The organism is Paraburkholderia sp. BR13444 (assembly GCF_040948755.1).
GTDB classification, from domain to species: Bacteria; Pseudomonadota; Gammaproteobacteria; order Burkholderiales; family Burkholderiaceae; genus Paraburkholderia; species Paraburkholderia youngii.
In genome coordinates this window covers 229,499-286,724 of sequence record NZ_JBFPKM010000002.1, presented here as the reverse complement: position 1 = coordinate 286,724, position 57,226 = coordinate 229,499, and the positions used below count along the sequence as shown (strand labels likewise).

The following is a 57,226-nucleotide window of genomic DNA, read 5'->3' as shown; positions in this document are numbered from 1 at the left end:
GCGCCGCGAGCTGCGCGTCGTACTTCGCGCGGGCGTCGCGCACTTCGGTGCGCGTCGATACTTCGGGCACCGCGACTTCCCACCACCAGCCGCCATCTTCGGTGGTGCGAGCCGGGTCGGTGTCGATGCTGATCACGTACGTGCCCTTGGCCGCGCGTGCGCGTTGCAGCGCCACTTCGAGTTCGGCGAGATTGCGCGCATGTTCGGCTTGCGCGCCGAGCGCGCGCGCATGCGCAGCGAAGTCGATGCGCGGCACGCCTTCCGGGCCGTGCGCGCAATCGTCGAGCAGATTGTTGAACGGTGCGCCGCCGCAAGCCTGTTGCAGCCGGTTGATGCAGCCGAAGCCGCGATTGTCGAGCACGACGACGATCAGCTTCGCGCCGAGCATCACGGAGCTCGCGATCTCGCTGTTCATCATCAGATAGCTGCCGTCGCCGAGAATCACGATCACCTCGCGCTCGGGCCGCGCCAGCTTCACGCCGAGGCCGCCCGCGATCTCATAGCCCATGCACGAGTAGCCATATTCGACGTGATACGCGCCGGGCCGGCCCGCGCGCCACAGTTTGTGCAGCTCGGCGGGCAGCGTGCCGGCCGCGCAGACGACGATGTCGTCGGCCGGCGAGCGGGCGCTCGAACGCTGCACCGCGCCGATCACGTCGCCCTCGTAGGGCAGCACCGCGTCGCGTTGCGGCGCATGCGTGAGCGTTTGCACGGTGTCGCGCCAACTGGCCGCGAGCTTGTGTGCGCGCGCGGTCCATGCGCGCTCGGCGTGCCAGCCTTGCAACGGCCCGGCGAGCGCATCGAGCGCGAGCCTCACATCGGCTTCGACGACGAAGCCGCGATGCTTGAGCGCGTCGAAGCCATTCGCGTTGATCGCGATCACCTCGGCTTGCGTGAACAGCGTGTTCGAGCCGGTCGTGAAGTCCTGCAGCCGCGTGCCGAGCGCGAGCACGCAATCGGCGTCATGCGCGAGCGCATTGGCGGCGGGCGACCCGGTCACGCCGAGCGCGCCCGCATTCAGCGGATCGTTCCACGCGAGCGAGCTTTTGCCGGCCTGGGTTTCCGCGACCGGCACGCCATGCGCGCTCGCGAAGCGGTGCAGCGCATCGGCCGCGCGGCTGTACAGCACGCCGCCGCCCGCGACGATCAGCGGCCGCTTCGCGTGCCGCAAGCGCGCGCACGCGGCGTCGAGATCGTCGCTACGCGGCGCGGGTGCATGAATACGAACGACGCGCGGCGTGAAAAAGTCCTCCGGAAAGTCCCATGCCTGCGCCTGCACGTCCTGCGGCAACGCGAGCGTGACGGGGCCGCACGACGCGGCATCGGTCAGCACGCGGATCGCGCGCGGCAGCGCGCTCAGCAATTGCGCGGGCTGCACGATGCGATCGAAGTAGCGCGATAGCGGCTTGAACGCGTCGTTCGCGGATACGCCGCCGTCGTTGAAATCCTCGAGTTGCTGCAGTACCGGATCGGGCGCACGCGACACGAAGATATCGCCGGGCAGCAGCAGCACCGGCAGACGGTTCACGTGCGCGAGCGCGGCCGCGGTCAGCAGATTGGTCGCACCGGGTCCGATCGACGTCGTCACGGCCATCATGCGGCGGCGAAAGTGCGCCTTCGCATAGGCGATCGCACTATGCGCCATCGCCTGTTCGTTGTGCGCCCGGAACGTGGGCAGCGCGTCGCGATGCTGATACAGCGCCTCGCCGATGCCCGCGACGTTGCCGTGGCCGAAGATCGCGAACACGCCGCCGAACAGCGGTTCGACGCTGGTGCCGTCTTCGCTGGCGACGCGTTGCGCGGCCAGATAGCGCACCAGCGCCTGTGCCATCGTCAGGCGAATCGTGCCGCCGGTGCGGACGGGCGCTTGCGGCGCGCCGCTGGTGGATGGAGTGTCGTCATGCATGATGCCCTCGTTCATGCGGCCTGCTCCTGATGAGCGTGATGAGGTGTGCCATGCGCCGTCGGTTCGCCGCGCGCACTGCGCCACGCGGCGATCAGCGTTTCGAACGTGTGGCGCACGCGCGCGATCAGTTCGTCATCGCCGATTTCGCCGGCGAGCCACGCATGGCTCGGTTCGTGAAAGATCGTGCGGCCGACCGTGAAGCCGCGGCACGTCGCCGCTTGTGCGGCCGCACGAAAGCCTTCGCTCAACTGCTCGACCGCCGCCGACAAGCCGAGCAGCACGACGCCGCGGCAATAGGGATCGCGCTCGGCGATCAGCGCGTCGATGGCCTGCCATTGCGCGGCGTCCATCGGTTCGAGCTTCCACCACTCGGGGTAGATGCCGAGGTTGTACAGGCGCTTCAACGCGCGATACACGATGTCCGGCCCCTGCGGCAGCGACGCATGCTTCGGCGGAATCACTTCGAGCAGCAGTTCGTGGCCGCTGGCCTGGGTCGCGTCATACAGCGCGCGCAGTTGCGCCTCCTGTTCGAGCCGCTGCTCGATCGGCTCATCCGGATGAAACTGCACGAGGCATTTGACGATGTGCTCCTGCGGCCACGCGATCAGCGTGGTGCCGATCGAGCGGCCATGATCGAACACGAGCGGCACGGAGCCGGGCAGCTCGACCGGGCGGCCGATCCACCAGCCGCGGCCGGTCGCGGCATTCAGCGCGTCCTGACCATAGCGGTCGTCGATCAATACGCCGATGCGTCCCTGCAGGTTCAATGCGCGCTCGGTCTGCGCGACCGCTTCGACGAACAAGCCCTTCAACGAGGCAATGCGCGCTTCGTCGGCGCCGGTCTGCTGCGCGAGTTCGAAGAACGGGTTGCGATGATCGAAGGCGAAGCCGAGCACTTCGCGCCACGCTTTACGCGCCGGCGAAACGCGATGCAGTCTGGCGAGCTTCGCATCGCGATCCGGCCGGCGCATGCGCTGCGGATCGGTCTTCGCTTCGCGCAGGAAGTAGTCGAGCTCGGCCGGGGTCGGCATCGCGGGCGCGCAGCCGTGGCGTGATACGACCAGCGCGCCGCTCGCATTCGCGGCGCGCGCGCAGGCCTCGAGCGGCTGATCGCGCAGCCAGCCTGAGAGGAAGCCGGAAGCGAATGCGTCGCCTGCGCCGAGCACGTTCAGCACTTCGACTTCGACGCCGCCATGAATCGGCGCAGCGTCGAGCGATGCAGGCACCTCGCCGTCGATGATCTGACAGCCGAGCGGCCCTCGCTTCAGCACCAGCGTGGCCGGTGTCACGGCGCGCACCATCGCGAGCGCATCGCGCAGGTCGGTCTTGCCGCCGGCGATGCGAAACTCTTCCTCGGTGCCGATCACCAGATCGAACAGCGGCAGAATCCGCTGCAAATGCGTGCTGACGCCTTCGCTCGCGACGAAACGCGTTTCGCCGTCGGCCTTGCCCGTGAGCCCCCACAGCACCGGGCGGTAGTCGATGTCGAGCACGGTGCGCACGTCGTTGCGGCGCGCGTATTCGAGCGCGCGGCGGCTCGTGCGATCGACCTGTGCGGTGGAAAAGTGCGTGCCGGTGATCAACAGCGCTTTCGACGACGCAATGAACGCCTCGTCGAAATCGGCCTCGTCGACCGCCATGTCCGCGCAGTTCTCGCGGTAGAAGATCAGCGGGAACGTGTCGCGGTCCTTCAGGCCGAGCAGCACGAGCGCGGTCAGCCGTTCGTGATCGATGCGCACGTGGCTCACGTCGCAGCCTTCCTTCGCGAGCGTTTCGGTCAGGAAGCGTCCCATGTGATCGTTGCCGACCCGCGCGAGCATGGCTGCGTCAAGCCCGAGCCGCGCGCAGCCGAACGCGATGTTCGCCGACGAGCCGCCGAGATACTTCGCGAAGCTCGACACGTCTTCGAGCCGCGCGCCGACCTGCTGCGCGTACAGATCGACGGCCAGCCGGCCGAGGCACACGATGTCGCGGGCGCGCCCCGGCGCGAACCGGCTGCCCGCTGCGTTAGCGCTGGAGGTGCTGGAGTGAGCCATGAATAGTCCTGAGTAACAGTGCGCGGTGAGTGCGCGGCAGCCGGCCTGGCGAAACCCGTCGAGGCCGGTCGCACCGCGCGAATCGGTCAGATCGTCGCGCCTTCGAGTTCGCCGATCATCTTCTGCATCTCGGCGCCGCCGGCCATCATGTCGAGCACTTCGTCCTTGCTGATCGTCTGTTTGGTGAAGGTGCCGAGCGAGCGGCCGCGATTGAGCAGCGTGAACGAATCGCCGATCGGATACGCGTGGTGCACGTTGTGGGTGATGAAGATCACCGAGATGCCTTTGGCGCGCGCCTTATGGATCAGCTTCAGCACGTTGAAGCTCTGCTTGACGCCGAGCGCGGCCGTCGGTTCGTCGAGAATCAGCACGCGCGCGCCGAAGTGAATCGCACGCGCGATGGCCAGGCATTGGCGCTCGCCGCCCGACATCGTGCCGATCGGCTGATGCGGGTCGCGCACGTTGATGCCCATTTCGGCGAGCTTGTCGCGCGCGGTGGTGGCGCAGGTTTCGAGGTCCATCACGTTCAGAAAGCCGAACAGCTTTTTCTGCGGCTCGCGGCCCATGAAGAAATTGCGCGCGACCGAGAGCAGCGGCACCAGCGCGAGATCCTGATAGACGGTTGCGATGCCGAGATCGAGCGCGTCTTTCGGCGACGTGAAATGCACCGGTTTGCCGTCCACCCGGTAGGTGCCTTTGCTCGGCTGATACACGCCCGCGAGCGTCTTGATCAGCGTGGATTTGCCGGCGCCGTTGTCGCCGAGCAGGCAATGCACTTCACCGCGTTTGAGCCGCAGCGTGATGTCGTTCAGCGCGATGATGTTGCCGAAATAGCGGCTGACGTTTTCGAGCGACAAGATGATGTCGTCCGGGTTCTGTTCGGGGGTGCTCATCGTGAACCTCCGTCTAGCGCGATGCCGCGACGCGGCCGCGCACATAGTGGTTGAACAGCACGGCGAACAGCAGCATCACGCCGAGGAACACGCGGAACCAGTCGGAATCGACGTTGGTATAGGTGATGCCGATCTGCACGACGCCGAAGATCAGCGCGCCGAAGCAGGCGCCGACCACCGAGCCGTAGCCGCCCGTCAGCAGCGTGCCGCCGATCACCGCGGCGATGATCGCCTCGAACTCCGCCTGCAAACCACGGTCCGCCGCGGCCGAACCGATATCGCACACCTGCAGCACCGCATACAGGGCCGAGCAGAACGCGGTCAGTACGAACAGCGAGATCTTCACGCGACGCACCGGCACGCCGACGTTCTTGGCCGCGTTGGCATCGCCGCCGACCGCGAAAATCCAGTTGCCGAAGCGCGTCTTCGCGAGCGTGAACGCGCAGACCACGGCGAGCACGAACCACCACAGCAGCACCTTGGGAATGCCCGGCACGAGCGGCGCGCCGTTGTCGAGCATCTTCACGAGACCGAGGTGGCCAAGCCATACGAACAGACCTCGGAACGCGACGCCCTGAAAGAACGTGTGCGCGAACCAGTCCTGACGCGCGATGTCGCCGACGCCGGAGATGATCGTGCGATCGGCGAACATCACCGACAGCGCGAGCGTCAGACCGCGCAGAATGAACAGGAACGCGAGCGTGACGATGAACGACGGCAGACGCGTGCGCATCACCAGATAGCCATTGAGCGCGCCGAGCAACATCGAGCCGACGAACGCGAACACGATCGCAAGCCAGATCGGCCAGTGGAAGTACATGGTCGGCAACGCGACCATCATGCCGGCAAAACCGATCATCGAGCCGATCGACAGATCGAACTCGCCGGCGATCATCAGCAGGCATGCGCCGACCGAGATCAGACCGAGATAGGCGGCGACCTGCGACCAGTTCATCACGCCGTCGAGGTTGAACATCCCCGAGTTGCCGGCGGCCAGGCCGAACACGATGAACACCATCACGGTGCCGGCGAGCGCCGCGAATTCCGGTCGGCCGAGCAGATGGCGGAACCAGGATTCCTCGCGCACGCGTTCGTCGACGGCAGCGGCTTGCGAGGCGGTCGTCGCGCCAGACTGTGGCGGGTCCTGCGGATCGGACGGCGGTTGCTTGCGGTGATGGGGATGAAACAGGTCGGCGACACCCATTGAAGCTCTCCTTGATACGCCCGCGACCGGCGAGTCGGCGCACTGCCTTGGGCGTTTGCGAATCCGTTGGGCGGCATATCCGCTGGGCGGGCGGGTGCCGGCAAGACGCAATGCGTCCCACCGGTCACTGCCTTTTCGACCTTGCCGCCGCGCGGCGGCTTGATCGCGCGATGCGATGCGATGCCGCGCGTTCAGCGGTACTGACCCGCGTACTTCAGCACCTTGTCGACATTTTCCTTCGTGATGAAGCCCGGACCCGAGCCGATATTGCGTGGCCCATACGACGGTGCGAGCCCATAGGTCGCGAGACGCTCCTTGAACTTCGGATTCGCCTGCAGGACCTCGCGGATCTTCACGGGATCGGTGGTGTTGTTCTTCTTCGCGATCGCCAGCACGGCGACCGGGATATAGCCCTGCAAGTACGGTTGCTGGTCGATCGCGAACTGGATCGTGCCGTCCTGGATGCCCTTTGCGATGTCGCTATCGAAGTCGAAGGTCGCGAACCAGATCTTGCCGGCGACGCCCATCTGCTGCAGCGCCTTCAAGGTCGGGTCGGCCGATAGCGGACCGAGCGTCAGCACCGCCTGGGTATCCGGATGATTGCGCAGGAACGCGCTGACCTTCGACTGCACGCCGGTCGGGTCCTGGCCCACGTCGAGCGTCGAGGTCTTGAAGTTGGCGCCGATCGCTTCGGCGAAACCGCGGCAGCGTTCGAACGAAGCCGGGTTCGTCGCGTAGTGGTTCACGCAGAGGAACGACTTGATGCCGGCGGCCTTGGCCTTTTCGCCGGCGGCTTTGCCGGCCGCGAATTCGGGCTGGCCGACGTGCATGATCGCGCCGAGCTTCGCGCTTTGCTCCTCGGTGCCCGAATTGATCGTGACGAGCGGAATGTGTTTCTCGGTGACCTTCCCGATCGAACTTTTCAGCACGTCGAAATCGGCGATCGATACGATCACGCCGTCGTAATTGCGCGCGGCCGCCTGTTCGACGAGACGCGCCATGTCGGCGATGTCGCCGTTCGGCGGGTTGCGGTAGTCGGTCTGAACGTTGAAGTCTTCGTCGGCCTGCTTGATCGCGTTCTTGATCGTGTTCCACCACGAGTCCGAATCCGGCGCGTGGCTGACCAGCACGAAGTGAGCGTCCGCCGCGCGGGCGGCCGAGGCCGCGCCGAATCCCGTCGCCAACGTCAACGCCGTCACCAGAATCCTGAGCGTTGCCTTGCCTCTGCAAAGTCTCATTGTCTCCACCTTTCTCGGTCTGTCGTTCGTTATTGAGGGAGCGCCTGGCGGGTGGCTTGCCATTCCGATGACCCACACAACGAGGCCGAAGCGCCATCGCTCACGACCAAGAGTAGGTCATCTTCCGAAGCCTTGCAAAGAAAATTTCATGACAAATAAAAATGGAAAATACGTTCCATTTGATCGGGCGGCCGCCTATACTCGGCAACGTCGGATGCATGTTGCGGCGGGCCGCGGGCGCGTCTGTCGCATTGCAGGAAACCCCGAGAGGCAGTCATGGCGGAACAGATCACCGAAGAAGCGTTGCCGAGCGTCGACGAATTGATGCAGCGCATCGCGGATACCTACGAGTCGCTGCCGCGGCAGTTGAAGAGCGTGGCGACGTATATCGAGCAGCATCGCTCGAGCGTGATGATGGATCGCACCAGCGATATCGCCGCGAGTTGCGGCGTGCATCCGTCGGCGGTCGTGCGCTTTGCGCAGCGGTTCGGCTTTTCCGGGTTTTCCGATCTGCAGGCGGTGTTTCGTCAGGCGTATACGGGGCAGGGCGTGTCGTCGTCGAGCTATCAGCAGCGCATCCGCAAGCTGATCGACGAGAAGCCCGGCACGCTATCGGGCGGCGCGGTCGCGCGCGAGTTCATCGCCGCGTCGCGCGGCGGCCTCGAAGAACTCGAAGCGGGTCTCGACGACAAGCAGTTCGACGCCGCCGTGAAGATGCTGCAGCAGGCCGACAACATCTACGTGATCGGCGTGAGGCGCTCGTTTCCGGTCGCGAGCTACATCGTCTATGCGTTGCAGCACACGCACAAGCGCGTGCATCTGGTGTCCGGCTTCGGCGGCATGTATCGCGAGCAGATTCGCAGTGTCAGGAAGGGCGACGTGGTGATTGCGATCAGCTTTGCGCCGTACGGCAAGGAGACGCAGTACTGTCTGCGCGTCGCGCATCATCATCAGGCGAAGACGCTCGTCATTACGGATAGCCAGCTATCGCCGCTCGCGCGCTACGCGAGCACGCAACTCTACGTGAAAGAGGGCAGCGCGTTCGCGTTTCGCTCGCTGACCAGCACGATCTGCCTGTGCCAGGCGCTGTTCATCGCGCTCGCGTACAAGCTCGAACTGAACGTTGAAGAATCCAACGACCCTGGAGGCTACGATGACTGACGCGGTAAGCACGATCGACGTCGCGGTATTCGGCGCGGGACGCATCGGCAAGATCCATGCGGCGAATCTCGCGCGGCAGCCCGGCGTGCGGCTCAAATACGTGGTCGACGTGAATCGCGAGGCGGCCGCCGCGCTCGCCGCGCAGCATGGCGCGCAGGTCGCGGATATCGACGGCGCGATCGGCGACGCTTCGATCGGCGCGACCGTGATCTGTTCGAGTACCGACACGCATGCGGACCTGATCGTCAAATCGGCCGCGCAGAACAAGCACGTGTTCTGCGAGAAGCCGGTCGATCTCACGCTGGAGCGCGCGCGGATGTGCGCAGAAGCCGTGGAGCGCGCGGGTGTCGTGTGCATGATCGGGTTTCAGCGGCGCTTCGATCCGACGTTTGCCGCATTGAAGGCGCGTCTGGACGCGGGTGAAATCGGCACGCCTGAGATGCTCGTCGTGACGAGCCGCGATCCCGGCGCGCCGCCGGTCGACTACATCCGGCGCTCCGGCGGCATCTTCAAGGACATGCTGATTCACGACTTCGACATCTGCCGGTGGATTCTCGACGACGAAGCCGACACGCTGCACGCCACCGGCAGTTGCCTCACCGACCCCGCGATCGCCGACGCGGGCGACATCGATTCGACCGCGGTGACGATCCGCACGAAGCGCGGCCGCCTGTGCCAGATCAACACCACGCGGCGTGCCGCGTACGGCTACGACCAGCGCTTCGAAGTGCTCGGCAGCACCGGCATGCTGCAAGCGGGCAACATACGGCCGACCGAAGTCACCGCGTACTCGGAAACGAAGGTATCGACCGACGTGCCCGAGGCGTTTTTTCTCGAACGCTATCGCGCGGCGTACGCGCTCGAAATCGCGCATTTCTTCGACGCGGTCACGCACGGCAAGCCGGTGCGCACGACCGTCGCCGATGGCCTGAAAGCGCTCGAACTCGCGGAAGCCGCGACGCGTTCATGGCGCGAGGGCCGCGCGGTCAAACTCGGCGAGGCCGCGTGATGAAGCCCGCCACGGAGCGCTTGCGGATCGGCGTGGTGGGCCTTGGGCGGCTTGGCAAGCGGCATGCGGAGAATCTCGCGTATCGCGTGCCGGGTGCGACGCTCGCGGCCGCGTGCAGTCCGCTCGAAGAGGAACTCGCGTGGGCGCGCGATGCGCTACCCGAGCCGCGTCTTTACGTCGATTACGCGGACCTGCTCGCCGATCCGCAGATCGACGCGGTATGGCTCGTCACACCGTCGTCGCTGCACGCGCAGCAGATCGTCGACGCATTGCGCGCCGGCAAGCACGTGTTCTGCGAAAAGCCGCTGTCGCTCGATGTCGCCGAATGCGAGCGCGTGCTGGCCGAAGCGGCGCGCTATCCGCATCTGCAAGCGACGATCGGCTTCATGCGCCGCTTCGATCCGAGCTACCGCGACGCGTTCGATAAAATCGCCGCCGGCCAGATCGGCCGGCCGTTCCTCGTGCGCTCGCAGACCACCGATAAAAACGACAACGACGGTTTCTTCGTGCGCTTCGCGGCCACCTCGGGCGGCATCTTTCTCGACTGCACGGTGCACGACATCGACGTCGCCCGCTGGCTGCTCGGCAAGCCGCGCGCGACGCGCGTGTTCGCGGCGGGCACGATTGCGCTGCACGAGGGTCTGCGCGAATTCGGTGACGTCGACAACGGCGTTGCGATTTGCGAATTCGAGGGCGGCAAGCTTGCGATGTTCTACGCGTCGCGCACGCAGGCGCACGGCAACGACACGCATAGCGAAGTGATCGGCACCGCGGGCGCATTGACGATCGGCCGCAATCCGCGCGCGAACCGCGTCGAGATCTATGACGCGACCGGCATCCGCAACGAATGCACGCCCAACTTTTTCGACCGCTTCGAGGACGCGTTTCTGCACGAGGCACGCGCGTTCGTCGCATCGGTGCAGAAAGGGCCGGGGAACGGTGATGCGGCACGGAGTGGCGCGACGCTCGCCGATGCGCTCGAAGCGACGCGTATCGGCGTCGCGCTGCGCGAGTCGCTGCAAAGCGGCGGGGCGGTGACGCTGTAGCGGTGTGCTGCCCGGCGCCGCCGCGCCGCCTGCTGTAGAATTTGACCCTCTGTCCGGCGTCGTCAGCGACGCCTCGTCCCGAAGGTCATCGTCGATGCAAATTCAGATTCACAAGGAAGTCGATGCGCGCGGGCTCATGTGCCCGCTGCCCATCCTGCGCGCCAAAAAAGCGCTCGCCGACATGGAAAGCGGCCAGATTCTCAGGGTGCTCGCCACCGATCCCGGCTCGCAGCGCGATTTCGCCGCGTTCGCGAAGCAGACCGGCAACGAGATCGTCGAAAGCTCGGCGCACGACAAGGTATTTACGTTTCTGTTGCGGCGCCGTTAAGCGGTATTCGGTAAAAATTGTCTGTCCGATGTAAAAAAGAAGGCGCTGTCCCCATTATTCGGGGTACAGCGCCTTCTTCGTTTCAGCCTGACCTTGGCGTCAGCCTTCGAGCACCGGCGAGCGGGTACGCAGATACTCTTCGAAATCCGAGGCCACTTCCGGGTGACGCAGCGCGAACTCGACGGTCGCCTTCAGGTAGCCGAGCTTGCTGCCGCAGTCGAAACGCGTGCCGTGATACTTGTACGCGAGCACCTGTTCATCGGCGAGCAGCGACTGGATCGCGTCCGTCAGTTGCAATTCACCGCCCGCGCCCGGTTTGATCGAGCGCAGGTGATCGAAGATGCGCGGCTTCAGCACATAGCGGCCGACCACGCCGAGGTTCGACGGCGCCACGCTCGGCTCCGGCTTTTCGATGATGCCCGACATCTTGATGATCGAATCTTCCCATTCCTTGCCATCGACGATGCCGTACGACTTCGTGTCTTGCGGCGGGATCTCTTCGACGCCGATCACCGAGCTGTGATAGTGATCGAACACCTCGATCATCTGCGTCATCACGGGCGGCGTGCCGTACAACAGGTCGTCCGCGAGAATCACGGCAAACGGGTTGTCGCCGACCAGCTTCTCCGCGCACAGCACCGCGTGGCCGAGGCCCAGCGCTTCGGCCTGGCGCACGTAGAAGCAGTCGACGTGGCTCGGCTTGATGCTACGCACGAGTTCGAGCAGCTTGTCCTTGCCGCGTGCTTCGAGTTCGGCCTCGATCTCATAGGACTTGTCGAAATGGTCTTCGATCGCGCGCTTGCTGCGGCCCGTGACGAAGATCATTTCGGTGATGCCGGCCGCCATGGCCTCTTCGACCGCGTACTGAATCAGCGGCTTGTCGACGATCGGCAACATCTCCTTCGGGCTAGCCTTCGTGGCGGGGAGGAAGCGGGTGCCAAGACCTGCTACCGGAAAAACCGCCTTCGTAACTTTTAGCATGTGAATACCCTGAGTCCTCTGGTTAAATCCTTGCCCGCCGTTGAGGACGGCGGGCGCGTCGATCAGGCCGGCAAGCGAGCCAGTTGGGCTTTCAGTTTGCCGACGGTGGCTTCGAAATCGGCCAGCCGCTTCTGCTCCTGTTCCACGACCGCCGCCGGCGCCTTCGCGACGAACGCCTGATTTTGCAGCTTACCGTTGCATTTCACGATTTCGGCGCTCAACCGCGTGATCTCCTTCGACAGGCGTTCGCGTTCGACCGCCGCATCGATTTCGACCTTCAAAACGAGCTTGTCCGTTCCTACGATAGCAATTGGCGCGCCATCCGCCTGAGCATCGAGCGCGGCCTCGTCGGCGATGATCTGCACCTCGGACAGACGCGCAAGCGCCTGAGCATAAGGCGCGAAAGTACGAAGACGCTCCGCGTTGCCGGTGGCGAGCAACGGCACCTTCACGGCCGGCGACAAATTCATTTCGCCGCGCAGATTCCGGCATGCATCGATCACCGCTTTGAGGTCGCTCGCCCACTTCTCGGCGTCTTCATCGAGCTTCGAAGGCTCCGCGATGGGGTACTGCTGCACCATGATGGACGCCTCGCCCTCGGCCTTGCCTTCCGGGTAGCGTCCCGCGAGCGGCGCCACTTTCTGCCACAGCGCTTCGGTGATGAACGGGATCACCGGATGCGCGAGGCGCAGCACCGTTTCGAGCACACGCAAAAGCGTGCGACGCGTGGCACGCTGCTGGTTCGGCTGCCCCGTCTGGATCTGCACCTTGGCGAGCTCGACGTACCAGTCACAATATTCGTCCCAGACGAACTTGTATATGGCGTTGGCCACATTATCAAAACGATAGTCCGAAAAACCCTTGGCGACTTCCGCTTCGACGCGCTGAAGCTGCGACACGATCCAGCGGTCGGCCTGCGAGAAATGCAACTGGCCTTCTGGCCCGCATTCGCCACATTGCGCCGGTTGGCCGAAACCGCAGTCATGGCCTTCGCAGTTCATCAGCACGAAGCGGGTGGCGTTCCACAGCTTGTTGCAGAAGTTGCGATAGCCTTCGCAGCGCGCAAGGTCGAAATTGACATTGCGGCCGAGCGTGGCCATCGACGCCATCGTGAAGCGCAGCGCGTCGGTGCCGAACGCCGGAATGCCGTCCGGAAACTCCTTGCGGGTCTTCTTCTCGATCGACGCGGCCTGCTTCGGATTCATCAGGCCGGTGGTGCGTTTAGCGACGAGCGCGTCGAGGTCGATGCCATCGACGATGTCGATCGGGTCGAGCGTGTTGCCCTTGCTCTTCGACATCTTCTGGCCTTCGGCGTCGCGCACGAGGCCGTGCACGTAGACCGTGTCGAACGGCACTTTGCCCGTGAAGTGCGTGGTCATCATGACCATGCGCGCGACCCAGAAGAAGATGATGTCGAAGCCGGTGACGAGCACCGACGACGGCATGAAGTGCTTCAGTTCTTCCGTTTCGTTCGGCCAGCCGAGCGACGAGAACGGCACCAGAGCCGACGAGAACCACGTGTCGAGCACGTCTTCGTCGCGCTTCAACGCGCCCGAGTAACCGGCAGCGGTGGCCTTCGCGCGCGCATCTTCTTCGGTCTTCGCGACGAACACCTCGCCGTTCTCGCCATACCACGCCGGAATCTGATGCCCCCACCACAGCTGACGCGAGATGCACCAGTCCTGGATGTTTTCGAGCCACTGGTAGTACGTGGTGGTCCAGTTCTCCGGCACGAATTTGATCTGGCCGTTGCGCACGACGTCGAGCGCGGTCTCGGCGATCGACTTGCCCGGATTGAACGTACCTTCGGGCGCCGGCTTGCTCATCGCGACGAACCACTGGTCGGTCAGCATCGGCTCGATCACGACGCCGGTGCGGTCGCCGCGCGGCACCATCAGCTTGTGCGGCTTGACCGATTCGAGCGCGCCGAGCGCTTCGAGATCGGTGACCACCAGCTTGCGGGCTTCGAAACGATCGAGGCCGCGGTATTTTTCGGGGGCGTTGTCGTTGATCCTCGCATCGAGCGTGAGGATTTCGATCTGCGGCAGCTTGTGGCGCAGGCCGACCTGGTAGTCGTTGAAATCGTGCGCGGGCGTGACCTTGACGACGCCGGTGCCGAATTCGCGGTCGACGTAGTCGTCGGCGATGATCGGCACTTCGCGGTTCGACAGCGGCAGCGTGACGGTCTTGCCGATCAGGTGCGCGTAGCGCTCGTCTTCCGGGTGCACCATCACCGCGGTGTCGCCGAGCATGGTTTCCGGACGGGTAGTGGCGACGGTCAGATGGCCCGAGCCGTCGGTCAGCGGATAGTGGATGTGCCACAGGTGGCCGTTTTCTTCCTCGCTGACCACTTCGAGGTCGGACACGGCGGTGAGCAGCACGGGGTCCCAGTTCACGAGGCGCTTGCCGCGATAGATCAGGCCCTGTTCATACAGACGCACGAACACGTCGCGCACGGCGGCCGACATCTTGTCGTCCATCGTGAAGTATTCGCGCGACCAGTCGATCGACGCACCGAGACGACGCACCTGATTCGTGATGGTCGAGCCGGACTGCTGCTTCCACTCCCACACGCGTTCGACGAATTTTTCACGGCCGAGGTCGTGGCGCGACACGCCTTGTGCGTCGAGCTGACGTTCGACGACGATCTGCGTGGCGATGCCCGCGTGGTCGGTACCCGGCACCCACAGCGTGTTTTCGCCGAGCATGCGGTGATAGCGGGTGAGACCGTCCATGATGGTCTGGTTGAACGCGTGGCCCATGTGCAGCGTGCCCGTGACGTTCGGCGGCGGCAGCTGGATCGAGAAATCCTTGCGGTTCGCGTCGAAGGAGGGCGCGGCGTAGGCGCGCTTTTCCCATTCAGGGCCCCAGTGGGCTTCGATGGTGTGGGGTTCGAAGCTTTTTGCAAGCGTCGAGGTCGGGTCGCTCGGGGTGTCGCTCATGTTTCTGGTTAAAAGGCTGGATTTTGGAGGCGGAGAATGGTTGATTATAGCTAACGAGGGGTTTTTGCCTGCTGGTGGCTTGGTTTGTCGTTGTTTTGGCTTCTTTGGCCTTTCCTTGTGGTGTTATCGGTCTATTAGCGTTGCCCCTGTGCGGGGCGGCACCTACTTTCTTTGCTGCTGCAAAGAAAGTAGGCAAAGAAGACAGCTCAAACCGCCAGCTCATAAGCGGGTCCCCTGGCTTGGCAGAGGTAGTGGTGCATCTGGAATCCGTGCCCCCGCACATTCCACCCTGGTGACAAGGCAGTCATTCTTCCAGCGGCGCTCCGCGCGCCGAATCCCCGCTCCAAAACCACTGGTTGTTCCGGCGCATCGCCGAGGCGCAGCCGAGGGCTCCCGCTGCGCGGGCAAGCCCGCCGGTTTCCCCTGCTGACCCGTCCGCGACGCACGCAGTGCGGAGTGGGATGAATGACGGCTTTGTCACTGCCGTCGAATGTGCGGGAGCACGGATTCCAGATGCACCACTACCTCACGCGGACCGAGGGACCCGCTTAAGAGTTAGCGGTTTGAGCTGTCTTCTTTGCCTACTTTCTTTGCAGCAGCAAAGAAAGTAGGTGCCGCCCCGCACAGGGGCAACGCTAATAGACCGATAAGAAAGCAAGGAAAGGCCAAAGAAACCAGAACAACGACAAAAAAGCGCCGCCCCCGCCGGGGCATATAATGTCCCCCGAACTGCGCTTCGCGAAAAAAATGCCCGACCTCCTTTCGAATCTAAACCCCGAACAACACGCCGCCGTAACGCTCCCGAATGAGCCCGCCCTGATCCTCGCGGGCGCCGGCAGCGGCAAAACCCGCGTCCTGATCACCCGCATCGCGTGGCTGATCCAGCAAGGCCTCGCGTCCCCCGCGACCGTCCTCGCGGTGACCTTCACCAACAAAGCCGCCCGCGAAATGATGGCGCGCCTCTCGGCGCTCTTGCCGATCGACACGCGCGGCATGTGGATCGGCACGTTCCACGGCCTGTGCAACCGGATGCTGCGCGCGCATCACCGCGACGCCGGGCTGCCCGCCACGTTCCAGATTCTCGACACCGCGGACCAACTCTCGGCGATCAAGCGTCTGATGAAGGGCCTCAACATCGACGACGAAAAGTACCCGGCGAAAAATCTCCAGTACTTCATCAACAACGCGAAAGAGCAGGGCCTGCGCCCCAAAGACGTCGACGCCACCGACAACTTCAACCGCAAGTTCGTCGAGCTCTACGAAGCCTACGATCAGCAATGCCAGCGCGAAGGCGTGGTCGACTTTCCCGAACTGCTGCTGCGCTGCTACGAGCTGCTCGCGCACAATCCGCCGCTGCGCGCGCATTACCAGGCGCGCTTCAGGCACATCCTCGTCGACGAGTTTCAGGACACCAACAAGCTGCAATACGCGTGGCTCAAGCTGCTCGCGGGTCAGCACAACGCGATCTTCGCGGTCGGTGACGACGACCAGTCGATCTACGCGTTCCGCGGCGCGAACGTCGGCAACATGCGCGACTTCGAGCACGAGTTCAACGTGCGCAATCTGATCAAGCTCGAGCAGAACTATCGCTCGCACGGCCACATTCTCGATGCGGCGAACCAGCTGATCGCGAACAACTCGCGCCGCCTCGGCAAGAATCTGCGCACCGACGCAGGCCACGGCGAACCGGTGCGCGTCTACGAATCGGCGACCGATTCGCAGGAGGCCGGCTGGATCGTCGAAGAGATCCGCGCGCTAATCAACACCGGCCTGTCGCGCAGCGAAATCGCCGTGCTCTACCGCAGCAACGCGCAGTCGCGCACGATCGAGCACACGCTCGTCAACGCGGGCATCGCGTACCGCGTGTACGGCGGCCTGCGCTTTTTCGAGCGTCAGGAAGTCAAGCACGCGCTTGCCTATCTGCGCCTGATCGACAACCCGAACGACGACACGGCGTTCGGCCGCGTCGTCAATTTCCCGACCCGCGGCATCGGCGCGCGTTCGATCGAACAGCTCGCCGACGCGGCGCGTCTGTACAACTGCTCGATGGCCGCGGCGATTCCGTACGTCGCGGGCAAGGCGGGCTCGAGCCTCGCCGCGTTCGCGAACCTGGTCGGCAAGATGCGCGCCGACACGCAGCAGATGAGCCTGCCGGAGACCGTCGAGTACGTGGTCCGCGCGAGCGGTCTCGCCGACTTCTATCAGAACGAGCGCGAAGGCCAGGAGCGGCTCGAGAACTTGCAGGAACTCGTCAACGCGGCCGCCGCGTTCGTCAGCGAGGAAGGCTACGGGCTCGATACGCCCGCGCGCTCGATCCCGCTGCGCCCAGGCGCCAGCGCCGCGCCCGAACTCGCGGTCGCGACCGACGATCCGAACACGGTGGTCCTCGACGCCCCGGGCATCGCCGATCCCGCACAAAACCCCGACACGATGACGCCGCTCGCGGGCTTCCTGTCGCACGCGTCGCTCGAAGCGGGCGACAACCAGGCGCAGGCCGGCCAGGAAGCGGTGCAGCTGATGACGGTGCACGCGGCAAAGGGGCTCGAATTCACCGCGGTGTTCATCACCGGTCTCGAAGAAGGGCTGTTCCCGCACGAGAACAGCGCGATGGAGGCGGACGGCCTCGAAGAAGAGCGGCGTCTCATGTATGTCGCGATCACGCGCGCGAAGGAGCGGCTGTATCTGTCGTTCGCGCAGAGCCGGATGCTGCACGGTCAGACCCGCTACAACATCCGCTCGCGTTTCTTCGACGAATTGCCGCAGGAAACGCTGAAGTGGCTCACGCCGAAGGTCGAGGCGGGCTCGCGCTGGGGCGGTCGCTCGGACAACGCCGGCTACGGGCGCGACTGGTTTGCGCGGCCGGGCTACGGCGGTGGTTCGGCGACGGCGGTGACTTCCGCGCCGGCGCCCGCCTTCGCGAACGAGCAGCGCGCGGCCGAAACGGGCTTTCGCGTCGGCCAGCAGGTGTTCCACACGAAGTTCGGCGAAGGCACGATCACCGCGCTCGAAGGCAACGGCACCGACGCGAAAGCGCAGGTCCGCTTCAAGCGGCATGGCGAAAAGTGGCTGGCGCTGGCGGTCGCTAAATTGCAGGCGGTCGAATGAGCACGCTCTCAAACGTCAGCCACGGTGCACGGCGGCCGCTCGGCATTCTGGCCGCGTTGCCGCAGGAACTCGGCGACCTGATCGAAGCGATGCGCGCCGAGTCCGGCGTGCGCACGGTCAAGTACGGCCAGCGTGACTACCACGTCGGCACCGTGCACGGCACGCCGTGTGTCGTCACGCTCGCGCGCGTCGGCAAGGTCGCGGCGGCCGCGACGGTCAGCGCGCTGATTCACGCGTTCGATGTCGAAGCCGTGGTGTTCACCGGTGTCGCGGGTGGGGTCGGCGTCGATGTGCATGTCGGCGATATCGTCGTCGCGAGCACGCTGATGCAGCACGATGTCGACGCGTCGCCGCTGTTTCCGCGCTTCGAGGTGCCGCTGCTCGGCATGTCGCGCTTTGCCGCCGATGCGGCGCTCGCCGATCGTCTCACGCTCGCATGCGAGCAGTTCGTCGCCGAAGAGGGCGCGGCATGCGCGGCCCGGTTCGGCACGCGCGAGCCGCGCGTGCATCGCGGCTTGATCGTCAGCGGCGATCAGTTCGTCGCGAGCGCGGCGGCCGTCGCGGCGCTGCGCCACGCGCTGCCCGACGCGCTCGCGGTCGAGATGGAGGGCGCGGCGATCGCGCAAGTCTGCTACGAGTACGGCGTGCTGTGCGCGGTCGTGCGCACGATCTCCGATACCGCCGACGACCACGCGCCCGGATCGTTCATGTCGTTCCTGACCGGCATCGCGGGCACGTATTCGAACGCGATCCTCGCGCGCTTTCTGGGCACGCGCCACGCCGCGGGCTGAGCGCCCGCTGGTTTATTTCTTCGTGCCGTCGCCGAGCGCGTCGCGCACCTGCTGTAGCGCGGCCGGATCTTCGATCGTCGGCAGGTCGCCGGGCTCGCGTCCCTCGGCGAGCGCCGCGATAGCGCGGCGCAATAGCTTGCCGGAGCGGGTCTTCGGCAGCATCGATACCATCACCACGCGTGCGGGCCGCGCAATCGAACCGAGATGGCGGTCGACCGTCATCGTCAGCTCGGCTGCAAGCCGCGCGCGCTCGCTCGGGTCGCCTTCACTTTGCGCGCCGCGCAGCACGACGAAAGCCATCGCCGCCTGACCCTTGACCGGATCGGTCACGCCGACCACCGCGACTTCCGCGACGGCCGCGTGGCTCGACAGCGCCTCCTCGATCTCGCGCGTGCCGAGCCGATGGCCCGCGACGTTGATCACATCGTCGGTGCGGCCGAGGATCGTCACGTAGCCGTCTTCGTCCTGCACGCCCCAGTCGAACGTCGAATAGACCTGCTGGTTCGGCACGCTCGACCAGTAGGTGCCGACGAAGCGCTTGTCGTCGCCCCACACCGTCGACATGCAGCCCGGCGGCAGCGGATAGTCGAGCGTCAGCACGCCTTTCTCGCCGGGCGCACAGGGCTCGCCGGTCAGCTCGTCTCGCACGGTCAGGCTATAGCCGACCGACGGCACGCCCGGCGAGCCGAGCTTGGTCGGCAGTACCTCGATGCCACGCGGAATCGCGAGCATCGGCCAGCCGGTTTCCGTTTGCCAGTAGTTGTCTATCACCGGCTTGTTCAGCGCGGTCGAGATCCATTCGGCGGTCGGTTCGTCGAGTGGTTCGCCGGCGAGAAACAGCGTGCGCAGGCTAGACAGATCGGCGGCCTTCATCAGCGCCGGGTCCTGCTTCTTCAGCACGCGTATCGCGGTCGGCGCGGTGAACATCAGGTTGATCTTGTGCTGTTCGACGAGGCGCCACCAGATGCCGCCGTCCGGGCGAATCGGCGTGCCTTCGTACATCACCGTGGTGAGCCCCGCGATCAGCGGCGCGTACACGATGTAGCTGTGGCCGACCACCCAGCCGACGTCGGACGCGGTGAACATCGTGTCGCCGGCCTTGCCCTCGAAGATGTATTCCATCGATGCGGCGAGCGCGACCGCATAGCCGCCGACATCGCGCTGCACGCCCTTCGGCTTGCCGGTCGTGCCCGACGTGTACAGCACGTACGACGGCTCGTTCGATTCGAGCCATTCGCACGGCACGTGGGCGTCGAAGAACTGTTCGCGCAGCGGCTCGTAGGCGACGAGGTAGGGCGCATTCAGGCGCTCGGGCGCGAGCTGCCGGTCGATCAGCAGCACGTGCGGCGTCTTGTGCTTCGCGCGCGACAGCGCTTCGTCGACGAGCGGCGTGTAGTCGACCACTTTGCCGCCGCGCGCGCCGGCGTCGGCGGTCACGATCAGCACCGGCTTCGCGTCGTCGATACGCGCGGCGAGGTTCGGCGCGGCGAAGCCGCCGAACACGACCGAGTGGATCGCGCCGAGCCGCGCGCAGGCGAGCATCGCGAACAGCGCCTCGGGGATCATCGGCAGATAGATCAGCACGACGTCGCCGCGCTTCGCGCCCAGCGAACGCATGACCGCGGCCATGCGGTTGATTTCGGCGTACAGCTCGGCGTAAGTGTACTGGCGCTCGATGCCGGTTTCGGTCGATACGTAGACCAGCGCGTTTTGCTGTGCGCGCTCGGCCAGATGGCGGTCGACCGCGTTATGACAGAGGTTCGTGCGGCCGCCGACGAACCAGCGCGCGAATGGCGGCTTCGAGCGGTCGAGCACAGTGCCGAATGGCGTGTGCCAGTGAATACGCTGGGCTTCTTCGCGCCAGAAGGCTTCGGGGTGTTCGATCGAGCGGCGGTGGAAATCGCGGTAGCGGGTCATCGGCGGCGATCCTCGTGCGGCGGGAGTGGGACGGGGGTATGAAACGGCCGTGCAATTTGCGCGCCCGGCGCGGCGCGGGTTATCCGCACAAGCATAGCTACGGGCGGGAGGGTGAGCAAGCTGGTTCGCCGCAAGGGCGAAGGGCGACAGGAAAAAATCGTTGTTCCTCAGATTCATCCGTCGCCCATATCCAGGTTTCTCGATGCCAGGTAGGGTGGAGACGGCCAACGTGGCACATCGCTTTTACCCAGACATGGAGGTTTGCTTGCCCAATCGATACGCTTCCGAGCGTGGTAGTCCGCGTGTTCCGGCCTGCGCGAGGTCTCAGGGGGCGGCGACGCCGTCGCCGGATTGCTACGTTCCATTAACGGTCAGGTACTGACATGCGGAAAGCCAGGTTTGTCCGTGTCTTCGCTGGCGTAGTTTTACTTGCCATTGCCGTTGCCATTGCAGTTGCTGTCGTCGCGTTCAACGTGGTCAACCTTAACGAAGCCTATGGAAACGGCGAGCCTTACTATTCGCGTACGACGAACATGGACAAGTGGACTGATCCTTTGCCAGTGCTGGGCGTCGTCGACGGTGTTGCGGTTGTCGTCGTTGCCGTGGGCTTTTTTACGTGGAGACGGATGCGGGTCTAAGGCGCGGGTCGTGTTCTTTGCGGTGTTGGCCTTTCCTTGCTGGCTTGTCGGTCTATTAGTGTTGCCCCTGTGCGGGGCGGCACCTACTTTCTTTGCTGCTGCAAAGAAAGTAGGCAAAGAAGACAGCTCAAACCGCTAACTCTTAAGCGGGTCCCTCGGTCCACACAAGGTAGTGGTGCATCTGGAATCCGTGCTCCCGCACATTCCCCGTTCGTGACAAGGCAGTCATCCTTCCGGCGGCGCTGCGCGCGCCGAATCCCCGCTCCAAAACCACTGGTTGTTCCGGCGCATCGCCGAGGCGCAGCCGAGGGCTCCCGCTGCGCGGGCAAGCCCGCCGGTTTCCCCGGCTGACCCGTCCGCGACGCACGCAGTGCGGAGTGGGATGAATGACGGCTTTGTCACTGCCGCCGAATGTGCGGGGGCACGGATTCCAGATGCACCACTACCCCTGCCAAGCCAGGGGGCCCGCTTAAGAGTTAGCGGTTTGAGCTGTCTTCTTTGCCTACTTTCTTTGCAGCAGCAAAGAAAGTAGGTGCCGCCCCGCACAGGGGCAACGCTAATAGACCGATAACAAAGCAAGGAAAGGCCAACACCCTGTGAAGAACGAAAGGCCCATCCCACAGCGATATCACCCCTTCACCCGCTTCTCTTCAACATCCGGCAACAAAACAGTGAGCACCCCAATCAACGGCAAAAACGAACAAACCTTATAAACAAACCCAATACTGGTAGCGTCAGCCAGCTGCCCAAGCACCGCGGCGCCAACGCCGCCCAACCCAAACGCAAAACCAAAAAACAACCCGGCAACCATCCCCACCTTCCCAGGAATCAACTCCTGCGCATAAACGAGAATCGCCGAGAACGCCGAAGCAAGCACCACCCCGATCACAACAGTCAGCACCCCAGTCCAGAACAGATTCGCATACGGCAGCAGCAGCGTGAAAGGTGCGACGCCAAGAATCGACACCCAGATCACATATTTACGCCCGATCTTGTCGCCAATCGGCCCGCCGATCACCGTCCCCGCCGCGACCGCCGCGAGGAACACGAACAGATGAATCTGCGCGGCCTGCACCGACAGATGGAACTTGTCGATCAGATAGAACGTGAAATAGCTGTTGATGCTCGCGAGGTAGAAGTACTTGGAGAACACCAGCAGCACCAGCACGCTCATCGCGAGGATGATCTTGTTACGCGGCAGCGCCGCATGCGCCGCGTGGCCGCGCGCCTTCCTGACCGACGGATGCCGCTTGTACCAGCGGCCGATCTGCGTGAGCACGACGATCGCGACGAGCGCCGCCGCCGAGAACCACGCAATGCTGCGCTGGCCATGCGGAATCACGATCAGCGCGGCAAGCAGCGGCCCGAGCGACGAACCCGCATTGCCGCCGACCTGGAACAGCGACTGCGCGAGACCGTGACGGCCGCCCGACGCCATCCGCGCGACCCGCGACGACTCCGGATGAAACACCGACGACCCGCAGCCGACCAGCGCCGCGGCGACCAGCAGCACGCTGAAGTTCGGCGCAACCGACATCAGCAGCAGACCAGCAAGCGTGAAGCCCATGCCGACCGGCAGCGAGTACGGCTTCGGGTGCTTGTCGGTATAACTGCCGACGAGCGGCTGCAGCAGCGACGCGGTGATCTGGTAGGTCAGCGTGATCAGACCGATCTGCCCGAACGACAACGAGAAGTTGTCCTTGAACATCGGGTAGATGGCGAGGATCAGCGACTGGATCATGTCGTTGAGCAGGTGCGAAAAGCTGATTGCACCGAGCACGGAATACACGGTGCGCTGCACCTTGGCGGCCGCCGGCACGGCGGCGGCCGGGGACGCGCTCGCCCCCGTGGCGGATGCACCGGCGAGGGCGCTTTTATCGAGGCTGGTTTCCATACGCGAGTAGAAGAAGATCAGGCAAATGTGAGAGAACAAATCGGCGCTGGAACCGGTGCGGCAGCGCGCTTCGTAGGCGCGTTCCGCACACCGCTGCGTCATTTGGTCGCGGCAACCGGCGTTTTGACTATTCAGCCGAAGTTTAATGTGGCCGGAGCGAATTGTAAGGACAAGTTTTGTCGCGAATCGGACATGGGGCCGGATGGCTTCGCTTTCGCTCACGAATGGCGAATCGTCTGCTCTGCGCTGTCGAGGCATTTTTGGCGGGTTTTTGTCTGCGGTATAAAGCGCTCGCGAATGCGCGGCTCACGAAGCGGCGCACCGAACATGGGACCGGGAACGGCCGGCGGCGCACGATCCGTCGCCGTCTGATCGCGCGACATTCAAGATCGCGCGGCAGGTTGCCGTAGACCCGGAGAGACAAGCGGGGACGCCGGAACCGACCTTTCCGGCGCGTCGACACGTGGGGGTTGGGGAGTATGGAAGCAGTGGCACACAGCGCGGCGGCAACGAAGTTCAACGGCCTGTCGGTCAAGGCGACGCTGCGGATCGCGTTCGCGATCCTGCTCGCAGGCACGCTGCTGATCGGCGTGTTTTCGCTGCTGCAGATCGGCCGGTTGAACGCGTCCGCGCAATCGATCTACGACCAGGGCCACGTCGCGAGCCGCGCCGCCGAGGAAGCGCGCGGCCACATGCTGCGCGCGAGCCGCGCGCAGAAGATGCTGCTGACCGCCACCACCGCGAAGGAGCGCGACGAACTCGGCGCCGACATCGAGCGCGGCCTCGCCGGCTTGAACGAGCAACTGCGCACGCTGCAGCAGTATGTCGATCCGTCCGACGCGAAGGCGGTCGCCGCGCAGAAGGCGTTCGCCGCGGCGATCGGGACCTGGAGCACCCATCTGCGCGACTTCGTCACGCTCGTGAAAGCGCAGCCGCTCGATCTGTCGCAGATGAACTGGCAGGTCGGCACGCAGGACGTGTCGCTGCTCGTCGAAACCGGCAAGCTCGAAAAGCTCGTCGACGAACTCGTCACCCAGCGCGGCACCGCCGCGAAGGCGACGATCGACGCGTCCGGCTTCATCTACCAGTCGTCGTTCGTGATGATCGCGGTGATGACGCTCGCACTGATCGTGCTCGCGTTCGGCATCGCAGCGTGGGTCGTGCGGCGGCTCACCGCGCAGCTCGGCGGCGAGCCCGCGTACGCGAAGGAAATCGCGCGCCGCATCGCCGCGGGCGATCTGTCGAACCGCATTACGCTCGGCGGCAAGGACCGTTCGAGCATGCTGTTCGCGCTGTCCGACATGCAAAGCGGACTCGCGACGACGGTCGCCGACATCGCGTCGAGCGCCGATGCGATCGCAACCGCGTCCGGACAGATTTCGATGGGCAACCTGGACCTGTCGCAACGCACCGAGCAGCAGGCGCTCGCGCTCGAGCGCACCGCGAGCAGCATGGAACAGCTGACGTCGACGGTGCGTCAGAACGCCGACAACGCGAAGCAGGCGAGCACGCTCGCGAACAACGCGTCGGAGATCGCCGAGCAGGGCGGCGCGGTCGTGAGCCGCGTGGTCGCAACGATGAACGACATCAACGACAGCGCGCACAGCATCGGCGACATCATCGGCGTGATCGAGGGAATCGCATTCCAGACCAACATCCTCGCGCTGAACGCGGCGGTCGAGGCGGCGCGCGCGGGCGAGGAGGGGCGCGGCTTTTCGGTGGTCGCGGCGGAAGTGCGCAATCTCGCCCAACGGAGTGCTGCGGCCGCGAAGGAAATCAAGGGCTTGATCCAGACGTCGGTCGAGCGCGTCGGCAACGGCTCGACGCTCGCCGCGGAAGCCGGTCAGACGATGGACGAAGTCGTCAAGGCCGTGAAGCGCGTGACCGACATCATCGGCGAGATTTCGGCGGCGTCGTCCGAGCAGAGCGCCGGTATCGAGGCGATCAATCTCGCGGTCACGCAGATGGACGCGGGCACGCAGCAGAACGCCGCGCTGGTGGAGGAGGCCACCGCCGCGGCCCGCTCGCTCGACGATCAGGCGCGCGGGCTGAAGGCGATGGTGGGGCAGTTCCGGCTGTAAAAAGCGGCGCGGTGGGAGCCGGAACCCGTTCCCGGCCTCACGACCACCGTGCAGGTCGCGCCCGTCGCCGCCATCACATCGGCCGGCATCGAGTCGATCTTCACGCGCACAGGCACGCGTTGCGCGAGGCACTTCGGCCGGATCGCTGACGCGCACGAGCGGCAGCCTGGCTTCCTCGAAATAGCCATACACCCAGAACGAGTGACTATCGACGATCGCGAGCTTCGCGGCGCCGGCGGTCGCATAGTCGCAGCGGAACACCGCGAGGTTCGTCGAAAGCCGATTTTGGGCGGTCGCCCATGTACGGACTGCCTGTCGCACGGTAATTATCTGACTGCTGTCAACTCCGGCAGCGACTTCAGATAGACCAACGACACACCTATGTCCCTGTCCGTATTTGAGATGCACTCCGTGGAGCTGTTCTGCCAGCGGCCACCGGGTGCCTGTTATGTCATCTGTGACGAGTGGCACTATAAGGCGTGCCTCGGCAAGGCCGCAGACCTTCCGAAGGCCAAGGCGGAGACCCGGGAATTTCTTGAGATTGCCGAACTCAATCACAGCAAGTGGGAGGAGGACCGAAAGCTTGTCAGGAATCTCCTTGACAGTCACTGGCTGTTTTTTCATAACGTGCGGGACCGTAACCCTGACACCGATGGCTGGTGGGTCATCGTTGCTCTTCTCGAAGAGGTTCGCCGGGGTAACCTGCTTGCCATTAAAGGTCCGCGCAATGGCCTGTTTCCATCACCCTACAGCAGCACGCCGTTAAGAAATCCCATAGCGAGGACCGGCAGTCACCCGGACGGCGAACCCATTCTGTCCGTCCAGTATGATCCGGCCACCTGGCAAGCCCAGTTAGCCGCTGCGCGCGCAGCCAGGGCGACATCGCCACACATCGAGATACCACAGGCACTGACCAAGGCGCAGCGGTGGCAGACGCGCAAGGCGCTGATTGCGGCTGGCAATGCGGCCATGTCCGGGCGCGTGCGGGCGGCGGCTGAACGGCTCGCACGCAACAATGTCGCGGTGGAGAAGGCCAGACTCTCCGATCATGTCTACGAGCCGTCCGGGCCGGTGCCCGAAGGGTGGGCGAACCGCAGCGGGGATAGGGGATTTCTACGGCAGTACGGCTTGAAGCCAATAGACCTGGAAATCGAAGGCGCGAACTTCAGGGCGCAGCTATACGAACCGGATGCGGCGGTCTTCGGTGCCGACATGAATCCGACACTCGCGTTCAAGGGAACCGAAATGACGAGCCTGAGCGACTGGTCGAACAACTTTAACCAGAGCGTGGATATGCAATCGCCCTATTACAAGAGGGCTGTCAATCTAGGTAAAAATCTAGCCTTCTCAACAGAACCTATCGACATCACAGGTCACTCGCTAGGTGGCGGTCTGTGTTCTGCCGCTTCTTTGGCCAGCGGCAAGGACTGCTGGAGCTTCAATGCCGCCGGCCTGCACCCGAAGACGGTCGAACACTACGGCGGCCAGGTCACGCCATCGAACATCAATGCCTACCATGTGAACGGCGACATTCTGACCGTCGCACAGACGTGGACGCCCCTGCCCGGTGCAGCCGGTACTCCCTATCTCCTTCCCGGCAGCGGCTCGCCCGTGTCGCGGCACTTCATCACGCAGGCAATAGACGGCATCGAGCAGCAGAAGGCGGAGGACATCACCGTACTTGAAACACTGTCATAGCGAGGCTGAAAGCGATGAAAGCACTCAGCCGAATCCTTATCGTGCCGGTGCTGTTACTGGCGATATTCCCTGTGGTTCATGCAATGAAAAAATTTCCCGCCACTGATTTTTTTAGCGGCCCGCAACTCGAACTGGCGCAGGCCATCGAACGCGGCGACATGGAGCAGGTCAGGCGGCTGGCACCAAAGACCGATCTGAACACGCCGGGACGCAAGAACATGACGATGCTGTTTTTTGCGTTCCAGGAAGCATTGCAGCGCGACCCGCATCGGCTTGCGGTTATGTCGGAGGTGGTGAAGGCCGGCGCCGATCCCTTGCAGGAAGTGCCGGATTTTGGCGATCCGCTCGGGGTCGTGCTCAACAGCGCGCCTCCGGAATTCCTGCGCGCGATGCTGGACAGTGGGGTTGATCCCAACACCATGATCGAGGGCCGCAGACCCATCGTTTTCTTTGTTGCAAGCGATCGCAAATTGGGCTCGCTCGAGCTGCTGGTGGAGCGTGGCGCAGATGTGAACCGGCGTGATTCATTGCGCAACACATCTCTCTATGAAGCGCTAACTGGCTATGACACCGAGGCAGTCAATTACCTTCTCGATCACGGAGCCAACCCCAACACTTACAACATCAATGGAATCTCGTTCCCAAGACAATTGGAATCGCAAATGGAACATGTAGGCCCCACCTCTAAATCAGGTGTCAAACTGGTTGAAATCCGGGATCGCATCATCAGGATGGGTGTGAAATGGCCCCCGGAGACACCGGCACAGATTCGAGCGCGCTGGGGGGCAAACGCACCGCGGTGGCTCGATGACAGCAAACTTCCTCTGCCTTGAAATAACGAGGCTGAAAGCGATGAAAACACTCAGCCGAATCCTTATCGTGACGGTGCTGTTACTGGCGCTATCCCCTGTGGTTCATGCAATGAAAAAATTTCCCGCCACTGATTTCTTTAGCGGCCCGCAACTCGAACTGGCGCAGGCCATCGAGCGAGGTGACATGGAGCAGGTCAGGCGGCTGGCACCAAAGACCGATCTGAACACGCCGGGACGCAAGAACATGACGATGCTGTTTTTTGCGTTCCAGGAAGCATTGCAGCGCGACCCGCATCGGCTTGCGGTTGCGTCGCAGGTGGTGAGGGCCGGGGCTGATCCCTTGCAGGCCGTACCGGATTTTGGCAGCCCCCTCGGGGTCCTGCTCAACAGCTCCCACCCGGAATTCCTGAGCGCGATGCTGGACGGGGGCGTTGATCCTAATTTGGTCTACAAGGGAGATCCATTAATTTTCTTTGTTGCAGGAGAGTCGACATCCGCCTCACTCAAGCTGCTGGTGGAGCGTGGCGCAGATGTGAACCGGCGCGATTCGTTGCGTAATTCAGCGCTATTTGAAGCATTAATGAACAACGCACTCGACCAGATCGACTACCTTCTCGATCACGGCGCGAACCCGTCCACTTACAACATCAACGGCGTATCGTTCCCATTCGCGCTTTCTCATGACATCAACAGAAACGCCCCCGCGCCCGATTCACCGGCCTACAGGAAACTGGTCGAAATCCGGGATCGCATCATCAGGATGGGCGTGAAATGGCCTCCGGAGACTCCGGAACAGATAAAAGCACGTTGGGGAGCCAATCCTCCGCGCCGGCTCGATGACAGCAAGCTTCCGCTGCCTTGACGCTGCTTCACGCTGGCGAGAGGTTAGAAGTTCTTAACCGCCTCGCACACGACAAGGCGGATAGGGGCTGAAGGCGACGATGAGGCAGTTCCGGCTATAAAAAACGATGCGCTCGTCAGCTCGCGTTGGCCGACGCGAAGTGGGAGTTGGACCCCGTCCCCGGCCGCACGACCACCGTGCAGGTCGTCCCCGCCGCCAGCATCACATCGGCCGGCACCGAGTCGATCTTCACACGCACCGGCACGCGCTGCGCAAGGCGCACCCAGTTGAAGGTCGGATTCACGTCCGCCAGCAGCTCGTGGCTTTGCGGATTGTCTCGGTCGTAGATGCCGCGCGAGATGCTCTCCACATGGCCTTGCAGCGTGCCGCCGCTCATCAGCCGCACTTCGGCCTGATCGCCGATGCGCACGTGCGGCAGCTTGGTTTCCTCGAAATAGCCATACACCCAGAACGAGTGACTATCGACGATCGCGAGCTTCGCGGCGCCGGCGGTCGCATAGTCGCCGCGGAACACCGAGAGGTTGGTCACATAGCCATCGACCGGCGACACGACGCGCGTGCGCTCGAGGTTCAGCTTCGCGGCGTCGAGCGCGGCGAGCGCCTGCTGATAGGCGGCACCGGCGGCGGACGCGGTATGCGTCGCGTTTTCGCGGGCCTCCTTCGACACCACCTGCGAATCCAAGTCGGCACGCCGCTGCGCGTCGTCGCGCTTCATCTGCAATTCGGCCTTGCGTGCGGCAACCGCGGCCTGCGCCTGCTCGACCGCGATCTGGTAGTGCGACGGATCGATCTGCATCAGCAGGTCGCCCTTCTTCACGAACTGGTTGTCCTTGACCGGCAGATCGACGATCGCGCCGGACACGTCCGGCGCAACGTTGACGATCTCGGCGCGTACGCGGCCGTCGCGCGTCCACGGTTCGTCCATGTAATGGACCCACAGCACGCGGCCAATCAGGATCGCGACGATGAAAATGACGGCTGTCGCGATGAAGCCCACAAGATTTCGGATGGTCATGTTTCGACTCTGATCAACGATAAACGGCGAGGCCTAGAAGGCCGCACACGGACACGAGCAAGCTCGCCCGGAACAGGGAGGGATGCCACACCACGCGATAGAGGCCCGTATAGGCGATCACGCGATCGAGTAGCCAGGTCAGCGCGGCGCCCGCGATGAACAGCAGCAGAATGGCCGGCACATAGGCATCGAGCACGGCGATATCACGCGGCATGAGGAGCTCCTTCTTCTTCTGAGGTGTCCGCGCGCGCGCCGATCGCCGAGGCGAGCGGCGACTGCGGATCGAGCAGCGCGGTACGGATGAAATGCAGTTGACTGAGGATGCGCAGCAGTTGATGGCGTTCTTCGCGCGATGGCGTGAAGCCGGCCATCAACTGCTGTACTTGCGCGATCGCGTCGGCGGTCGTCGCGAGCGCGCGCGCGAAGTGCTGTTCCCGCGGCCGCTCGAACAGCGCCGCGAGCGCATCGCGCAGCGCACGCAGTGCGACGCGCCACGGTGCCGCCTTGTGGTGGCGCGGCTCGTTGGGCAGCGTCGCGATTTCGCGGCGCAGGTCGATCACCGCGTTGCCGACCTCCAACACCGAAAACAGCCAGCGCAGCGTGTCGCGCTTCGTTTCAGGCTCGTTCTGCGACAGCGAGTTGATCTGGAACATCAGATCGCGCGCGCCGCTCTCGAAGCGCGAGCGCACGCGCGCAAGACTCCCGCGGCCAGCCAGCACCACCTGGCGGCGCAGGTCGACGAGCAGGCGGTTGCGCAGCCACGGCGTGGACGGCGGCAGCAGCACCGCGAAAGCGATCGACGCCACCAGCATCGACAGCACCAGCGCGAGCGCGTCGTTCATGAACGAGCTCGGGTCGTAGTGAATCACGTTGTCGGGGCCGGCGAGGAAGCAGAAGAAGATGCAATAGCCGACGCCGTAGCCCGCGAGCTTCGCACGCGTGGTCATAAACACGCCGAGCAGCAGGAACGGCGTGAGCGCGACACACAGCATCACGAAGCCGTCGATGTGCGGATACACGCCGAACACCGCGGTCATGCCCATCAGCGTCGCGAGCACCGTGCCGCCGGCCATCTGGAACGCGGTGCGCTTCGGGTTCGGCGACGACGACGCGAGCGCGCACACGGCCGCCGCGTCCAGCGTCAGCGTCGAGCCGCTCGGCCACGCGGTCGCGATCCAGAACGCGCCGAGCACCAGCATCACGATGGCCGCGCGCAGGCCCGCGACGCCGGCCGCGATCGCGTTGGTTTTCGGTTCGTAGCGCTCGATCCAGCGTTCGCGCGCGTGCGTGTCGACCGCGAGCGACGCGTAGGTCGCCGCGTACGCGTGCAGGTCGTCGATGAAGCGGTACAGCAGTTCGGCGCCCGTGTCGAAATCGAGCAACGGCGCGTCGGGATGCGTTTCGAGCTCGTCGCGCGTCGCGCGCACGCGTTTCGGCAATTCGCTCCTGTAGGTGTCGAGCTGCGCCGCGGCGTGCGCGGCGTCGACCGCGCTCAGCACCGGCTCGCCCGACTTCGCGAGCAACGGCGCGATCTCCTTGAAGTACGGCTCGAGCGCGTCGATCGCAATCGACGCGCCGTGGGTGCCGTTCTCGCGCAGACGGTTCATCAGCTGATGCAGCGCGTGAAAGCGCGTCGACGCGGTCATGAACTCGCTGTTCAGACGCGCGAGGCGTCCGCCGCGCATCCGCGAATCGGGACCTTCGAACATCGCCATGCTGCGCGCGGCCTCGAAGCCGACGATGTCGGCGACGAAGCGCGCATTGGTCGCCTCGATCTGCGCGCGGTCGTTGCGGCCGGCCAGCGACGCCGACACGTATTCGACGAAGGCCGAGAAGCGCGCGCGCACGGTGCTGCGCATCTGCTGGCCGGCGAACTGCGGAAACACGAGGCCGCTCACCGCGCCCGCGCAGATGATGCCGATCACGACTTCGGCGACCCGCGTGAGCGCGCTGAGGAACGCGCCATCCGGATGCTGCCAGGTCGGGATGCCGATCAGCGCGGCCGTGTAGCCGGCCAGCACGAAGCCGTACGAACGGAAGTTGCGATTGCGCGCGGCGCCGGCCGTGCAGATGCCGACCCAGATCGCGGTCGTAATCAGAAACAGCTCCGGCTGCTGCGCGAACAGGCCGATCAGCGCGAGCATCACGACCAGACCGACCAGCGTGCCGCAGATCCGGTAGAAGCTCTTCGCGAACACGGCGCCGCTTTGCGGCTGCATCACGATGAACACGGTGGTCATCGCGGTGCGCGGCTGCGGCAGATCGAGTTTCATCGCGATGCCGAGCGCGAGGAAACACGCGGCGAGCGATTTGAACAGATACATCCACACGAGGCCGTCGGTGCGCGCCCAGTGGGCGGCGGCTTCGTAGAGTGCGGCGAACGACGCGGGGCGCGCGGTCGACGGGGAGGGCGAGGAGGACATGGCCTTTGTTACTCGGACGCGGGCGCGCTCGGGGCGCGCGAGGCGGTGGTGGCGGTGGTGACTGCGATCGTCTTGGCGTTGGCGTTGGCGTTCGCATCCGCTTTCGCCTTCGCCTTCGCCGCGCCGCTATCCGCCGAGCCGCTTCTGCCTTCGTTGCTGCCCTTGCCATGCGCCGGCAACGTTTCGTTATCCCGCGGACCGTTGGCCGGTTCGTCGAGACCGCCGCCGAGCGCCGTCATCAGCGACGCATGCGCGCCAAGACGCTCGGCCTGCACCTTGGCGACGCCTTCCTGCGCACGCAGCAACTGGTTTTGCGCGACCAGCACGTTCAGATAGTCGGTCAAGCCGCGCCGGAAACCCTCGCGCGACAGATCGTAGTTCCTGCGCGCGGCAGCGACCGAGCGGTCGGCGTCGTCGGCCTGGGTGGTCAGCGAACGGATGCGGATCACCTGGTCGGAAATGTCCTTCAGCGCGGTGACGATCGACTGGTTGTAGCGCTCGACCGCTTCGTCGTAGCCCGCCGACGCGGCGCCGAGCTGCGAGCGCAGCCGGCCGCCGTCGAAGATCGGCAGCGTCAGCGCGGGGCCCACGCTCCAGCTATGCGACGGACTCTTCAGGAACTGGAACAGCGGCCCCATCGCCGCATAGCCGCCGATCGACGCGAGCAGGTTGATGTCCGGATAGAACCCGGCCTTGGCGACGTCGATGCCGCGCGCCTGTGCGGCGACCGTCCAGCGCGCCGCGACCACGTCGGGGCGGTGGCCGATCAGATCCGCGGGCAGCGCGGCCGGCAAACCGGCGGGCGCGGCGAGCGACAACGTCGGGCGCTGGATCGCGTCGCCGGCGCCTGGACCCTTGCCCGCGAGCGCGGCCAACTGATTGCGGCCGAGCGCGATCTTTTCCTCGATCGCGTCGATCTGGCGCTCGTACTCGGGCATCGGCGTTTCGGCCTGGCTCACTTCGAGCTGCGTGCCGATGCCGCCCTTCAGGCGCCGGTTCGCGAGGTCGACGATTTGCTGCTGTTGTTGCAGCGTGGCCTTCGCGATATCGAGCAGCGCGTAGTTCAGCGACATTTCGATATAGGTGCGCACGACGTTCGCTTGCAGTTCGAGCTGCGCGGCACGCGCGTCGGCGGCGCTCGCGTGTGCGAGGTCGAGCGCGCGCTCGGCGGCGTTCTTGTCCTTGCCCCAGAAGTCGAGGTGATAGGCGAGGGCGAGGGTGCCGGTGTTGTTCCACGACTGCTCGCCGGCGAGCGGCCCCGGCCCGTAGAACACGTTGTCGGGCCATTGTTCGCGCTGGATCGACAGGCTGCCGTTCACTTGCGGCGCGAGCGCCGCGCGCGCGACGCCGGCCATCGACGCCGCCTCGCGCACGCGCGCCTGGGCGACCGCGAGACTCGGATTGCCGGCCTGTGCGTCCGCGATCCACCGGTTCAGCTGCGGATCGTCATAGGCGCGCCACCAGTCGGCGGCGGGCCACTGCGCATCGGCGTTGGCGGCGCGAATCGCGTTGCCGGCGTCGAGCGATGAAGGATTGATCGTGCGCGTTTGCGGCGCCACGCCCCCGGTACTTGCGCATCCGGCGATTGTTAATAGGATCGTAAGAACCGAGGCTGCGGCGATCCCTTTGTGTACCGGAGACTGCACGATTTCCTCCAAATTTGACTATAGAACCTTGTGCGCAATTATATTTTTCGATCAATTGCGGAATAACCGGTAAAGATGCAAGGCATTTTTACGGGACATGAGATAATGGCCATTGCTGATCGTGTAACAATCGCTGCCGATTTTTCGCAACTGTGCTGCATGGGACCGGAGCAAGGGCTAGAGCGCAAACTCCGGTCGACAGAGGATAGGTATGGACACGCTTCAAAACATGCGCGTATTCGTCCGCGTCGTCGAAGCGGGCAGCTTCACGGGCGCCGCGCAACATCTGAATACGACGACGGCCTACGCGTCGCGCGCGGTTTCCGATCTGGAAGCGCATCTGCGCACGCGGCTTTTGAACCGGACCACGCGCCGCATCGCGCTGACCGAGGCGGGCGAGCGCTATCTGCAGCGCTGCGAGCAGATCCTCGCGTACGTGGATCAGGCGGAGGCCGAGGCGAGCGACGCGCACGCGCGCCCGTCCGGCAAGCTGAAGGTTCACGCGATGACGAGCTTCGGCCAGCACTACGTGGTGCCGGCCGTGAGCCGTTACCAGCAGCGCTACCCGGACGTGCATGTCGAACTGACGCTCGCGCAGCGCATGCCGGATCTGCTCGACGAAGGCTTCGACGTGTCGCTGACGCTCGCCACCGTCCTGCCGGACTCGGGGCTCGTGTCGCAGCGCATTGGCAGCGCGTTCAGCATTGCGTGCGCGTCGCCTGCGTATCTCGAGCGGCGCGGCGTGCCGCAAACGCCCGCGGACCTCGCGCAGCACACCTGCCTGCAGATGGTGACGCCGGTGTACCCGCCCGACAAATGGACCTTCGACGGCCCGAACGGCGAGGAAGTCGTGTCGCTCGGCCCGGCGACGTTCCAGGTGAACGTGGCCGAGGCGATGGTCGTGGCTGTCGCACAGGGCATGGGCATCGCGCTGATTCCGATCTACTCGGCGATCAGTGGTTTGCGCAGCGGTGAACTGGTGTGGCTGCTGCCCGAGTACACTTCGCAGCAGATGAATCTGTATGCGCTGTATCCGTCGCGGCAGTATCTCGATGCGAAGATCCGCACATGGGTCGAATTCCTGCGCGACGAGCTGCCCTCGACGCTGGCGGCGGATCAGGAAGAATTGCGGCAGTTCGCGCGAACCTGAACGGTCTGCTCGTCAAGCGTTGACGTTCGAGGGGCGCGCGACGTGACAGCCTGTTACACACGCGCCGCGTCGCAACATTTCTTTACTTCTGCCGCGCAGTCGATTTGTTAACGTGTCGTTCACGCGTCGCCGCTCTGGCCGGACGCGCTGGATTTCGCCGCCGTTCGGCACCTCGCAACCACTGAAGGACGACACATCCATGGATACGCACCTGATGATCGGCTTGGCCGTCATGTTCGGATTGATCGGCGTCGCCGCGTCGCGCGATTTGCTGCGCCGCATGCGTGTACAGCAGCCGCGGCTCGTGCCGGTCGAAGTCGAGTCACAGGTTGCGCCGCGGCGAGAGCGGTGAGCGGGCCCGCTAGAACCCGCTAGATCTCGACGACTTTGTCCCACGCAAACAGCGGATTTTCCCACTCGCGCGTGCGCCGGTCGAAATAGCCGCGCGGATTGCACACCACACGCGTGCCGTCCACCACATAATCGAAGGATGTATGCGTGTGGCCGTGAATCCACAACGCGACAGGCGCGCGCACGAGCTCCGGCAGGTGATTGACGAAGCCCGCCGACACGCGGTCATCGGCAAAGCGCTCGGCGAGACTCAGCCGATGCGGCGCATGGTGCGTGACCACGATCGTTTGGCCGGCGAATGGTTTGGTCAGCTCGCTTTCGAGCCACGCGCGCGCATGCTGGTGCAGCGCGAGCGAATCGGCCGGCGTGAAGTCGCGCGCGGCATCGCGCGGGTCGTGCGGCCAGTTCATCTGGATCAGCCCGCGATAATCGAGCATGACGCGCCGCGCGGCGACGATCGATTCCTCGATTGCTTCGGGCGTCGCGCCGTACAGCGCGAAGTCGGTCCACAACGTCGTGCCGAGCACGCGCCAGCGCCCCTGGCTATCGACGAGCGTGGCGTTGTTCAGCACGTGCACGTTATCGACTTGTGCGGCCGCGTCGAGCGTCGCGCTCTCCAGCGCGCCGAACTCGCCGTCGTAATACTCGTGATTGCCCGGTACGTAGACGACCGGCACCGTGTCGTCGAACGCCTGCGCGGCCCAGCGCGGGCCGGCCGCGTGGTTGTGAATGTCGCCCGCCAGCACGACCAGATCCGCCTGCGCATGCGGGATCAGTTCAGGCTCGTCGTTTTCCAGATGCAGATCGGACAGCACGCGAATCTTCACGGACGCGACTCCTGCGAAACGCCGCCGCGCCGGATCGCGGTGGCTTCAAACATTAGCGTAGCACCTTGCCCGGATTCATCAGGTTGAGCGGATCGAGCGCCTGCTTGATCGCGCGCATCATCCGCACCTCGACGTCCTGTTTGTAGTGCGCGGCTTCGTCGATCTTCAGCTGGCCAAGTCCGTGTTCCGCGCTGATGCTGCCGCGGTGCGCATTCACGCTGTCGTAGACGATCCGGTTGATCGGGCTCTGGTACTGGCGCAGAAACGCCTTCGCATCGACGCCCTCGGGCGCCTGCACGTTGTAGTGCAGATTGCCGTCGCCGAGATGGCCGAACGTGACCATGCGCGCGCCCGGCGCGGCTTGCGCGATCGCGGCATCGGTCGCTTCGATGAAGTGGCCGATGCGTGAGATCGGCACCGCGATGTCGTGCTTGATGTTCAGGCCTTCCTCGGCCTGCGCGAGCGGAATGTGCTCGCGCAGATTCCAGAACGCGCGCGACTGCGCGAGGTTTTCCGCGACCACGGCGTCTTCGACGAGACCCTGTTCGAGCGCGGTTTCCATCAGCCCCTCGAACAGCCTGCGCGCGTGCTCTTCGCTTTCGCTGTCCGACAGTTCGAGCAGCACGATTTGCGCATGCGGTTCGGCGAACGGATAACGCATCTGTTCGAAATGCCGGCCAATGAGGCGGAGGCAGAAATCCGACATCAGTTCGAAGCCGGTCAGGAGCGGCCCGGCGACGCGTTGCGTGAGCGCGAGAAAATCGAGCGCCGCATGCGGCGATGCGAGCGCGGCGAGCGCGGTCACGCGCGCGGCCGGCTGCGGATGCAGCTTCATCACCGCCGCGGTGATCAGGCCGAGCGTGCCTTCCGCGCCGATGAACAGGTCGCGCAGATCGTAGCCGGTGTTGTCCTTGCGCAGCCCGCGCAAGCCGTCCCACAGTTCGCCTTGCGGCGTCACCACTTCGAGGCCGAGGCACAGCTCGCGCGTGGTGCCATAGCGCAGCACGCCGGTGCCGCCCGCGTTGGTCGACAGATTGCCGCCGATCGTGCAGCTGCCTTCGGCGGCGAGGCTCAGCGCAAACAGACGCCCGGCCGCTTCGGCGTGCTTCTGCACGTCGGCGAGGATCACGCCGGCTTCGACGGTGATCGTGTTGTTGTGCGGATCGATGTCGCGCACGCGATTCAGGCGGCGCAGGCTGATGACCGCCTGCGCGCCGCTGGCGTCAGGTGTCGCGCCGCCTGCGAGGCCGGTGTTGCCGCCCTGCGGCACCAGCGCGACGCGATGTTCGACCGCGAGCCTGACGAGCGCGGCGGCTTGCGCGGACGTGGCCGGGCACAGCACCGCGCAGGCCGCGCCGGTGTAGCGGCGGCGCCAGTCGGTCAGAAAGGGAGCGGTGTCGTGCGGATCGGTCAGGACGTGAGCCGCGCCAATGGCGTCGCAGCAGGCGGCGAGAAAAGCGGTGTGGTTCATGTGGATCGGTTGACGGTTTTGAGGCTTGGACGTCAGGGGGGCGGGGTTGGTTCGCCGGTGGTTTGCTTTGCAGCCTGCTTTGCGGCTTGCTTCGCGGCTCGTTTCGCCGCGCGCTTGAACGGCCCGACATACGCGAGCGCGCAGGCGAAGAAGACCACGGCGAGCGCCGCTTGCAGCCAGCCGAGCCGCGCGCCCAAGCCATGATCGCTCCAGCCGCGCACGACGCCTTCGGCGAAATACAGCAAGATCAGCATCGACGCCCATTGCATCGTATAGAGCCGACGTCGCCACACGCCGGGCAACGCGGAGAGCAACGGCAACGCCTTCAGCACGAGCAGCGAGCCGCCAGGCCGCAATGGCGCGAGCCACCATTCCCATGCGACTGCCAGCACGATCATCGCGACCAGTGTGAAAGCGGCGACGAGCGCTGCGGCGGCTTTGGGCTGCACGGGTACAACGGTTGCGGCTGCCGACGTGCTTGCGAATTCCGCGCCGCTGGCGTCCCGACGGGCGTCGTCGCGTTCGGTTGGTTGCGAATGCGGGTCGTTCACGGCTTCGCGCTCACGGCCGTTCGGACATCGACGCCGCCGTGCGCGCAACGCGCGCACCCAGCGCAATGGCCAGCGTCCGTTCGTCGGCGGAGATGCCCTGGCCGGCCGTGCCCGCGCGCGCGAAATGCGACGCGCCGTACGGCGTACCGCCGGTTTGCGTGGTGGTCAGCGTGCTCTCCGTGTACGGAATGCCGACGATCAGCATGCCGTGATGGAGCAGTGGCAGCATCATCGACAGCAGCGTGGATTCCTGGCCGCCGTGCAGACTGCCGGTCGACGTGAACACGCAGGCCGGCTTGCCCGACAGCGCGCCGGATAGCCACTGCGGCGTGGTGCCGTCGAGAAAGTATTTGAGCGCGGCCGCCATGTTGCCGAAGCGGGTCGGTGAGCCGAGCGCGAGGCCCGCGCATTCTTCGAGGTCACGCAGCTCGACGTATGGTGGTCCTTCGGCGGGGATGTCCGGCTCGCTCGCCTCGCAGACCGTGGAAACCGCCGGTACGGTGCGCACGCGCGCCTGCATCCCGGGGACGCTGTCGACGCCGTGCGCGATCGCCAGCGCGAGCTCGCGCGTGGCGCCGTGACGGCTGTAATAAAGCACGAGAATGTCTTTCATAGGCCTCATCATTGAACGGGTATTATAGGGGTTCGGTCCGTTGCACAGGCCATTCATAGCCGTTCGGCCTGGAGGTTCGGCCAAACGCCGCAAGGGGTTCCCGCAGTCCCGTTCTGACGGTTCAGCAAGCAAGGAGGCAGGTTTGTTGGTTAGGGTGCGTTTCGATCTCGACACGCTCAAACGGCTCGCGCAATTCGCCGCGCAACGCATCGGCGAGGACCGGATTCCGCAGGTCGCGGGCAGCCTGACGTTCACCACGATGCTCGCGCTCGTGCCGCTCGCCACCGTCGCGTTTGCGCTGTTCACCGCGTTTCCGATCTTCAGCTCGTTCCAGGCGTCGCTGCAGTTTTTTCTTGCCGATCACCTGATGCCCGCGCAACTGAACGATCAGATCTTCAAGTATCTGAACCAGTTCGCGTCGAAGGCCAAAGGGCTGACCACGATCGGCATGATCATCCTGTTCGTCACCGCGGTGATGACGATGATGACCGTCGAGTCCGCGTTCAACGTGATCTGGCGCGTGCGCAAGGCGCGGCCCGTCGCGCAGCGCATCCTCGTGTACTGGGCGATCATCACGCTCGGTCCGATCCTGATCGGCGTGAGCCTGTCCATCTCGTCGTATCTGTTCACGCAATCGATGTCGTTTAGCGCCGCGCAGCGCATCACACCGCTGATCGAATGGGCGCTCGCCAGCGCCACGCTGCCGTTCACGATGCTCGCGTTCACGATTCTTTACGTTTATTTGCCGAACTGCCGTGTCGAATGGCGCGACGCGGTGGTCGGCGGCGTGATCGCCGCGGTCGCGTTCGAGCTCGCCAAGCGCGGTTTCGGCTACTACGTGCGCCGTATTCCAACGTATACGGCGGTGTACGGCGCGTTCGCCGCGGTGCCGCTGTTCCTGGTGTGGATGTATCTCTGCTGGTTCATCACGCTGACCGGAGCGATGATCGCATCGGCGTTGCCGGCGATTCGCATCGGTCAGTTTCACCGCCCGGTGTTCTATGGCAGCAATCTGTTCGATTCGCTCGAATTGCTCGCGCGGCTGTGCGAAGCGCGTGAGGGCGGCAGACGTGGCTACACGATGCCCGAGCTTGCGCGCATGCTTCGCCGCGACAAGGATACGACGCTGATGCTGTTGCAGCGTCTCGAGGAGATCGAATGGATCGCGCGGCTGGAGGAGGACCATACCGGCCCGCACTACGTGCTGCTCGCGAACCCGGCGCAGGTGACCGTGCAGCGGCTGTACGACCTGTTCGTGATCGACCGCGCGGAGCTTACGTATCAGCTCGAACTCGACTCCACGCGGGTTGACGGCGGTATGCTGCTCGCCGCGCTCGACAACGACCAGCTGAAGGTGACGCTCGCCGCGCTCCTTGCCTCGCGCGCGGCGGCAAGGGCAGCGCGACCCGGAAACGAGCGCGCGGCGGCTTCGATGCCGCACCAGGCGGCGTGACAGGGCGGCTCGACTTCGAGCCGCGTTGGTAAAACTACAACGAAATCTTCCCCACGCAGATGTCCTTGAACATCACCCAGTCGCCCATCAGGCTGTAAAGCGGATGACGGAAGGTGGCCGGCTTATTCTTTTCGAAGAAGAAATGGCCGACCCACGCGAAGCCATAGCCGCACACCACGGCCGCCGGCAGCCATACCCAGTTGCCGGTGGCGAGCGCCATCGCGAGAAAGCCAATGACTCCGAGCGAGCCGACGAAATGCAGCCGCCGCGACGTGATGTTGCGATGCTCGCTCAGGTAGTACGGATAAAACTCCGCGAAGCTCGCGAAGTGATCGGTATGTGCTGTATGAGCCATAGCGGCCTCCGGAGGCTGAAAAAGACAGCTTCAATCATTCTCCGGCGATCGCCTGCCTAACGCAACCTGGCCATTCGGCCGATGGCGCGGCGGGCTCGGCGTGGATATCGTCGTGATTCAGCGCCCTTCGTGCGGTGCCCGCGTCGCGAAGCTGTACAGCGCATCGAGCGTCGCGTCGGGTTGCTCGGTCATCAACGCGTGGCCCGCATCGAGCGTGACTGTGTCGACCGGCGTGCCCGCCTGCGCGAGCGCATCGGCGAGCGCTTTCGCCGCGCGCGGCGGCGTCATCGCGTCGCGGCGGCCGACGATCAGGCGCGTCGCGCAACGCACCTGCGCCGCGCGGGCGAGGCCGTCCGCATAGGTATGGCAGGCGGTGAAGTCGGTGTGGAACAGATGCGGCTCGCCGCTGGCGGACACGTGCTCCATCAGCCGCTGGTTCATACCGTGCAGCCAGAAGCCGGGGCCGGGGCACGAGGGCTTCGCGGCGAGCGTCGAATGCGACCACTGGTTGACCATGTCGATCGCCTCGGGCTCGCGATTGAGCGCCGCGTCGAGCAGCGCGTCGGAGACCGTCATCGGCAGCGCGGTCGCGAGCAGCGCAAGATGCGTGGCGCGCTGCGGATAGCGGCCGGCGAAGTCGAGCGCGATCAGCGAGCCCATGCTGTGACCGGCGACGAACGCACGCGTGACGCCCACGGTATCGAGCAGCGCGGCGAGCCAGTCGGCCAGCGCGGCGATGCTGGCGAGCGCGGGGCCGGCGCTGCGCCGGTGGCCCGGCAGGTCGAGCGCGAGCACGCCGAAGCCGTGATGCGCGAAATAGCGGCTTTGCAGCGCCCACACGCTGTGATCGTGCTCGGCGCCGTGGATGAACACGGCGGTCGGCAGGCCCGCGTCGAAGGGTTTGCCGCCGCTGTACGCGTAGGCCGGTTTGCCTTGGACGGTGACGATCATGGGGACTCCGGGCGGGCGGGGGTGTTCGTGGCGGCGGTTCTTTGCGCGGCCTTCAGCGCGCGCTTGAGATCGTCGATCAGGTCATCCGGATCTTCGAGCCCGATCGACAGACGGATCGTGCCTTCGGTGATACCGGCCGCGGCGAGCGCGGCGGCATCCATGCGGAAGTGCGTCGTCGATGCCGGGTGGATCACCAGCGAGCGCGCGTCGCCGACGTTCGCGAGGTGCGAGAACAGCGTCAGCGCTTCGATGAAGGCGCGCCCGGCCGCGCGGTCGCCGCGCAGGTTGAAGCTGAACACCGCTCCGGCGCCGCGCGGTAGCAGCCGCTTCGCGAGCGCGTGGTCGGGATGCGTCGGCAGCTCGGGATAGGCAACCGATTCGACCACCGCATGAGCGGCGAGAAACTCGACCACGCGGCGTGTGTTGGCGACGTGCCGCTCCATGCGCAACGGCAGCGTCTCGATGCCTTGCAGCAGTTGCCACGCGGCCTGCGGATGCAGGCACGCGCCGAAATCGCGCAAGCCTTCGCGCCGCGCGCGCAGCAGGAACGGCGCAACGGTGCTTTCCTCGGCGAACACCATGCCGTGGAAACCGTCGTATGGCTCGGTGAATTCGGGGAAAAGGCCGGAAGCCTCGAAGTCGAACGTGCCGCCGTCGACCAGCACGCCGCCGATCGTCGTGCCGTGGCCGCCGAGAAACTTGGTCGCCGAGTGGTAGACGAAGTCGGCGCCGTGCTCGAACGGGCGCAGCAGGTAGGGCGTCGTGAAGGTCGAATCGACCAGCAGCGGCACGCGGTGCGCGTGCGCGATCTGCGCGAGCGCGGCGATGTCGAGCACCTCGAGGCCCGGATTGCCGAGCGTTTCGCCGAATAGCAGGCGCGTGTTGGGGCGCAGCGCGGCGCGCCACGCGTCGAGGTCGCCGGGCTTCACGAAGGTGGTCTCGATACCGAAGCGCCGCAGCGTGTAGTGCAGCAGATTGTGCGAGCCGCCGTACAGCGCGCTCGACGCGACGATGTGGGAGCCGGCGCCCATCAGCGTCGCGATCGCCAGATGCAGCGCGGCCTGGCCGCTCGCGGTGCCGATCGCGCCGGCGCCGTTTTCGAGCGCGGCGACGCGCTCTTCGAACACGGCGACGGTCGGATTCGAGATGCGCGAATAGACGTGGCCGGCGCGCTCCATGTTGAACAGCGCGGCGGCGTGGTCCGAGTCGCGGAACGAAAACGACGTGGTCTGGTAGATCGGCGTCGCGCGCGCGCCGGTGGCGGGGTCGGGGGCAGCGCCGGCGTGCAGCGCAAGCGTATCGAAACGGTTGGCGGACATCGTGTGCGGCGGGCCGCGAGGGGCCACGCGAATGATCAGGGTAGGCCGGCCATCCTATCATTGGCGCGCGCCGCTTCAAGCGCGGTTTTCCCGTGGGGTGGACCGCGGATTTGTGCGGTTCGTGCCGGGAGCGGGGCATGCTCGCTATCTGGAAGTCAGATGAATTGGAGCCCCCGAAACCCCGCCGAGCCTTGGCTGGCGGGCCGCTTTCCTTTTATGGGCCTTTCCGATAGGATCGAAACAACCATTTAATGCACTGCAAGATTGGCGGTACGAGGAGATAGATCATGCGAGTCAGCGACATTCTTAAGGTCAAGGGCAACACCCTTTTTACGGTCACGCCGGATACCACGCTGCATGACGCCGTCATTACCATGGCCGAGCACGACATCGGCTCGCTCGTCGTGATGGAGTACGGCGACCTCGTCGGCATGCTGACGTTTCGCGAAATCATTCTGACCTTGAGGGAAAACGGCGGCAGCGTCAGTACTTCGACGATCCGCAAGGTGATGGACGACCATCCGCTCACCTGCACGCCCGAAACCGACGTCAACGAAGTGCGCCGCATGATGCTCGAGCATCACGTGCGTTATCTGCCGGTCATGGAAAGCCGCACGCTGATGGGCGTCATCTCGTTTTACGACGTCGCCAAGGCGGTGGTCGAGGAGCAGGGGTTCGAGAACCGCATGCTGAAGGCCTATATCCGCGACTGGCCGGAAGAGCAGGAAGGACAGGATCAGCAGCCGGCGCGTTGATGCGCGTGGCTCGAAGGTCGCGCTCCGGCCGTCGCCGCGAGCGCGAACCCGCCGACAGGGCGCGCGCGCAAGCGGGCGCTTTTTTTGTGTCCGGGCCGGTGCCCGGATCTGGAGCGCGCGTCGCACCGGCCCGTTTGTCCGCCGCTGCGCGCGCTTCATCGCCATTTTCCGCGCCGTTGTTCTGACTTCATGAACGATCGTCCGTTGCCTGCCGCCCGCCGCGCCGCTCGCGCGCACGAAGCGCACGAATCCCAGTTCCGCCTGCTCCGCCAGCGCCGTTTCGCGCCGTTCTTCTGGACACAGTTTCTCGGCGCGATGAACGACAACGTGTTCAAGATCGGCTTCACGTCGCTCGTCACCTATCAGGCGGCGCGCTTTTCGGGCGTAGATCCGAAAACCGCGGCGTTCCTGATCTCCGCGATTTTCATTCTGCCGTTCGTGCTGTTCTCGGCCACTTCCGGCCAGATCGCGGACAAGTACGACAAGGCGTTGCTCACGCGTCTCGTCAAGACTTTCGAGATCGCGGTGATGCTGGTCGGCGGCGCGGGCTTCTGGCTGCATAGCGCGCCGTTGCTGTATCTGTGCACGTTCCTGATGGGCGTGCATTCGACCGTATTCGGGCCGGTCAAGTACTCGTATCTGCCGCAGCATCTGTCGAAGGCCGAATTGGTCGGCGGCAACGGCATGATCGAGATGGGCACCTTCGTCGCGATCCTGGTCGGCACGATCGTCGGCGGCGCGGGCGCGGGGTTCGCCGAGCATGGCGCGGTGGTGCTCGCTGGCGCGTGTATCGCGATCGCGCTGATCGGGCGCGGCGTGTCCGGCTTCGTGCCGGCTACGCCCGCGCCGCAGCCCGGCTTGCGCATCAACTGGAACCCGGTCAGCGAAACGTGGCGCAATCTGAAGCTCGCGCACGAAAACCGCACGGTGTTTCTGAGCCTGCTCGGCATCTCGTGGCTGTGGTTCGTCGGCGCGACGTTTCTCGCGTCGTTTTTCAATTTTGCGAAGGACGTGCTGTCCGCCGATCCGGACGTCGTGACCGTGCTGCTCGCCACGTTTTCGATCGGCATCGGCATTGGCTCGCTGCTGTGCGAACGGCTGTCGAAGCGGCGGATCGAAGTCGGCCTCGTGCCGCTCGGCTCGATCGGCATGAGCGTGTTCGCGATCGATCTTTTTTTTGCGAGCCATGCGCTGCCGCCGGCGGGGCATCTGCTCAGCGTCGGGGAATTTCTCGCGCGGTTCGCGCATTGGCGCGTGCTCGCCGATCTGTTCCTGCTCGCGATGTTTGGCGGCTTCTACAGCGTGCCGCTGTATGCGCTGATTCAGAGCCGTAGTCAGCCGAGTCATCGCGCGCGCATCATCGCCGCGAACAATATCCTCAACTCGCTGTTCATGATCGTGTCGGCGTTGATGGCGATGGGCCTGACCGCCGCGGGCTTCGGCATTCCGGAAATTTTTCTCGTCACCGCGCTGCTGAACGTGGTGGTCGCGGGCTACATCTATTCGCTCGTGCCCGAGTTTCTGCTGCGCTTCGTTGCGTGGCTGCTCGTGCATACGTTTTACCGGATCCGGCTCGTGCACGCGGAGCGGATTCCGGAGCGCGGCGCGGCGGTGCTCGTGTGCAACCACGTCAGTTTCGTCGATGCGATCGTCATCATGGCCGAAAGCCCGCGGCCGATCCGCTTCGTGATGGACCATCAAATCTTCCGCTCGCCGTTCGTCGGCTGGCTGTTCCGCCATGCGAAGGCGATTCCGATCGCGCCCGCGCATCAGGACGCGGCGCTGCTCGCGCGTGCGTACGATCTGTGCGCGCGGGCGCTCGCGGACGGCGAACTCGTCTGCATCTTTCCCGAAGGCAAGCTGACGCGCACCGGTGAGCTGAACCCGTTTCGCCACGGCGTCGCCGAGATCGTCAGACGCACGCCGGCGCCGGTTATTCCGATGGCGCTGCATGGTCTGTGGGGCAGCGTGTTTTCGCGCGCGGTCGATGCCCACTGGCCGCGTCCGCTCAGAAAAGGCGTGATGAGCCGGCTGAGCCTCGCGGTCGGCGAGCCGATCGACCCGGCACTCGCGACGCCGGAAACACTGCAGCAGATCGTGACCGAGCTGCGCGGCGCGCGCAGATAGCCTTGGGCCGGTGCGCGGATGCCGAGGTCGCTAGCTCGTCCACTATCACCCGCATTCGGCCGCGCTGTCGCCATGCCCGTCTTCGGGGCGAGCGGGCTGGCATAATAGCGTTCTCCCCCGAATTTCTTTGGACGACGCTCATGTCCGGCAACACGCTCGGTACGCTTTTCACTGTCACGACCTTCGGCGAATCGCACGGCCCCGCTATCGGCTGCGTGATCGACGGCTGCCCGCCGGGCATGGCGCTCAACGAAGCCGATATCCAGTTCGAACTCGATCGCCGCAAGCCGGGCACGTCGCGCCACGTGACGCAGCGCCAGGAAGAGGACAAGGTCGAGATCCTGTCGGGCGTGTTCGAAGGTCACACCACCGGCGCGCCGATCGCGCTGCTGATCCGCAATACCGACCAGCGCAGCAAGGACTACGGCAACATCGCCGAGACGTTCCGCCCCGGCCACGCCGACTACACGTACTGGCAGAAGTACGGCATTCGCGATTACCGCGGCGGCGGCCGCTCGTCGGCACGGCTGACGGCGCCCACGGTCGCGGCGGGCGCGGTGGCGAAGAAGTGGCTGCGCGAGAAGTTCGGCACCGAGATTCGCGGCTATATGGCCGCGCTCGGCGAGATCGACGTGCCGTTCGTCGATTGGTCGCAGGTGCGCGAAAACCCGTTCTTCGTGCCGAATGCGCAGATCGTTCCGCAGCTCGAGGCGTATATGGACGCGCTGCGCAAGGACGGTGATTCGATCGGCGCGCGCATCAACGTGGTCGCCTCCGGTGTGCCGGTCGGCCTCGGCGAGCCGCTGTTCGACCGCCTCGACGCCGACATCGCGCACGCGATGATGGGCATCAACGCGGTGAAGGGCGTCGAGATCGGTGCGGGCTTCGCGAGCGTCGCGCAACGCGGCTCGGTGCATGGCGACGAGCTGACGCCGGAGGGCTTCGTCGGCAATCACGCGGGCGGGGTGCTCGGCGGCATTTCGACGGGACAGGACATCACGGTGTCGATCGCGATCAAACCGACCTCGAGCATTCGCACGCCGCGCCGTTCGATCGACAAGGCGGGACAGCCGGTGGTCGTCGAAACCTTCGGGCGGCACGACCCGTGCGTCGGCATTCGCGCGACGCCGATCGCCGAGTCGATGCTTGCGCTCGTGCTGATCGATCACGCGCTGCGCCATCGCGCGCAATGCGGCGATGTGGCCGTGAGCACGCCGAAGATCGCGGCGAGCGCGCCGTAACGCTGACGCGGCCCCGAGATTGGCGGCGAACGAGCCGCCATGAAAATGAATAGGGAAGGGGACGGACGAAACGCGCGAGAATGCGCGCAGACGAAGGCGCGAGCGCGCTATCGGAATTTGCCTTCGCGACGCTGCCGCTTATCGCACAGCGCCGCAAAAGCAAACAGCACGACAATTACATGTTCGGATAGTTCGGCCCGCCACCGCCTTCCGGCGTGACCCACACGATATTCTGCGTCGGGTCCTTGATATCGCAGGTCTTGCAGTGCACGCAGTTCTGCGCATTGATGACGAGCCGCTCGTTGCCTTCGTCATTCTTCACGAACTCGTACACGCCAGCCGGGCAATAACGCGCCTCCGGTCCCGCATAGGTCTGCCAGTTCACGTTGACCGGCACGGTCGGATCTTTCAGCGTCAGGTGCGCCGGCTGATTTTCCTCGTGGTTCGTGTTCGAGATGAACACCGAAGAGAGCCGGTCGAACGTCAGCTTGCCGTCCGGCTTCGGATAGGTGATCGGCTTGCACTGCGAAGCCGGCTTCAGCATCTCGTGATCGGAATGCTGGTGATGCAGGGTCCAGGGCACGTTGCCGCCGAGCAGCTTCTGCTCGACGCCGACCATCAGCGTGCCGAGGTAGAGACCCTTGCTCATCCACTGCTTGAAGTTACGCGCGCGATACAGCTCGGTATAGAGCCACGACGTCTTGAAGGTTTCCGGATAAGCGGTCAGTTCGTCCGACTGACGGCCGGCCCGTACGGCGGCGAATGCGGCGTCGGCGGCGAGCATGCCGGTCTTGATCGCGGCGTGCGAACCCTTGATCCGCGAAGCGTTCAGGAAGCCCGCGTCGTCGCCGACAAGTGCGCCGCCCGGGAACACCAGCTTCGGCAGCGACATCAGACCGCCCGCGGTGATCGCGCGCGCGCCGTATGACACGCGCTTGCCGCCTTCCAGAATCGCGCGGATCGCCGGATGCGTCTTGTAGCGCTGGAATTCCTCGAACGGCGACAGATACGGATTCGAATAGCCGAGGCCGACCACGAAGCCGACCACGACCTGGTTGTTGTCCATGTGATAGAGGAACGAGCCGCCGTAGGTGTCGTTTTCGAGCGGCCAGCCGGCCGTGTGCATCACCAGACCCGGCTTGTGCTTCGCGGGATCAATCTCCCACAGCTCCTTGATGCCGAGGCCGTACACCTGCGGATCGACGCCGTCGCGCAGCTTGAACTTCTCGTTCAGCTGGCGGCCGAGGTGGCCGCGCGCGCCTTCGCAGAACAGCGTGTACTTCGCGTGCAGCTCCATGCCGAGCTGGAAGTTCTCGGTCGGCTCGCCGTCCTTGCCGATGCCGAGATTGCCGGTCGCGACGCCTTTTACCGAGCCGTCGTCGTTGTACAGCACTTCAGCCGCCGGAAAGCCCGGGAAAATCTCGACGCCGAGCGCCTCGGCCTGTTGACCCAGCCAGCGCGTGACGTTCGCGAGGCTGATCACGTAGTTGCCGTGGTTCTTGAAATTGTCCGGCAGCGCCCAGTTCGGCACGCTCTTCGCGCCCGTCGCCGACAGGAACAGGAAGCGGTCTTCGGTCACCTCGACCGTCAGCGGCGCGCCTTTTTCTTTCCAGTCCGGGATCAGCTCGGTCAGCGCGCGCGGGTCCATCACCGCGCCCGACAGGATATGCGCCCCGATCTCAGAGCCTTTTTCGAGTACGCAGACGCCAAGCTCGACGCCCTGTTCGGCGGCGCGCTGCTTCAGACGAATGGCAGCCGACAGGCCCGCAGGGCCGCCGCCGACGATGACGACGTCATACTCCATCGACTCGCGCGGGCCGTACTGCTCAATGAGACTTGCGGGGGTCATTGATGCTCCTCTTACCGTTAGAATGCTTTTTTCGGGTTCGTATTGTGGGCGATCGATCCCTACGCCGCAACCCAAAAGCCACAGATTAGCACGAGCGTACTATTTCATGATACGGTATAGACCCTTATCGCGGTCGTACCAAACCCCGTCAACCGCAGTTGTCACTACAACCGAGCAAGGAAAGACAATGGGCCGTTCGATCAATCTGGAAGGCAAGGTCGCGCTGATCACTGGCGCCTCGAGCGGGTTGGGCAAGCGCTTCGCGCAGGTGCTGTCGCAGGCGGGCGCGAAGGTCGTGCTGGCGAGCCGACGGACCGAGCGGCTCAAGGAGCTGCGCGCGGAAATCGAGGCGTCCGGCGGCGCCGCGCACGTGGTGTCGCTCGACGTGACCGACTACCAGAGCATCAAGTCGGCGGTCGCGCACGCCGAGACCGAAGCCGGCACTATCGATATCCTCGTCAATAACTCGGGCGTGTCGACTACGCAGAAGCTGTCCGAGGTCACGCCGGCGGACTTCGAATACGTGTTCGACACCAATACGCGCGGCGCTTTTTTCGTCGCGCAGGAAGTCGCCAAGCGCATGATCATGCGCGGCAACAACGCGCAGAAGCCGTCGTACCGGATCATCAACATCGCGTCGATGGCGGGCTTGCGCGTGCTGCCGCAAATCGGCCTGTATTCGATGAGCAAGGCCGCGGTCGTCCACATGACGAAGGCGATGGCGCTCGAGTGGGGCAAGCATGGCATCAATGTGAACGCGATCTGCCCCGGCTATATCGACACCGAGATCAACCACCACCACTGGTCGACCGATCAGGGGCAGAAACTGATTGCGATGCTGCCGCGCCATCGGGTCGGCAAACCGGAGGATCTCGACGGGCTGCTCCTGCTGCTCGCGGCGGACGAATCGCAGTTCATCAACGGCTCGGTGATCGCCGCCGACGACGGTTTCGGGCTCGCGTGAGCGCGCAGTCAAACGTTTCAACAGTCAGGCAGCAAAGGAAGAACGGAAGTAATGCATGAGCGATTTTCACGCAGTTTTCGAAATGACGATGCCGATCCGCTGGGGCGACATGGACGCCTTCGGTCACGTCAACAACACGGTTTATTTTCGCTACATGGAGCAGGTGCGGATTTCCTGGTTCGAACACATGGACTTCCTCGGCGAGCGCCCGGACGGGCAGGGGCCGGTGATTGTCAATGCGTCGATGGAGTTTCTGAAGCAGCTGCACTATCCGGGTGACGTGATCGGCCGGATGTCGGTGGCCACGCCGGGGCGCAGCAGCTTCGATACGGCTTTCGAGCTTTTGCGTGCCGATGAGCCGGACACGCTCTATGCGCGGGGCGCCGCGCGATGCGTGTGGATCGACTACGCGGCAGGCAAGTCGATGCCAGTGCCCGACGTGCTGCGCGCGGCCATCGAGAGCGCGGCTCTCGTCAAGGCTGCCTGACGGCGTTGCCCTGAGCGCGCGGTCGCGCGCGTCATACTCTCTTTCTCTGTCAATCTCCGAGCAGCCGCTGCAACAGCTCGGTCGCATTGCCCGTATCGTATTTACGCATGAGCCGCGCACGGTAGACGTCGACCGTGCGCGGGCTGATGTCGAGCACGCGGCCGATCTGCTTGCTGGTCTTGCCGGTCACCAGTTGCGCGGCGATTTCGCGCTCGCGCGGCGTCAGTTCCACCGCGACCCGGCGGGTCGCGCTCAGGTCCTCGAAGGTCCAGACACCTGCCGCATGCGGGTCGGTGCGCTGCTGCGCGCGGCCCGTCACGTGACACCAGAACAGCTCGCCGTTCGCGCGTTTCATGATGCGGTCGTCCGCGTAGCTGCCTTGCGCGGTCATGATCGGCGGAATGCGCGCGCCGATCCGCTCGAACTCATCCGCCGATGGGTACAACACCTGGAATGACTGACCGATCAGCGCGTCGCGCGCGTAGCCGAAAATCGACGCGAGTTCGTCGTTGCAGTCTTCGATGGTCCGCTCGCGCGACAGCACGAGTCCGATCGGCGCGAGGTGAAATGCAGTGCGGTAATCCAGAGCGGGCATGGGCGGGGCGGCAAGTACTTATGTATTTTTGCGTATTGTGCCGTATGGCGGGCCCAGCGTACTCTTTCGGGCAGATGACAACGCGGCGCATGCCGCGGATGACTACTAGAATGACGTAGCGGTATCGTGAGGCGACGTGAAGTTCGCCAGTTGCGATATCAGCCGCAATGATCCGGCGGCCTGCGTACAGGTTTCGGGTTTCCATAGAGGAAGGGACATACAGATGAACAAGGTCTATCCAGGCGCCGCCGAGGCGCTGAAGGACATCGTCAAGGACGGGCAGACGTTCGCCGTCGGCGGCTTCGGCTTGTGCGGCATTCCCGAGGCGCTGATCGCGGCGCTGCGCGATTCGAAGGTGCGGGGCATCACCTGCATCAGCAACAACGCGGGCGTCGACGGTTTCGGCCTCGGCCTGCTGCTCGAGACGCGTCAGATCAGGAAGATGATCTCGTCGTACGTCGGTGAGAACAAGGAGTTCGAGCGTCAGTACCTGGCCGGCGAACTCGAGCTCGAATTCACGCCGCAAGGCACGCTCGCCGAGAAGCTGCGCGCAGGCGGCGCGGGCATCCCGGCGTTTTTCACGAACACTGGTTTCGGCACGCAGATCGCCGAGGGCAAGGAAACCCGTCAGTTCGGCGAGAACCACTACGTGCTCGAACATTCGCTGACCGCGGATATCGGGCTCGTCAAGGCATGGAAGGCCGACAAGGCCGGCAACCTTATCTATCGCCGCACCGCGCGCAACTTCAATCCGATGTGCGCGATGGCGGGCCGCATCACCGTCGCGGAGGTCGAAGAGATCGTCGAAGTGGGCGAGCTCGATCCGGACGCGATCCACACGCCTGGCATCTTCGTGCAGCGCATCGTGCTGAATGCGCATCCGGAAAAACGCATCGAACAACGCGTCGTCCGCGCGAAAGGAGACTGATCATGGCATGGACTCGTGACGAAATGGCCGCGCGCGCGGCGAAGGAACTGCAGGACGGCTTTTATGTGAACCTCGGCATCGGCTTGCCGACGCTGGTCGCGAACCACGTGCCGGCGGGCGTCGAAGTGTGGCTGCAGTCGGAAAACGGTCTGCTCGGCATCGGCCCGTCGCCGACCGAAGATGAAGTCGACGCCGACCTGATCAACGCCGGCAAGCAGACGGTGACGACGCTGCCCGGTTCGTCGATTTTCTCCTCGGCGGATTCGTTCGCGATGATTCGCGGCGGCCACATCAATCTGGCGATCCTCGGCGCGATGCAGATCAGCAAGAAGGGCGATCTCGCGAACTGGATGATCCCGGGCAAGATGATCAAGGGCATGGGCGGCGCGATGGACCTGGTCGCGGGCGTCAAGCGCGTGGTCGTGCTGATGGAGCACGTCGCCAAGGGCGATCAGCACAAGATCCTCGAAGAATGCACGCTGCCGCTGACGGGCGTGGGTGTGGTCGATGAGATCATCACCGATCTCGGCGTGATCGAAGTGACCGAAAACGGCTTGAAAGTGACCGAACTTGCGCCGGGCGTGAGCGTCGACGAAATCAAGGCGAAGACCGGCGCGCCGCTCGATGTGAGCGCGGTGAGCTGACGCGGGTGGAGACGCCGCTGCGCGCGTCGATGCGAGCGCGACGGCAACGATGCTTTCCGGACGGGCGAGACGCGAGTCTCGCCCGTTCTATTTTTGGCGCGCGGCGCCAGATGCGCCGGACGGTTTGCACGATCTTCCTAAGCCTTCTGGCCGATGCTTGCCGCGCGACGAAGCGGTTTACAATCGTTCGCAGCCCAATCCGCAGCGTCTTTGCAAGGACACCAGATGACCGCAACGACTTATGCTTCCACCACCGGGCGGCCCGCGCCGCGTCAACGTTACGTGCAGTGCGCGAGCGCGGCCGGCCTGCATCGCGTCGCCTATACCGAGTGGGGCGATCCGGACAATCCGCGCGTGCTGCTGTGCGTGCACGGACTGACACGATCGGGGCGCGATTTCGACCGACTCGCTGCCAACTTCGCGGACACCTATCGCGTGGTGTGCCCGGACGTGGTTGGCCGGGGCTTGTCGTCGTGGCTCGCGAACCCCAACTTATATGCGGTACCGCAGTACGTCGCCGACATGGTCACGCTGATCGCGCGGCTCGACGTCGACACCGTCGACTGGTTCGGCACCTCGATGGGCGGCCTGATCGGCATGGGGCTCGCCGGTCTGCCGGACACGCCGATCCGTAAGCTGCTGCTGAACGACGTCGGGCCGCATCTGGAGCCGGTCGCGGTCAAGCGCATCGGCGATTACCTCGGCAAGCCCGTACGCTTCGATACGCTGCAGCAGGGTGTCGACTACGCGGCGCAACTCGCGCAGGGCTTCGGCCCGCTGACGCCTGACGAATGGCGCGAAATCAATACGCCGTTGCTGCGCGAAGAGGCAGGTGCGTGGGTGCTGCGCTATGACCCGCGCATCGCCCAGCCGTTCGCGGCGGTCAACGAGGAGGCGGCGAAGCTCGGCGAAGCGGCGCTGTGGCATTCGCTCGCGTCGTTCCAGGGGCCGGTGCTCGTGGTGCGCGGCGAGCAGTCGGATTTGCTGTCGCGTGAAACGGTCGCGAAGATGGTGGCGGCCGGGCGTGCCGTATCGAGCGTGGAGATCGCGGGCGTAGGTCATGCGCCGGCGTTTCTCGCGGCGGACCAGATCGCGCTCGCGAGGGAGTTCTTCATCGGTTCGGCCGCCAACGGGTCATAATATTAAGTTCCGTATGAAGCTTTTATTAGCAGTGTCGTGCGGCATGTAGTTCGATCAACCCTCAGCTCAGGACATTTCATGGCAGTCATTCGTTATCACGTCGGCAAGCGTCTCTCGGAAATGGCCGTGCACAACGGCACCGTGTACCTCGCGGGTCAGATCGCCGAGGACGACGATCAGGACATCACCGGCCAGACGCGCGAAGTGCTCGGCCACATCGACCGTCTGCTCGCTGAAGCGAACAGCGACAAGTCGCTGCTGCTGTCGGTGCAGATCTATATCTCGGACATGGCGCATTTCGCCGGCATGAACGCCGTGTGGGACGAGTGGGTAGCGCAGGGTGACACGCCGCCGCGCGCAACCGTCGAGGCAAAGCTCGCGAATCCGAAGTGCCTCGTCGAAATCGTCGTGATCGCGGCGCAGCGCAGCTGATTTGCGGTTGAGAGGCCGCACCGTTGTTGATTTTCCGTTGAATCGTCTGGCCCGGCGGGCCGTCGCACCATGAATACCGAAACCGTTCCGAAGGCGCCTCATCCCCATCGTTCCTTCGACGAAGCGATGGCGTTCGTGCGCGAGCATGCGGGCGAGGTGCGGCTGTCGTCGGGCGAATTGCTCGCGGATCACGCGTTGGGCACCGCGTCGATCATGCGCAAGCTCAACGTCGATCCGCCGGCGGTGCTGGCCGCGGCGCTGTTCGCGCTGACACCGCATCTGCACGATCCGGAGCGCGTGATCGCCGACAACTTCGGCGAAGAAGTCGCGCAACTGGTCGGCGACGTGCGCAAGCTGCTGCGGCTCGGCACGGTCAGTTTGCGTGCGGCGCAAAACGCGATGCCCGAGGCCGGGCGTGACGCGCAGGCTGCGCGCCGCGCGCAGGTCGAGGCGCTGCGCAAGATGCTGCTCGCGTTCGCGCAGGACATTCGCGTCGTGCTGATCCGCCTCGCGTCGCGGCTGCAATCACTGCGTTACTACGCGGCCGCGAAGATCACGCCGTCGCCCGACGTCGCGCGCGAAACCCTCGATATCTACGCACCGCTCGCGAACCGCCTCGGCATCTGGCAATTGAAGTGGGAGCTCGAGGATCTCGCGTTCCGTTTCGAGGAGCCGGACACCTACAAGCGCATCGCGAAGCTGCTCGACGAGAAGCGCGTCGAGCGTGAGAGCTATGTCGCACAGGCGATCGAACGCCTGCAGCAGGAGCTGGCCGCCGCGCACATCCGCGCCGAAGTGAGTGGTCGGCCGAAGCATATCTACAGCATCTGGCGCAAGATGCGCGGCAAGCAGCTCGACTTCGCGGAGCTGTACGACGTGCGCGCGTTTCGCGTGATCGTGCCGGACATCAAGGACTGCTACACCGTGCTCGGCATCGTGCACAACCTGTGGCAGCCGGTGCCGAAGGAGTTCGACGATTACATCTCCCGGCCGAAGCCGAACGGCTACAAGTCGCTGCACACGGTCGTGATCGGCGACGACGGCCGCGCGTTCGAAGTGCAGATCCGCACGCAGGAAATGCATCGCTTCGCCGAATACGGCGTGGCCGCGCACTGGCGCTACAAGGAAGCGGGTGCGCGCGGCTATGGCGGCACGTTCACCGCGAGCGAGAAATACGACGAGAAGATCGCCTGGTTGCGACAGCTGCTCGCGTGGAAGGACGAGGTGTCCGAGGGCGAGCATGGCGAAGCGGGCGCGGTGCAGCCATGGGAGCAGTTGCGGCAGGCCACGCTCGACGATGATCACATCTACGTGCTGACGCCGCAGGCGCGCGTGATTCCGTTGCCGCACGGCGCGACGCCGATCGACTTCGCGTATCACCTGCACAGCGAGCTTGGGCATCGTTGCCGCGGCGCGCGCGTCGACGGCGTGATGGTGCCGCTCAACACCGCATTGCAGAATGGCCAGACGGTCGAGATCGTGGCGGTGAAGGAGGGTGGTCCGTCGCGCGACTGGCTCAATCCGCAGCTTGGCTATCTGCAAAGCGGGCGAGCGCGGCAGAAGGTGCGCGCGTGGTTCAACGCGGTCGAGTTGCAGGAGCACATCGCGAACGGTCGCGCGATGGTTGAAAAAACCCTGCAGCGCGAAGGCAAGACCTCGGTCAATCTCGATCAGCTGGCCGCGCGGCTTGGTTTCAAGACCACTGACGACCTGTTCTCCGTGGTCGGCAAGGAGGAATTCAGCCTGCGGCTCGTCGAGCAGGCGCTGCAGGACGCGCCGCCGCCCGAGCCCGAGCTCGAGGCGCCGGAAAAATTCGAGAAACGCAGCAGTGGCGCGAGCGTCGCGCGCGGCGCGTCTACCGGCGTGCTGGTGGTCGGCGTCGATGCATTGCTCACCCAGCTCGCGCGCTGCTGCCGGCCCGCGCCGCCCGACGACATCTGCGGCTTCGTCACGCGCGGCAAGGGCATGTCGGTGCATCGCAGCGACTGCGCGACGTTCCGCCGGATGGCAGAGCGCGCGCCGGAGCGCGTGCTGCAGACCGCGTGGTCGGCGGACGTGATGAGCGGTCGCGGCCAGTCCGTCTACCCGGTCGATCTCAGCATCGAGGCGACGGACCGACAAGGCTTGCTGCGCGATATCTCTGAAGTGTTCGCGCGGGAAAAGATGAACGTGATCGGCGTGAAGACGCAAACCCGCCGCAATGCCGCGTTCATGCAATTTACCGTCGAGGTTTCCAGCTCTGCGCAGATCCAGCGCGCGTGCACGTTGCTGGGCGAAATCACGGGCGTGGTGCGGGCGACGCGCAAGAACTGAGACGCGAACGATTGGAAAAGGGCCTGCCGACGGTGAGACGAATTAAAGTCGCTGCATAAAAGTACTTGCCAAGCTGGGCTGTACCCCATATACTCTCGTTTCTTCAGGCTCGTAGCTCAGCTGGTTAGAGCACCACCTTGACATGGTGGGGGTCGTTGGTTCGAGTCCAATCGAGCCTACCAACGAAATGGAATTCCGGTCTCGCCGGGGTTTCGCAAGCTGCAGTAAGCGCTGTGAGCGCAAAAAGGCGAATACGGTTATGACACCGCGAACGTTGACCGAAACCACTTCGGAGCGACGCTAGTCGAGGACCTCTTTCGCCAGTGATGCTTGCGTAAAATGTGAATGCGGCCCCTCGAAAGTGGGGCCGCATTTTTTTTGTCTTTTTGACCCTGGTTGTATGTGCCGCCGCCGGTCGGCACCACGGAGAACGCAATGGTTTCGATACGTTTGCCTGACGGTTCTGTTCGACAGTACGAGCATCCGGTGACCGTCGCCGAAGTGGCCGCCTCGATCGGCCCCGGCCTCGCGAAAGCCGCACTCGGCGGGAAGATCGACGGGGAGTTGGTCGATACGTCTGCGCTGATCGATCGCGACGTGGCGCTCGCCATCATCACGGAGAAGGATGCTGACGGACTCGATATCATCCGCCACTCGACGGCACACCTGCTCGCGTATGCGGTGAAGGATCTGTACCCCGAAGCGCAGGTTACGATCGGCCCCGTCATTGACAACGGTTTCTATTACGACTTCTCGTACAACCGTCCTTTCACGCCGGAAGACCTCGAAAAGATCGAAAAGCGCATGCAGGAGCTCGCGAAGAAGGACGAGCCGGTGTCGCGTCGCGTGGTGTCGCGCGACGAAGCGGTCGAGTACTTCAAGAGCATCGGCGAAAAGTACAAAGCCGAAATCATCGAATCGATTCCCGCCAGCGACGAAATCAAGCTGTACTCGCATGGCGGCTTCACGGACCTGTGCCGCGGTCCGCACGTGCCGTCCACCGGCAAGCTGAAGGTCTTCAAGCTGATGAAAGTCGCGGGAGCCTACTGGCGCGGGGACTCGAAGAACGAGCAGTTGCAGCGAA

The 57,226-nt window shown here is 64.6% G+C and carries 47 protein-coding genes, 1 tRNA gene and 1 pseudogene (2 of these 49 cut by a window edge); 26 read left to right on the top strand and 23 right to left on the bottom strand.

Annotation, left to right across the window (positions count from 1 at the left end; all coding sequences use genetic code 11):
- From iolD to AB3X95_RS05595, 5 genes are all read right to left on the bottom strand, one after another.
- Positions 1-1,921: the 5' portion of a 3D-(3,5/4)-trihydroxycyclohexane-1,2-dione acylhydrolase (decyclizing) gene (gene iolD, locus AB3X95_RS05615; RefSeq protein ID WP_176366051.1), read on the bottom strand. It extends 53 nt beyond the left edge of the window; only the first 1,921 of its 1,974 coding nucleotides appear in the window; it begins with the start codon at positions 1,919-1,921; its stop codon lies beyond the left edge, outside the window.
- On the bottom strand, positions 1,918-3,942 hold the full coding sequence (gene iolC, locus AB3X95_RS05610) for a 5-dehydro-2-deoxygluconokinase (protein ID WP_368620868.1): 2,025 nt from the start codon (positions 3,940-3,942) through the stop codon (positions 1,918-1,920). The genes iolD and iolC overlap by 4 nt, the downstream gene beginning before the upstream one ends.
- A gap of 86 nt (positions 3,943-4,028) precedes the next feature.
- Complete coding sequence (locus tag AB3X95_RS05605; protein WP_176108003.1) at positions 4,029-4,835, bottom strand: ATP-binding cassette domain-containing protein; 807 nt, start codon at positions 4,833-4,835, stop codon at positions 4,029-4,031.
- A 13-nt stretch (positions 4,836-4,848) separates the two neighbouring features.
- Positions 4,849-6,039 carry an ABC transporter permease gene (locus AB3X95_RS05600; protein ID WP_368620867.1) on the bottom strand — a complete coding sequence of 397 codons (1,191 nt, stop codon included), beginning with the start codon at positions 6,037-6,039 and terminating at the stop codon, positions 4,849-4,851.
- Between the two features lie 191 nt (positions 6,040-6,230).
- On the bottom strand, positions 6,231-7,277 hold the full coding sequence (locus AB3X95_RS05595) for a sugar ABC transporter substrate-binding protein (RefSeq protein ID WP_176123999.1): 1,047 nt from the start codon (positions 7,275-7,277) through the stop codon (positions 6,231-6,233).
- 276 nt (positions 7,278-7,553) lie between these two features.
- Here AB3X95_RS05595 and AB3X95_RS05590 point away from each other — a divergent pair, with 276 nt between their 5' ends.
- The 4 genes from AB3X95_RS05590 (at position 7,554) to AB3X95_RS05575 (ending at position 10,821) form a co-directional block, all read left to right on the top strand.
- A complete protein-coding gene (locus AB3X95_RS05590; RefSeq protein WP_176124000.1) occupies positions 7,554-8,438 on the top strand; it encodes a MurR/RpiR family transcriptional regulator in 885 nt (294 codons plus the stop codon).
- On the top strand, positions 8,431-9,447 hold the full coding sequence (iolG, locus tag AB3X95_RS05585; RefSeq protein WP_368620866.1) for an inositol 2-dehydrogenase: 1,017 nt from the start codon (positions 8,431-8,433) through the stop codon (positions 9,445-9,447). Before AB3X95_RS05590 ends, iolG begins: the two co-directional genes overlap by 8 nt.
- Positions 9,447-10,493 (top strand): Gfo/Idh/MocA family oxidoreductase, encoded by a 1,047-nt coding sequence (locus tag AB3X95_RS05580; protein ID WP_368620865.1) that lies wholly within the window; start codon positions 9,447-9,449, stop codon positions 10,491-10,493. Before iolG ends, AB3X95_RS05580 begins: the two co-directional genes overlap by 1 nt.
- A gap of 100 nt (positions 10,494-10,593) precedes the next feature.
- Positions 10,594-10,821 carry a sulfurtransferase TusA family protein gene (locus AB3X95_RS05575; protein ID WP_368621098.1) on the top strand — a complete coding sequence of 76 codons (228 nt, stop codon included), beginning with the start codon at positions 10,594-10,596 and terminating at the stop codon, positions 10,819-10,821.
- A 99-nt stretch (positions 10,822-10,920) separates the two neighbouring features.
- Here the strand turns inward: AB3X95_RS05575 and galU are convergent, their stop codons facing one another.
- Positions 10,921-11,802, bottom strand: a complete 882-nt coding sequence (galU, locus tag AB3X95_RS05570) for a UTP--glucose-1-phosphate uridylyltransferase GalU (RefSeq protein ID WP_176108012.1) — start codon at positions 11,800-11,802, stop codon at positions 10,921-10,923.
- A 62-nt stretch (positions 11,803-11,864) separates the two neighbouring features.
- Positions 11,865-14,744, bottom strand: coding sequence for a valine--tRNA ligase (locus tag AB3X95_RS05565; RefSeq protein ID WP_176124003.1), 2,880 nt, complete (start codon positions 14,742-14,744; stop codon positions 11,865-11,867).
- 747 nt (positions 14,745-15,491) lie between these two features.
- On the opposite strand from AB3X95_RS05565, the gene AB3X95_RS05560 reads away from it, so the two are divergent.
- Together AB3X95_RS05560 and AB3X95_RS05555 are read left to right on the top strand one after the other, a co-directional pair.
- On the top strand, positions 15,492-17,849 hold the full coding sequence (locus tag AB3X95_RS05560; RefSeq protein WP_176124004.1) for a UvrD-helicase domain-containing protein: 2,358 nt from the start codon (positions 15,492-15,494) through the stop codon (positions 17,847-17,849).
- Positions 17,846-18,640 carry a 5'-methylthioadenosine/adenosylhomocysteine nucleosidase gene (locus AB3X95_RS05555; RefSeq protein WP_176366044.1) on the top strand — a complete coding sequence of 265 codons (795 nt, stop codon included), beginning with the start codon at positions 17,846-17,848 and terminating at the stop codon, positions 18,638-18,640. Before AB3X95_RS05560 ends, AB3X95_RS05555 begins: the two co-directional genes overlap by 4 nt.
- Before the next feature lie 12 nt (positions 18,641-18,652).
- Here AB3X95_RS05555 and AB3X95_RS05550 read toward each other — a convergent pair whose 3' ends face one another.
- A complete protein-coding gene (locus AB3X95_RS05550; RefSeq protein ID WP_176124006.1) occupies positions 18,653-20,557 on the bottom strand; it encodes a propionate--CoA ligase in 1,905 nt (634 codons plus the stop codon).
- 383 nt (positions 20,558-20,940) lie between these two features.
- Between AB3X95_RS05550 and AB3X95_RS05545 the strand changes: the two genes are divergently transcribed.
- Positions 20,941-21,195, top strand: coding sequence for a hypothetical protein (locus AB3X95_RS05545; protein ID WP_368620864.1), 255 nt, complete (start codon positions 20,941-20,943; stop codon positions 21,193-21,195).
- Positions 21,196-21,823: 628 nt separating this feature from the next.
- On the opposite strand, the gene AB3X95_RS05540 is transcribed toward AB3X95_RS05545, so the two are convergent.
- Positions 21,824-23,089, bottom strand: a complete 1,266-nt coding sequence (locus AB3X95_RS05540) for an MFS transporter (protein WP_368621097.1) — start codon at positions 23,087-23,089, stop codon at positions 21,824-21,826.
- 479 nt (positions 23,090-23,568) lie between these two features.
- Between AB3X95_RS05540 and AB3X95_RS05535 the strand changes: the two genes are divergently transcribed.
- A complete protein-coding gene (locus AB3X95_RS05535; protein ID WP_176124008.1) occupies positions 23,569-25,170 on the top strand; it encodes a methyl-accepting chemotaxis protein in 1,602 nt (533 codons plus the stop codon).
- On the opposite strand, the pseudogene AB3X95_RS05530 reads toward AB3X95_RS05535, so the two are convergent.
- Positions 25,125-25,443 (bottom strand): annotated as a pseudogene (locus AB3X95_RS05530) (hypothetical protein); the annotation flags it as partial. The gene AB3X95_RS05535 and the pseudogene AB3X95_RS05530 overlap by 46 nt on opposite strands.
- Positions 25,444-25,551: 108 nt before the next feature.
- Between AB3X95_RS05530 and AB3X95_RS05525 the strand changes: the two are divergent.
- From AB3X95_RS05525 to AB3X95_RS05515, 3 genes are read left to right on the top strand one after another with little or no spacing between them, the layout of a single operon-like run.
- A complete protein-coding gene (locus AB3X95_RS05525) occupies positions 25,552-26,868 on the top strand; it encodes a hypothetical protein (RefSeq protein WP_368620863.1) in 1,317 nt (438 codons plus the stop codon).
- A gap of 14 nt (positions 26,869-26,882) precedes the next feature.
- Positions 26,883-27,701, top strand: a complete 819-nt coding sequence (locus AB3X95_RS05520; RefSeq protein ID WP_368620862.1) for an ankyrin repeat domain-containing protein — start codon at positions 26,883-26,885, stop codon at positions 27,699-27,701.
- Positions 27,676-28,542 (top strand): ankyrin repeat domain-containing protein, encoded by an 867-nt coding sequence (locus tag AB3X95_RS05515; protein ID WP_368620861.1) that lies wholly within the window; start codon positions 27,676-27,678, stop codon positions 28,540-28,542. Before AB3X95_RS05520 ends, AB3X95_RS05515 begins: the two co-directional genes overlap by 26 nt.
- 115 nt (positions 28,543-28,657) lie before the next feature.
- Here the strand turns inward: AB3X95_RS05515 and AB3X95_RS05510 are convergent, their stop codons facing one another.
- The 4 genes from AB3X95_RS05510 to AB3X95_RS05495 are packed head-to-tail and all read right to left on the bottom strand — an operon-like array spanning position 28,658 to position 33,626.
- Positions 28,658-29,557 (bottom strand): HlyD family secretion protein, encoded by a 900-nt coding sequence (locus tag AB3X95_RS05510; RefSeq protein WP_184226589.1) that lies wholly within the window; start codon positions 29,555-29,557, stop codon positions 28,658-28,660.
- 13 nt (positions 29,558-29,570) lie between these two features.
- Positions 29,571-29,771: a DUF1656 domain-containing protein gene (locus AB3X95_RS05505; protein ID WP_013089944.1), complete on the bottom strand. Its 201-nt coding sequence runs from the start codon at positions 29,769-29,771 to the stop codon at positions 29,571-29,573.
- Complete coding sequence (locus AB3X95_RS05500) at positions 29,761-31,980, bottom strand: FUSC family protein (RefSeq protein WP_368620860.1); 2,220 nt, start codon at positions 31,978-31,980, stop codon at positions 29,761-29,763. The genes AB3X95_RS05505 and AB3X95_RS05500 overlap by 11 nt, the downstream gene beginning before the upstream one ends.
- Positions 31,981-31,988: 8 nt before the next feature.
- Positions 31,989-33,626, bottom strand: coding sequence for an efflux transporter outer membrane subunit (locus AB3X95_RS05495; RefSeq protein WP_368620859.1), 1,638 nt, complete (start codon positions 33,624-33,626; stop codon positions 31,989-31,991).
- A gap of 211 nt (positions 33,627-33,837) precedes the next feature.
- Here AB3X95_RS05495 and AB3X95_RS05490 point away from each other — a divergent pair, with 211 nt between their 5' ends.
- Together AB3X95_RS05490 and AB3X95_RS05485 are read left to right on the top strand one after the other, a co-directional pair.
- The gene (locus AB3X95_RS05490) at positions 33,838-34,776 is read left to right on the top strand and encodes a LysR family transcriptional regulator (protein ID WP_368620858.1); all 939 of its coding nucleotides are present in this window, start codon (positions 33,838-33,840) and stop codon (positions 34,774-34,776) included.
- A gap of 112 nt (positions 34,777-34,888) precedes the next feature.
- The gene (locus AB3X95_RS05485) at positions 34,889-35,128 is read left to right on the top strand and encodes a hypothetical protein (protein ID WP_368621109.1); all 240 of its coding nucleotides are present in this window, start codon (positions 34,889-34,891) and stop codon (positions 35,126-35,128) included.
- Positions 35,129-35,147: 19 nt separating this feature from the next.
- Here the strand turns inward: AB3X95_RS05485 and AB3X95_RS05480 are convergent, their stop codons facing one another.
- From AB3X95_RS05480 to wrbA, 4 genes are read right to left on the bottom strand one after another with little or no spacing between them, the layout of a single operon-like run.
- Positions 35,148-35,954, bottom strand: a complete 807-nt coding sequence (locus AB3X95_RS05480; RefSeq protein ID WP_176366037.1) for a metallophosphoesterase — start codon at positions 35,952-35,954, stop codon at positions 35,148-35,150.
- A gap of 52 nt (positions 35,955-36,006) precedes the next feature.
- Complete coding sequence (locus AB3X95_RS05475) at positions 36,007-37,425, bottom strand: FAD-binding oxidoreductase (RefSeq protein ID WP_368620857.1); 1,419 nt, start codon at positions 37,423-37,425, stop codon at positions 36,007-36,009.
- Between the two features lie 32 nt (positions 37,426-37,457).
- Entirely contained in the window at positions 37,458-37,976 is a 519-nt protein-coding gene (locus tag AB3X95_RS05470; protein ID WP_368620856.1) for a DUF2069 domain-containing protein, read from the bottom strand.
- A gap of 10 nt (positions 37,977-37,986) precedes the next feature.
- Entirely contained in the window at positions 37,987-38,589 is a 603-nt protein-coding gene (gene wrbA / locus AB3X95_RS05465) for an NAD(P)H:quinone oxidoreductase (protein ID WP_176124018.1), read from the bottom strand.
- A gap of 142 nt (positions 38,590-38,731) precedes the next feature.
- On the opposite strand from wrbA, the gene AB3X95_RS05460 reads away from it, so the two are divergent.
- Entirely contained in the window at positions 38,732-40,042 is a 1,311-nt protein-coding gene (locus AB3X95_RS05460; protein ID WP_176108069.1) for a YihY family inner membrane protein, read from the top strand.
- 34 nt (positions 40,043-40,076) lie between these two features.
- Here the strand turns inward: AB3X95_RS05460 and AB3X95_RS05455 are convergent, their stop codons facing one another.
- The 3 genes from AB3X95_RS05455 to AB3X95_RS05445 all read right to left on the bottom strand — a co-directional run bounded on the left by AB3X95_RS05455 (position 40,077) and on the right by AB3X95_RS05445 (position 42,667).
- The gene (locus AB3X95_RS05455; RefSeq protein WP_184226594.1) at positions 40,077-40,397 is read right to left on the bottom strand and encodes a DUF962 domain-containing protein; all 321 of its coding nucleotides are present in this window, start codon (positions 40,395-40,397) and stop codon (positions 40,077-40,079) included.
- 117 nt (positions 40,398-40,514) lie between these two features.
- Complete coding sequence (locus tag AB3X95_RS05450) at positions 40,515-41,348, bottom strand: alpha/beta fold hydrolase (RefSeq protein ID WP_368620855.1); 834 nt, start codon at positions 41,346-41,348, stop codon at positions 40,515-40,517.
- Positions 41,345-42,667, bottom strand: a complete 1,323-nt coding sequence (locus tag AB3X95_RS05445; RefSeq protein WP_176124020.1) for an O-acetylhomoserine aminocarboxypropyltransferase — start codon at positions 42,665-42,667, stop codon at positions 41,345-41,347. Before AB3X95_RS05445 ends, AB3X95_RS05450 begins: the two co-directional genes overlap by 4 nt.
- Before the next feature lie 287 nt (positions 42,668-42,954).
- On the opposite strand from AB3X95_RS05445, the gene AB3X95_RS05440 reads away from it, so the two are divergent.
- The 3 genes from AB3X95_RS05440 (at position 42,955) to aroC (ending at position 46,790) form a co-directional block, all read left to right on the top strand.
- A complete protein-coding gene (locus tag AB3X95_RS05440) occupies positions 42,955-43,422 on the top strand; it encodes a CBS domain-containing protein (protein ID WP_368620854.1) in 468 nt (155 codons plus the stop codon).
- Positions 43,423-43,611: 189 nt separating this feature from the next.
- Positions 43,612-45,549, top strand: a complete 1,938-nt coding sequence (locus AB3X95_RS05435; RefSeq protein WP_368620853.1) for an MFS transporter — start codon at positions 43,612-43,614, stop codon at positions 45,547-45,549.
- Positions 45,550-45,689: 140 nt separating this feature from the next.
- Positions 45,690-46,790, top strand: a complete 1,101-nt coding sequence (gene aroC / locus AB3X95_RS05430) for a chorismate synthase (RefSeq protein ID WP_184226598.1) — start codon at positions 45,690-45,692, stop codon at positions 46,788-46,790.
- Between the two features lie 175 nt (positions 46,791-46,965).
- Here the strand turns inward: aroC and AB3X95_RS05425 are convergent, their stop codons facing one another.
- Complete coding sequence (locus AB3X95_RS05425) at positions 46,966-48,639, bottom strand: electron transfer flavoprotein-ubiquinone oxidoreductase (RefSeq protein WP_368620852.1); 1,674 nt, start codon at positions 48,637-48,639, stop codon at positions 46,966-46,968.
- 187 nt (positions 48,640-48,826) lie between these two features.
- On the opposite strand from AB3X95_RS05425, the gene AB3X95_RS05420 reads away from it, so the two are divergent.
- Together AB3X95_RS05420 and AB3X95_RS05415 are read left to right on the top strand one after the other, a co-directional pair.
- Positions 48,827-49,603: an SDR family oxidoreductase gene (locus AB3X95_RS05420; protein ID WP_013089927.1), complete on the top strand. Its 777-nt coding sequence runs from the start codon at positions 48,827-48,829 to the stop codon at positions 49,601-49,603.
- A gap of 55 nt (positions 49,604-49,658) precedes the next feature.
- Complete coding sequence (locus AB3X95_RS05415) at positions 49,659-50,090, top strand: thioesterase family protein (protein ID WP_176124024.1); 432 nt, start codon at positions 49,659-49,661, stop codon at positions 50,088-50,090.
- A 49-nt stretch (positions 50,091-50,139) separates the two neighbouring features.
- On the opposite strand, the gene AB3X95_RS05410 is transcribed toward AB3X95_RS05415, so the two are convergent.
- Positions 50,140-50,685 carry a LuxR C-terminal-related transcriptional regulator gene (locus tag AB3X95_RS05410; RefSeq protein ID WP_018421157.1) on the bottom strand — a complete coding sequence of 182 codons (546 nt, stop codon included), beginning with the start codon at positions 50,683-50,685 and terminating at the stop codon, positions 50,140-50,142.
- Positions 50,686-50,908: 223 nt separating this feature from the next.
- Here AB3X95_RS05410 and AB3X95_RS05405 point away from each other — a divergent pair, with 223 nt between their 5' ends.
- From AB3X95_RS05405 to thrS, 7 genes are all read left to right on the top strand, one after another.
- Positions 50,909-51,613, top strand: coding sequence for a CoA transferase subunit A (locus AB3X95_RS05405; protein WP_176108079.1), 705 nt, complete (start codon positions 50,909-50,911; stop codon positions 51,611-51,613).
- A 2-nt stretch (positions 51,614-51,615) separates the two neighbouring features.
- On the top strand, positions 51,616-52,257 hold the full coding sequence (locus AB3X95_RS05400; protein WP_013089923.1) for a CoA transferase subunit B: 642 nt from the start codon (positions 51,616-51,618) through the stop codon (positions 52,255-52,257).
- Positions 52,258-52,482: 225 nt separating this feature from the next.
- On the top strand, positions 52,483-53,397 hold the full coding sequence (locus tag AB3X95_RS05395; protein WP_368620851.1) for an alpha/beta fold hydrolase: 915 nt from the start codon (positions 52,483-52,485) through the stop codon (positions 53,395-53,397).
- Between the two features lie 78 nt (positions 53,398-53,475).
- A complete protein-coding gene (locus AB3X95_RS05390; RefSeq protein ID WP_018435253.1) occupies positions 53,476-53,829 on the top strand; it encodes a RidA family protein in 354 nt (117 codons plus the stop codon).
- Positions 53,830-53,898: 69 nt separating this feature from the next.
- A complete protein-coding gene (locus tag AB3X95_RS05385) occupies positions 53,899-56,142 on the top strand; it encodes a bifunctional (p)ppGpp synthetase/guanosine-3',5'-bis(diphosphate) 3'-pyrophosphohydrolase (protein WP_184226601.1) in 2,244 nt (747 codons plus the stop codon).
- A gap of 105 nt (positions 56,143-56,247) precedes the next feature.
- Positions 56,248-56,324: transfer RNA gene (locus AB3X95_RS05380), tRNA-Val, on the top strand.
- 253 nt (positions 56,325-56,577) lie between these two features.
- On the top strand, positions 56,578-57,226 hold the 5' portion of the coding sequence (gene thrS, locus AB3X95_RS05375; protein ID WP_176368087.1) for a threonine--tRNA ligase. 1,259 nt of this gene lie beyond the right edge of the window; only the first 649 of its 1,908 coding nucleotides appear in the window; it begins with the start codon at positions 56,578-56,580; its stop codon lies beyond the right edge, outside the window.

Bases quoted from the DNA above. Each gene is read 5' to 3' on its own strand.
- iolC (WP_368620868.1), bottom strand. From the start codon at position 3,942: ATGGCTCACTCCAGCACCTCCAGCGCTAACGCAGCGGGCAGCCGGTTC.
- AB3X95_RS05605 (WP_176108003.1), bottom strand. From the start codon at position 4,835: ATGAGCACCCCCGAACAGAACCCGGACGACATCATCTTGTCGCTCGAA.
- AB3X95_RS05600 (WP_368620867.1), bottom strand. From the start codon at position 6,039: ATGGGTGTCGCCGACCTGTTTCATCCCCATCACCGCAAGCAACCGCCG.
- AB3X95_RS05595 (WP_176123999.1), bottom strand. From the start codon at position 7,277: ATGAGACTTTGCAGAGGCAAGGCAACGCTCAGGATTCTGGTGACGGCG.
- AB3X95_RS05590 (WP_176124000.1), top strand. From the start codon at position 7,554: ATGGCGGAACAGATCACCGAAGAAGCGTTGCCGAGCGTCGACGAATTG.
- iolG (WP_368620866.1), top strand. From the start codon at position 8,431: ATGACTGACGCGGTAAGCACGATCGACGTCGCGGTATTCGGCGCGGGA.
- AB3X95_RS05580 (WP_368620865.1), top strand. From the start codon at position 9,447: ATGAAGCCCGCCACGGAGCGCTTGCGGATCGGCGTGGTGGGCCTTGGG.
- galU (WP_176108012.1), bottom strand. From the start codon at position 11,802: ATGCTAAAAGTTACGAAGGCGGTTTTTCCGGTAGCAGGTCTTGGCACC.
- AB3X95_RS05565 (WP_176124003.1), bottom strand. From the start codon at position 14,744: ATGAGCGACACCCCGAGCGACCCGACCTCGACGCTTGCAAAAAGCTTC.
- AB3X95_RS05560 (WP_176124004.1), top strand. From the start codon at position 15,492: ATGCCCGACCTCCTTTCGAATCTAAACCCCGAACAACACGCCGCCGTA.
- AB3X95_RS05555 (WP_176366044.1), top strand. From the start codon at position 17,846: ATGAGCACGCTCTCAAACGTCAGCCACGGTGCACGGCGGCCGCTCGGC.
- AB3X95_RS05550 (WP_176124006.1), bottom strand. From the start codon at position 20,557: ATGACCCGCTACCGCGATTTCCACCGCCGCTCGATCGAACACCCCGAA.
- AB3X95_RS05545 (WP_368620864.1), top strand. From the start codon at position 20,941: ATGCGGAAAGCCAGGTTTGTCCGTGTCTTCGCTGGCGTAGTTTTACTT.
- AB3X95_RS05540 (WP_368621097.1), bottom strand. From the start codon at position 23,089: ATGGAAACCAGCCTCGATAAAAGCGCCCTCGCCGGTGCATCCGCCACG.
- AB3X95_RS05535 (WP_176124008.1), top strand. From the start codon at position 23,569: ATGGAAGCAGTGGCACACAGCGCGGCGGCAACGAAGTTCAACGGCCTG.
- AB3X95_RS05525 (WP_368620863.1), top strand. From the start codon at position 25,552: ATGTCCCTGTCCGTATTTGAGATGCACTCCGTGGAGCTGTTCTGCCAG.
- AB3X95_RS05520 (WP_368620862.1), top strand. From the start codon at position 26,883: ATGAAAGCACTCAGCCGAATCCTTATCGTGCCGGTGCTGTTACTGGCG.
- AB3X95_RS05515 (WP_368620861.1), top strand. From the start codon at position 27,676: ATGACAGCAAACTTCCTCTGCCTTGAAATAACGAGGCTGAAAGCGATG.
- AB3X95_RS05510 (WP_184226589.1), bottom strand. From the start codon at position 29,557: ATGACCATCCGAAATCTTGTGGGCTTCATCGCGACAGCCGTCATTTTC.
- AB3X95_RS05505 (WP_013089944.1), bottom strand. From the start codon at position 29,771: ATGCCGCGTGATATCGCCGTGCTCGATGCCTATGTGCCGGCCATTCTG.
- AB3X95_RS05500 (WP_368620860.1), bottom strand. From the start codon at position 31,980: ATGTCCTCCTCGCCCTCCCCGTCGACCGCGCGCCCCGCGTCGTTCGCC.
- AB3X95_RS05490 (WP_368620858.1), top strand. From the start codon at position 33,838: ATGGACACGCTTCAAAACATGCGCGTATTCGTCCGCGTCGTCGAAGCG.
- AB3X95_RS05475 (WP_368620857.1), bottom strand. From the start codon at position 37,425: ATGAACCACACCGCTTTTCTCGCCGCCTGCTGCGACGCCATTGGCGCG.
- wrbA (WP_176124018.1), bottom strand. From the start codon at position 38,589: ATGAAAGACATTCTCGTGCTTTATTACAGCCGTCACGGCGCCACGCGC.
- AB3X95_RS05455 (WP_184226594.1), bottom strand. From the start codon at position 40,397: ATGGCTCATACAGCACATACCGATCACTTCGCGAGCTTCGCGGAGTTT.
- AB3X95_RS05450 (WP_368620855.1), bottom strand. From the start codon at position 41,348: ATGATCGTCACCGTCCAAGGCAAACCGGCCTACGCGTACAGCGGCGGC.
- AB3X95_RS05445 (WP_176124020.1), bottom strand. From the start codon at position 42,667: ATGTCCGCCAACCGTTTCGATACGCTTGCGCTGCACGCCGGCGCTGCC.
- AB3X95_RS05440 (WP_368620854.1), top strand. From the start codon at position 42,955: ATGCGAGTCAGCGACATTCTTAAGGTCAAGGGCAACACCCTTTTTACG.
- AB3X95_RS05435 (WP_368620853.1), top strand. From the start codon at position 43,612: ATGAACGATCGTCCGTTGCCTGCCGCCCGCCGCGCCGCTCGCGCGCAC.
- aroC (WP_184226598.1), top strand. From the start codon at position 45,690: ATGTCCGGCAACACGCTCGGTACGCTTTTCACTGTCACGACCTTCGGC.
- AB3X95_RS05425 (WP_368620852.1), bottom strand. From the start codon at position 48,639: ATGACCCCCGCAAGTCTCATTGAGCAGTACGGCCCGCGCGAGTCGATG.
- AB3X95_RS05420 (WP_013089927.1), top strand. From the start codon at position 48,827: ATGGGCCGTTCGATCAATCTGGAAGGCAAGGTCGCGCTGATCACTGGC.
- AB3X95_RS05415 (WP_176124024.1), top strand. From the start codon at position 49,659: ATGAGCGATTTTCACGCAGTTTTCGAAATGACGATGCCGATCCGCTGG.
- AB3X95_RS05410 (WP_018421157.1), bottom strand. From the start codon at position 50,685: ATGCCCGCTCTGGATTACCGCACTGCATTTCACCTCGCGCCGATCGGA.
- AB3X95_RS05405 (WP_176108079.1), top strand. From the start codon at position 50,909: ATGAACAAGGTCTATCCAGGCGCCGCCGAGGCGCTGAAGGACATCGTC.
- AB3X95_RS05400 (WP_013089923.1), top strand. From the start codon at position 51,616: ATGGCATGGACTCGTGACGAAATGGCCGCGCGCGCGGCGAAGGAACTG.
- AB3X95_RS05395 (WP_368620851.1), top strand. From the start codon at position 52,483: ATGACCGCAACGACTTATGCTTCCACCACCGGGCGGCCCGCGCCGCGT.
- AB3X95_RS05390 (WP_018435253.1), top strand. From the start codon at position 53,476: ATGGCAGTCATTCGTTATCACGTCGGCAAGCGTCTCTCGGAAATGGCC.
- AB3X95_RS05385 (WP_184226601.1), top strand. From the start codon at position 53,899: ATGAATACCGAAACCGTTCCGAAGGCGCCTCATCCCCATCGTTCCTTC.